The 56923-nt window shown below is 64.2% G+C and carries 55 protein-coding genes (2 of these 55 cut by a window edge); 39 read left to right on the top strand and 16 right to left on the bottom strand.

The annotated features are described in order from the left end of the window. Positions 1–805: the final stretch of a malate synthase G gene (locus CR162_RS12385; RefSeq protein WP_099095847.1), read on the top strand. Its footprint begins 1352 nt before the window's first position; only the last 805 of its 2157 coding nucleotides appear in the window; the start codon falls outside the window, past its left edge; it ends in the stop codon at positions 803–805. Between the two features lie 42 nt (positions 806–847). On the opposite strand, the gene CR162_RS12380 is transcribed toward CR162_RS12385, so the two are convergent. After that, on the bottom strand, positions 848–1393 hold the full coding sequence (locus CR162_RS12380) for a GNAT family N-acetyltransferase (protein WP_099095846.1): 546 nt from the start codon (positions 1391–1393) through the stop codon (positions 848–850). A gap of 299 nt (positions 1394–1692) precedes the next feature. Between CR162_RS12380 and CR162_RS12375 the strand changes: the two genes are divergently transcribed. From CR162_RS12375 to CR162_RS12360, 4 genes are read left to right on the top strand one after another with little or no spacing between them, the layout of a single operon-like run. Further along, the gene (locus CR162_RS12375; protein ID WP_099095845.1) at positions 1693–2127 is read left to right on the top strand and encodes an MgtC/SapB family protein; all 435 of its coding nucleotides are present in this window, start codon (positions 1693–1695) and stop codon (positions 2125–2127) included. A 42-nt stretch (positions 2128–2169) separates the two neighbouring features. Next, positions 2170–2874 carry an ATP12 family chaperone protein gene (locus tag CR162_RS12370; RefSeq protein ID WP_099095844.1) on the top strand — a complete coding sequence of 235 codons (705 nt, stop codon included), beginning with the start codon at positions 2170–2172 and terminating at the stop codon, positions 2872–2874. A 43-nt stretch (positions 2875–2917) separates the two neighbouring features. After that, positions 2918–3193 (top strand): acylphosphatase, encoded by a 276-nt coding sequence (locus CR162_RS12365; RefSeq protein ID WP_099095843.1) that lies wholly within the window; start codon positions 2918–2920, stop codon positions 3191–3193. A gap of 5 nt (positions 3194–3198) precedes the next feature. Beyond that, positions 3199–4125 carry a hypothetical protein gene (locus tag CR162_RS12360; protein WP_141563144.1) on the top strand — a complete coding sequence of 309 codons (927 nt, stop codon included), beginning with the start codon at positions 3199–3201 and terminating at the stop codon, positions 4123–4125. A gap of 57 nt (positions 4126–4182) precedes the next feature. On the opposite strand, the gene CR162_RS12355 is transcribed toward CR162_RS12360, so the two are convergent. Next, positions 4183–5187 carry an amino acid ABC transporter substrate-binding protein gene (locus CR162_RS12355; RefSeq protein WP_099095867.1) on the bottom strand — a complete coding sequence of 335 codons (1005 nt, stop codon included), beginning with the start codon at positions 5185–5187 and terminating at the stop codon, positions 4183–4185. Between the two features lie 415 nt (positions 5188–5602). Between CR162_RS12355 and CR162_RS12350 the strand changes: the two genes are divergently transcribed. Continuing rightward, positions 5603–6787: a multidrug effflux MFS transporter gene (locus tag CR162_RS12350; RefSeq protein ID WP_099095841.1), complete on the top strand. Its 1185-nt coding sequence runs from the start codon at positions 5603–5605 to the stop codon at positions 6785–6787. A gap of 9 nt (positions 6788–6796) precedes the next feature. Here the strand turns inward: CR162_RS12350 and CR162_RS12345 are convergent, their stop codons facing one another. From CR162_RS12345 to CR162_RS12330, 4 genes are all read right to left on the bottom strand, one after another. Continuing rightward, positions 6797–8149 carry a PQQ-dependent sugar dehydrogenase gene (locus CR162_RS12345; RefSeq protein WP_245870312.1) on the bottom strand — a complete coding sequence of 451 codons (1353 nt, stop codon included), beginning with the start codon at positions 8147–8149 and terminating at the stop codon, positions 6797–6799. A gap of 463 nt (positions 8150–8612) precedes the next feature. Next, the gene (locus CR162_RS12340; RefSeq protein ID WP_073135257.1) at positions 8613–10034 is read right to left on the bottom strand and encodes an exonuclease domain-containing protein; all 1422 of its coding nucleotides are present in this window, start codon (positions 10032–10034) and stop codon (positions 8613–8615) included. A 14-nt stretch (positions 10035–10048) separates the two neighbouring features. Further along, positions 10049–10570, bottom strand: coding sequence for an ImmA/IrrE family metallo-endopeptidase (locus tag CR162_RS12335; RefSeq protein ID WP_073135255.1), 522 nt, complete (start codon positions 10568–10570; stop codon positions 10049–10051). After that, the gene (locus tag CR162_RS12330) at positions 10567–10920 is read right to left on the bottom strand and encodes a helix-turn-helix domain-containing protein (protein ID WP_073135253.1); all 354 of its coding nucleotides are present in this window, start codon (positions 10918–10920) and stop codon (positions 10567–10569) included. The genes CR162_RS12335 and CR162_RS12330 overlap by 4 nt, the downstream gene beginning before the upstream one ends. Before the next feature lie 164 nt (positions 10921–11084). On the opposite strand from CR162_RS12330, the gene CR162_RS12325 reads away from it, so the two are divergent. The 6 genes from CR162_RS12325 (at position 11085) to nucC (ending at position 14937) form a co-directional block, all read left to right on the top strand. Continuing rightward, positions 11085–11306, top strand: a complete 222-nt coding sequence (locus tag CR162_RS12325) for a DUF2188 domain-containing protein (protein WP_073135251.1) — start codon at positions 11085–11087, stop codon at positions 11304–11306. Positions 11307–11389: 83 nt separating this feature from the next. Next, on the top strand, positions 11390–12313 hold the full coding sequence (locus CR162_RS12320; protein WP_099095840.1) for an AAA family ATPase: 924 nt from the start codon (positions 11390–11392) through the stop codon (positions 12311–12313). After that, positions 12310–12786 (top strand): hypothetical protein, encoded by a 477-nt coding sequence (locus tag CR162_RS12315; RefSeq protein ID WP_073135247.1) that lies wholly within the window; start codon positions 12310–12312, stop codon positions 12784–12786. Before CR162_RS12320 ends, CR162_RS12315 begins: the two co-directional genes overlap by 4 nt. Beyond that, positions 12783–13283, top strand: coding sequence for an HORMA domain containing protein (locus CR162_RS12310; protein ID WP_073135245.1), 501 nt, complete (start codon positions 12783–12785; stop codon positions 13281–13283). The genes CR162_RS12315 and CR162_RS12310 overlap by 4 nt, the downstream gene beginning before the upstream one ends. Further along, on the top strand, positions 13283–14179 hold the full coding sequence (locus CR162_RS12305) for a CBASS oligonucleotide cyclase (protein WP_073135243.1): 897 nt from the start codon (positions 13283–13285) through the stop codon (positions 14177–14179). The genes CR162_RS12310 and CR162_RS12305 overlap by 1 nt, the downstream gene beginning before the upstream one ends. Positions 14180–14211: 32 nt before the next feature. Then, positions 14212–14937 carry a CBASS effector endonuclease NucC gene (gene nucC, locus CR162_RS12300; RefSeq protein WP_099095839.1) on the top strand — a complete coding sequence of 242 codons (726 nt, stop codon included), beginning with the start codon at positions 14212–14214 and terminating at the stop codon, positions 14935–14937. Positions 14938–15044: 107 nt separating this feature from the next. Here the strand turns inward: nucC and CR162_RS12295 are convergent, their stop codons facing one another. The 7 genes from CR162_RS12295 to CR162_RS12265 are packed head-to-tail and all read right to left on the bottom strand — an operon-like array spanning position 15045 to position 28822. Continuing rightward, positions 15045–17090: an ATP-binding protein gene (locus CR162_RS12295; protein ID WP_099095838.1), complete on the bottom strand. Its 2046-nt coding sequence runs from the start codon at positions 17088–17090 to the stop codon at positions 15045–15047. Beyond that, positions 17087–18409 (bottom strand): SIR2 family protein, encoded by a 1323-nt coding sequence (locus tag CR162_RS12290; protein WP_073135237.1) that lies wholly within the window; start codon positions 18407–18409, stop codon positions 17087–17089. Before CR162_RS12290 ends, CR162_RS12295 begins: the two co-directional genes overlap by 4 nt. 43 nt (positions 18410–18452) lie before the next feature. After that, on the bottom strand, positions 18453–21491 hold the full coding sequence (locus CR162_RS12285) for a type III restriction-modification system endonuclease (protein WP_099095837.1): 3039 nt from the start codon (positions 21489–21491) through the stop codon (positions 18453–18455). 10 nt (positions 21492–21501) lie between these two features. Then, entirely contained in the window at positions 21502–23604 is a 2103-nt protein-coding gene (locus tag CR162_RS12280) for a site-specific DNA-methyltransferase (protein ID WP_099095865.1), read from the bottom strand. 13 nt (positions 23605–23617) lie between these two features. Next, the gene (locus CR162_RS12275) at positions 23618–24322 is read right to left on the bottom strand and encodes a DUF4391 domain-containing protein (RefSeq protein WP_099095836.1); all 705 of its coding nucleotides are present in this window, start codon (positions 24320–24322) and stop codon (positions 23618–23620) included. Continuing rightward, the gene (locus tag CR162_RS12270; RefSeq protein ID WP_099095835.1) at positions 24319–27591 is read right to left on the bottom strand and encodes a helicase-related protein; all 3273 of its coding nucleotides are present in this window, start codon (positions 27589–27591) and stop codon (positions 24319–24321) included. Before CR162_RS12270 ends, CR162_RS12275 begins: the two co-directional genes overlap by 4 nt. Positions 27592–27601: 10 nt before the next feature. After that, positions 27602–28822, bottom strand: a complete 1221-nt coding sequence (locus tag CR162_RS12265; protein ID WP_099095834.1) for an ATP-binding protein — start codon at positions 28820–28822, stop codon at positions 27602–27604. 255 nt (positions 28823–29077) lie between these two features. Here CR162_RS12265 and CR162_RS12260 point away from each other — a divergent pair, with 255 nt between their 5' ends. The 9 genes from CR162_RS12260 (at position 29078) to CR162_RS12220 (ending at position 41576) form a co-directional block, all read left to right on the top strand. Then, positions 29078–30046, top strand: coding sequence for an ArdC family protein (locus tag CR162_RS12260; RefSeq protein ID WP_099095833.1), 969 nt, complete (start codon positions 29078–29080; stop codon positions 30044–30046). Between the two features lie 160 nt (positions 30047–30206). Then, entirely contained in the window at positions 30207–32351 is a 2145-nt protein-coding gene (locus CR162_RS12255) for a ParB/RepB/Spo0J family partition protein (protein WP_099095832.1), read from the top strand. Between the two features lie 105 nt (positions 32352–32456). After that, on the top strand, positions 32457–32873 hold the full coding sequence (locus CR162_RS12250) for a hypothetical protein (protein WP_099095831.1): 417 nt from the start codon (positions 32457–32459) through the stop codon (positions 32871–32873). Next, a complete protein-coding gene (locus CR162_RS12245) occupies positions 32866–33510 on the top strand; it encodes an antitoxin of toxin-antitoxin stability system (RefSeq protein ID WP_099095830.1) in 645 nt (214 codons plus the stop codon). Before CR162_RS12250 ends, CR162_RS12245 begins: the two co-directional genes overlap by 8 nt. A gap of 187 nt (positions 33511–33697) precedes the next feature. Beyond that, entirely contained in the window at positions 33698–36115 is a 2418-nt protein-coding gene (locus CR162_RS12240) for a strawberry notch-like NTP hydrolase domain-containing protein (RefSeq protein WP_456316212.1), read from the top strand. Beyond that, positions 36034–37208, top strand: a protein-coding gene (locus CR162_RS12235; protein ID WP_099095829.1) for an IS3 family transposase whose coding sequence is annotated in 2 segments (ribosomal slippage) — positions 36034–36322 and positions 36322–37208 — 1176 coding nt in all. Because the reading frame shifts where the segments join, the coding sequence is not laid out codon by codon here. Before CR162_RS12240 ends, CR162_RS12235 begins: the two co-directional genes overlap by 82 nt. A gap of 4 nt (positions 37209–37212) precedes the next feature. Further along, positions 37213–39231, top strand: a complete 2019-nt coding sequence (locus CR162_RS12230) for a strawberry notch C-terminal domain-containing protein (protein ID WP_456316211.1) — start codon at positions 37213–37215, stop codon at positions 39229–39231. Continuing rightward, complete coding sequence (locus CR162_RS12225; protein ID WP_099095828.1) at positions 39231–40292, top strand: DUF7146 domain-containing protein; 1062 nt, start codon at positions 39231–39233, stop codon at positions 40290–40292. Before CR162_RS12230 ends, CR162_RS12225 begins: the two co-directional genes overlap by 1 nt. Positions 40293–40646: 354 nt before the next feature. Further along, entirely contained in the window at positions 40647–41576 is a 930-nt protein-coding gene (locus tag CR162_RS12220; RefSeq protein ID WP_099095864.1) for a DUF2493 domain-containing protein, read from the top strand. 15 nt (positions 41577–41591) lie between these two features. Here the strand turns inward: CR162_RS12220 and CR162_RS12215 are convergent, their stop codons facing one another. Beyond that, positions 41592–42260 carry a plasmid pRiA4b ORF-3 family protein gene (locus tag CR162_RS12215; RefSeq protein WP_338662461.1) on the bottom strand — a complete coding sequence of 223 codons (669 nt, stop codon included), beginning with the start codon at positions 42258–42260 and terminating at the stop codon, positions 41592–41594. Positions 42261–42516: 256 nt separating this feature from the next. On the opposite strand from CR162_RS12215, the gene CR162_RS22395 reads away from it, so the two are divergent. From CR162_RS22395 to CR162_RS12130, 18 genes are all read left to right on the top strand, one after another. Continuing rightward, entirely contained in the window at positions 42517–42681 is a 165-nt protein-coding gene (locus CR162_RS22395; protein ID WP_011579877.1) for a hypothetical protein, read from the top strand. A gap of 141 nt (positions 42682–42822) precedes the next feature. Further along, positions 42823–43263 (top strand): hypothetical protein, encoded by a 441-nt coding sequence (locus CR162_RS12210; protein ID WP_099095826.1) that lies wholly within the window; start codon positions 42823–42825, stop codon positions 43261–43263. Between the two features lie 610 nt (positions 43264–43873). After that, positions 43874–44200: a DUF736 domain-containing protein gene (locus tag CR162_RS12200; RefSeq protein ID WP_011579875.1), complete on the top strand. Its 327-nt coding sequence runs from the start codon at positions 43874–43876 to the stop codon at positions 44198–44200. Positions 44201–44389: 189 nt separating this feature from the next. Then, positions 44390–44653 (top strand): helix-turn-helix domain-containing protein, encoded by a 264-nt coding sequence (locus tag CR162_RS12195; RefSeq protein WP_011579874.1) that lies wholly within the window; start codon positions 44390–44392, stop codon positions 44651–44653. A 120-nt stretch (positions 44654–44773) separates the two neighbouring features. Further along, on the top strand, positions 44774–45040 hold the full coding sequence (locus CR162_RS12190; protein ID WP_073135215.1) for a DNA -binding domain-containing protein: 267 nt from the start codon (positions 44774–44776) through the stop codon (positions 45038–45040). Positions 45041–45155: 115 nt separating this feature from the next. Next, positions 45156–45479, top strand: coding sequence for a transcriptional regulator domain-containing protein (locus CR162_RS22390; RefSeq protein WP_011579872.1), 324 nt, complete (start codon positions 45156–45158; stop codon positions 45477–45479). Then, positions 45406–45930 carry a DUF2285 domain-containing protein gene (locus CR162_RS22835; protein ID WP_099095863.1) on the top strand — a complete coding sequence of 175 codons (525 nt, stop codon included), beginning with the start codon at positions 45406–45408 and terminating at the stop codon, positions 45928–45930. Before CR162_RS22390 ends, CR162_RS22835 begins: the two co-directional genes overlap by 74 nt. A gap of 125 nt (positions 45931–46055) precedes the next feature. Continuing rightward, positions 46056–46337 (top strand): helix-turn-helix transcriptional regulator, encoded by a 282-nt coding sequence (locus CR162_RS12180; protein WP_011579870.1) that lies wholly within the window; start codon positions 46056–46058, stop codon positions 46335–46337. A gap of 37 nt (positions 46338–46374) precedes the next feature. Then, positions 46375–47409 carry a replication initiator protein A gene (locus CR162_RS12175; protein WP_338662459.1) on the top strand — a complete coding sequence of 345 codons (1035 nt, stop codon included), beginning with the start codon at positions 46375–46377 and terminating at the stop codon, positions 47407–47409. Then, positions 47406–48044 (top strand): ParA family partition ATPase, encoded by a 639-nt coding sequence (parA, locus tag CR162_RS12170; protein WP_099095824.1) that lies wholly within the window; start codon positions 47406–47408, stop codon positions 48042–48044. The genes CR162_RS12175 and parA overlap by 4 nt, the downstream gene beginning before the upstream one ends. Then, a complete protein-coding gene (locus CR162_RS12165) occupies positions 48041–48280 on the top strand; it encodes a ribbon-helix-helix protein (protein WP_099095823.1) in 240 nt (79 codons plus the stop codon). Before parA ends, CR162_RS12165 begins: the two co-directional genes overlap by 4 nt. Beyond that, the gene (locus CR162_RS12160) at positions 48277–48792 is read left to right on the top strand and encodes a DUF2840 domain-containing protein (protein WP_099095822.1); all 516 of its coding nucleotides are present in this window, start codon (positions 48277–48279) and stop codon (positions 48790–48792) included. Before CR162_RS12165 ends, CR162_RS12160 begins: the two co-directional genes overlap by 4 nt. Further along, the gene (locus tag CR162_RS12155) at positions 48789–49334 is read left to right on the top strand and encodes a S26 family signal peptidase (protein ID WP_099095821.1); all 546 of its coding nucleotides are present in this window, start codon (positions 48789–48791) and stop codon (positions 49332–49334) included. The genes CR162_RS12160 and CR162_RS12155 overlap by 4 nt, the downstream gene beginning before the upstream one ends. 45 nt (positions 49335–49379) lie before the next feature. Further along, positions 49380–49718 (top strand): DUF736 domain-containing protein, encoded by a 339-nt coding sequence (locus tag CR162_RS12150; protein ID WP_099095820.1) that lies wholly within the window; start codon positions 49380–49382, stop codon positions 49716–49718. Positions 49719–49721: 3 nt separating this feature from the next. After that, positions 49722–50486, top strand: a complete 765-nt coding sequence (locus CR162_RS12145) for a lytic transglycosylase domain-containing protein (protein ID WP_099095819.1) — start codon at positions 49722–49724, stop codon at positions 50484–50486. 247 nt (positions 50487–50733) lie between these two features. After that, positions 50734–52497 (top strand): relaxase/mobilization nuclease domain-containing protein, encoded by a 1764-nt coding sequence (locus CR162_RS12140; RefSeq protein ID WP_099095818.1) that lies wholly within the window; start codon positions 50734–50736, stop codon positions 52495–52497. Between the two features lie 27 nt (positions 52498–52524). Then, a complete protein-coding gene (locus CR162_RS12135) occupies positions 52525–54513 on the top strand; it encodes a conjugal transfer protein TraG (RefSeq protein ID WP_099095817.1) in 1989 nt (662 codons plus the stop codon). 7 nt (positions 54514–54520) lie between these two features. Next, positions 54521–54943: a CopG family transcriptional regulator gene (locus CR162_RS12130; protein ID WP_099095816.1), complete on the top strand. Its 423-nt coding sequence runs from the start codon at positions 54521–54523 to the stop codon at positions 54941–54943. Positions 54944–54985: 42 nt separating this feature from the next. Here the strand turns inward: CR162_RS12130 and CR162_RS12125 are convergent, their stop codons facing one another. Together CR162_RS12125 and CR162_RS12120 are read right to left on the bottom strand one after the other, a co-directional pair. Further along, positions 54986–55681, bottom strand: coding sequence for a hypothetical protein (locus CR162_RS12125; protein WP_099095815.1), 696 nt, complete (start codon positions 55679–55681; stop codon positions 54986–54988). Between the two features lie 40 nt (positions 55682–55721). After that, positions 55722–56923, bottom strand: the 3' portion of a protein-coding gene (locus CR162_RS12120) for a type II toxin-antitoxin system HipA family toxin (RefSeq protein ID WP_099095814.1). 67 nt of this gene lie beyond the right edge of the window; 1202 of the gene's 1269 nt are visible here — the last part of the coding sequence; the start codon falls outside the window, past its right edge; the stop codon is at positions 55722–55724.

Raw genomic sequence — 56923 nt, 5'->3', positions numbered from 1 at the left:
CACCGGCTTCCTCGACCGCACGGGCGACGAGATCCACACCGCGATGGAGGCCGGCCCCGTGCTGCGCAAGGGCGACATGAAGGGCGCCGCCTGGATCAAGGCCTATGAGGACTGGAACGTCGATACCGGCCTCGCCTGCGGCCTGCGCGGCAGGTCGCAGATCGGCAAGGGCATGTGGGCGATGCCGGACCGGATGGCCGACATGCTGGCGCAGAAGTCGGGCCACCCCAGGGCCGGCGCCAGCACCGCCTGGGTGCCCTCCCCCACCGCCGCCACGCTGCACGCGCTGCACTACCACGAGGTGGATGTCGCCGCCCGCCAGCAGGAGATCGCCGAGGGCGGCGCGCGGGCGAAGCTGGAGGACATCCTCACCATCCCGCTTTCCTCCAGCAACTGGCAGCCTGCCGACGTGCAGGCGGAGCTGGACAACAACGCCCAGGGCATCCTGGGCTATGTGGTGCGCTGGATCGACCAGGGCGTCGGCTGCTCCAAGGTGCCGGACATCAACGATGTCGGCCTGATGGAGGACCGCGCGACGCTGCGCATCTCCGCCCAGCACATCGCCAACTGGCTGCGCCATGGCGTGGTGACGAAGGCACAGGTGGAGGAGACGCTGAGGCGCATGGCCGGCGTGGTGGACCAGCAGAACGCGTCCGACCCCGCCTACCGCCCGATGGCGCCCGCCTTCGACGGCGTGGCGTTCCGCGCGGCCTGCGACCTGGTGTTCGAGGGCGCGACGCAGCCCAACGGCTACACCGAGTTCATCCTGCACCGCCGCCGCCGCGAGGCGAAGGCCGCCGCCTGACCCGGCGCCCGCCCCGCCCCTTCCGGGGGGTCGGGGCGGGCCTCAGGGCGGCGGCCCCTCCCCCAGCAGCTTCTGCATCAGCACGAGGTCGAGCCAGCGGCCGCCCTTGCACGCCACCCGCGGCATCAGCGCCACGCGCGCGAAGCCCCGCCGCTCATGCATGCGGATGGAGCGCAGGTTGCCGCCGTCGATCGAGGCGATCATGGCGCGCTTGCGCAGCCCGTGCGCCGCCTCCTCCAGCGCCGCCAGCAGCGCCCCGCCCAGGCCGCGGCCCCGCGCATCGGCGCGCAGATGCACCGAATGCTCGATGCTGTGGCGGAAGCCCGGCCAGGCGGGGCGGAAGTCCTGGAAGCTGGCGAAGCCCAGCACCGCCTCGTCCGGCGCCAGCGCCACCAGCACCGGGTAGCCGCGGGCGCGGCGCTGCGCGTGCCATTCCGCGCGCTGCTCCAGCGTGTCCGGCACCTCCGTGTAGACGGCATCGGTGTGGGCGACGATGTCGTTGAAGATCGCCACCATCGCCGGCAGGTGCCGCTCCGCCGCCGGCACGATGCGGGCGAGGCATGGCGGCGGCGTCCCGGTGGAAGACATGCCGACGGCTCAGCGTCTCCCCGCCCTGCCTGTTCCGGCGGCGGCCGCCCCGGCGGGCGGGAGGTGGCGCGGCGCGCGGGCCGCGACGCGGGCGGGCGGGACGTCGGAGATGGGCGAGTCGGTGCGCATCATGCATGTTCCGGTTGCGATAGCGGAAAGTTTGCATCTTGCGAGGTATCGGAAAAGGCCCTGTCTCGCCGGTCGCGGGACAAGGCCCGACAAGGGTTCCGCCCGTGGTGCCTTTGCAACACATCCGCCGGCGCCCGCAACCGGCAGCGCCCCCGCCCCGTTGCCCTGCCATGTCCCTGCCGGATCCTTCGGTGCTCGACCATGCGCGGGACCTCGCCATCGCCTACGCCCTGGCCTTCCCCATCGGCTGGGACCGCGAGCGCGAGGACCGCAGCGCGGGGCTGCGCACCTTTCCCCTGGTGGCGATCGCCGCCTGCGGCTTTCTCCAGGCGGCCTCCACCGCGATCGGGAACGAGCCGGAGGCGGTGGCCCGCATCATGGAGGGGCTGATCACCGGCATCGGCTTCATCGGCGCGGGCGCCATCATCCGCAGCGGGCGGCAGGTGCACGGCACGGCCACGGCGGCGGGGCTGTGGGCCACGGCGGCGATCGGCGCCGCCTGCGCGCTGCGCGCCTACGAGGTCGCGGTGATCCTGGCCATCGCCACCATGGCCACGCTGCGCGGCCTGCAGGTGCTGAAGAAGGATCGGCCCGACTCGCGCTGAGTTGGCCTTGGCGAAGCCGGCGCGACCCCCCATAAGCCACCCATGAAGCGCTTCTGGGATCAGGCCGCCGCCGCTCCGGCCGAGGATGGTTTCGCCGTGCTGCTCGACGGCCGGCCGCTGCGGCTGCCGGGCAGCGGCCCCCTGCGGCTGCCCCTGCGGCCGCTGGCGGAGGCGGTGGCCGAGGAATGGCAGGCCGCCGGCGGCGCCCGGGGCGGCGAGATGAGCATGGAGGAGGTGCCGCTCACCCGCGTGGTGGCGACCGCGCTGGAGCGCATGGCGCCCGACCCGGCGCCGAGCGCCGCCGCCATCGCCCATTACGGGCAGGCCGACCTGCTCTGCTACCGCGGCACCGATGCGCGTCTGGCGGCGCGCCAGGCGCAGGAATGGCAGCCCCTGCTGGACTGGGCGGCGCTCGCCTTCGACGCGCCGCTGCGCGTGACCAGCGGCGTGATGCCCGTGGCGCAGCCCCCCGAGACGGCGCGCGCGCTGCACGCCGCCGTGGCGGTGCTGCCGGTGCTGCCGCTGGCGGCGCTGGGGGTGGCGGTGCCGGCGCTGGGCAGCCTGGTGCTGGGCCTGGCCATGGCGCATGGCCGGCTGGACGCGGCGGAGGCCTGCCGCCTGGCCTTCCTGGACGAGACCTTCCAGCAGGAGCTCTGGGGCCAGGACCAGGAGGCGCTGGAACGCCAGCGTGGCATCGTGAAAGATGTCGCCCTGGCCGAGCGCCTGCTGATCCTGGCGCGCGGCTGAGAAGGCGCGCCAGGCGCCGGGCCAGGAACGGGAGAGGAGCGCCATGGACGCCAAGCGTGTCCGCATCAGCGGCCGGGTGCAGGGTGTCGGCTACCGGGAATGGATGGTCCGGGAGGCCACGCGGCTCGGCGTGCTGGGCTGGGTGCGCAACCGGAGCGATGGCAGCGTCGAGGCGCTGGTGGCCGGCGACGCGGCGGCCGTGGCCAGCCTGCTGGCCGCCTGCCGCGCCGGCCCGCCCCTCGCCCGCGTCGAGCAGATCACCGAGGAATTCGCCGATCCCCCCGCGGAACCAGGCTTCCGCCGGGCCGCAACGCAATGAGCAGCATGTACCAGATCGACACGCCCATCGTCCTCTACTCCTTCGACCGCCCCGGCTACCTGGAAGCCGTCTGCGCCTCGCTGACGCGGCAGAAGGGCGTGCGCTACGACCCCGCGAAGGTGTTCCTGCTGCAGGATGGCGCCGTCTCGGCGCGGAGCGGCCGCCGCATGGCGCGCGACGCGGACATCGAGGCCAGCATCGCGCTGTTCCGCCGCCACTTCCCCGAGGGGCAGGTGCGGCACAGCACGGAGAACCTCGGCGTGGCGCGCAACATCCTGCGCGGCGAGAGGCTGGTCTTCGAGGAGCTGGATGCCGGGCTCGGCTACTTCTTCGAGGACGACCTGGAGCTTGGCCCCTGGTACCTCTTTGCCCTGGAGCGGCTGCGCGAGATCACCGAGCCCTTTCCGCGCATCGCCTATTTCGGCGCCTATGGCGACCACCGGCGCGACTATCCGGGGCCGGTGGTGAAGTACATCCCGCTCGAGCATCACTGGGGCTTCGGCCTGCGCCGCCACGCCTGGCGGCGGATGATGGCGTGGCTGCAGCCCTATTACGCGATCCTCGAGGGCGTGGACTACAACGCCCGCGACCACCGGCGCATCTTCGAGCTGTTCCGCCCGCTCAACATCGCCAGCGAGGCCTCCTCGCAGGATGCCGCCAAGAGCATCGCCTGCCTGGAGCTGGGCCTCTACCGCATCCTGACCACCGTCTCCTTCGGCCGCTACATCGGCGAGCGCGGCAACTCCTTCTCGCCCGAGCACTTCCGCGCCATGGGCTTCGACAGGATGCGCGTGGCGCAGAGCGAGACCTACGACTTCGTGCCCCTGACGCAGCAGAAGCTGGAGGAGATCGACGCGCATCACCGCCGCCATTACGAGCGGCTGCGGCGCGAGCGCTTCGACGCCATCCTGGCCGCGCATTCCAGGCCCTGATCCGGACCGGGAGCGGGACGGAAGGGGGCAGCCCCCTCCCCGCCCGCGCCCCGTGCCTCAGCGCATCGGCGGCGCGTATTGCAGGCCGCCCTTGGTCCAGAGGTTGTTGATGCCGCGCTGCACGCCGAGCGGCGTGATGTTGCGCTCCCACATCTCGCCGAAATTGCCGACCTGCTGGACGATCTTCACCGCCCAGTCGGGCTGGAGGCCCAGCATCTTGCCGAGGTCGCCGCTCCTGCCCATGAAGCGCTGCACGTCGGGGTTGTTGCTGTCGGTGAAGCTTTGCAGGTTCTGGCTGGTCATGCCGAGCTCCTCCGCGGTGACCTGCGCGAAATGCGCCCAGCGGACGATGTCGAAGAACTTCCAGTCGCCCTTGCGCACCACGGCGCCGAGCGGCTCCTTGGAGATGATCTCGGGCAGCAGCAGGTAGTCGGCCGGGCTGGTCTGCGTCGCGCGGAAGGCGGCGAGCGAGGAGGCGTCGTTGGTGTAGGCGTCGCAGCGGCCGGAATTGAAGGCGGTGCGGATCTCCTCGATGCTCTCGATCACCACGGGCGTGAACTTCATGGCGTTGGCGCGGAAATAGTCGGCCAGGTTCAGCTCGGTGGTGGTGCCCGGCTGCACGCAGACGGTGGCGCCGTCGAGCTTCAGGGCCGAATCCACGCCGAGCGACTTCTTCACCATGAAGCCCTGGCCGTCATAGAAGTTGACGCTGGCGAACTCGAAGCCCAGCGACGCCTCGCGCGAGAGCGTCCAGGTGGTGTTGCGGATCAGCACGTCGAGCTCGCCCGATTGCAGGGCGGTGAAGCGGTTCTGCGAGGTGGTGTTGACGAAGCGGATCTTGTTCGCGTCGCCGAAGATGGCGGCCGCCACCGCGCGGCACGAATCCGCGTCCAGCCCGCGCATCACCCCCTGGCTGTCGGGCAGGCTGAAGCCCGCCGTGGTGCCGGTGACGCCGCAGATCAGCGCGCCCCGGGCGCGGATGGCGGCGAGGGTGTCGGCGCTCGCCTGGGCCTGGGCGGGCGCGGCGCCGAAGAGGGCGGAGATGGCGAGGCCGGAGGCCATGGCGAAACCGCCAAGGACCGTGAGGGCGGAACGGATCACAGTGCTCTCCCTGTTTCTCGGCCGGCCGCAACAGCCGGCGGCCCTGGCAGTCTCGGGGCCGAAACAATGCAAGGCAAGGCAATAACGCCGCCCTCGAAGGCACTCCAGAGCCTGAATGGCTGAATAAAATGCAAACCGCTCCACGAACTGCACAACGTTTCGACGCCGGCGGCCGGCGCGGCGCGGCTTCCGGCAGAATTGATATGGCCAACCGGACGGGGCGGCGCTACGCCTTGCTGCGGCGCGGCATGAGCCCGCACCTCCGGCCCCCCGAGCGGCGGCCCGCCCCTTCCCGCCCGCCCTGCCCTGCCGCCCCGGCCCTTCCTGCCCGGAGCGCCCGGCCGTTCCTGTCCCGCCTTTGCCGGAAATTGCCTCCATGCCGTCCTGGCTCCCCCTGCTCCTGGGCTTCCTGACCGCGATCGGCCCGCTCTCGATCGACATGTACCTGCCGGCCTTCCCCACCATCGAGGCCGAGTTCGGCGTCGCGCACGGCTCGGCCGAGCTGACGCTGGCGGCGTGGTTCCTGGGCCTCGCGGTCGGACAGATCTTCCAGGGCAGCCTGGCCGACCGGCTGGGGCGGCGGCGCCCCCTGCTGGCGGGGCTGGTGGTCTACATCATCGGCTCCATCGGCTGCGCCCTGGCGCTGAACATCGAGGCGCTGGCCTTCTGGCGCTGCGTGGCGGCCTTTGGCGGCTCGGCCAGCATGGTGCTGCCGCGCGCCGTGGTGCGCGACCTGGCGGACGGCCACGCGGCGGCGCGGCTGATGTCGCGCCTGATGCTGGTGATGGGCGCGGCGCCGATCCTGGCGCCCAGCATCGGCGGGCTGATGCTGGCCTTCGGCTCCTGGCGGCCCATCTTCTGGTTCAGCGCGGCCTATGCGGTGATCTCCGCCCTGCTGGTGTGGCGCCTGCTGCCCGAGACGCTGCCGCCCGAGCGGCGCCTGCGCCTCGGCCCCGCCGACATGCTGCTGCGCTACCTGTCCGTGCTGCGCGAGCGCGGCTTCTATTCCCATGTCGCCATGGGCTGCGCCGCCATGTTCCTGATGTTCGCCTATGTCGGCGGCTCGGCCGGGGTGTTCGTGGGGCAGTACGGGCTCGCCCCCTCCACCTTCGCCATCCTGTTCGGCGTCAACGCCGCGGGCTTCATCGTGGGCTCGCAATGCAACCCGCCGCTGCTGCTGCGCTTCGGCCCGCGGCGGCTGGTGCGCGGCGCCTGCTGGGTGGTGCTGGCCGCCGCCCTGGCCATGGCGGCGCAGGCCTTCCTGTGGCCGGGCGGGCCATGGCTCGGGCTGCTGGCGCCGGTCTGCGTCATGATGTTCGCCTCCGCCCTGGTGCTGCCCAACGCCGCGGTGGGCGCGCTCAGCCGCCATGCCAGCCAGGCCGGCGCCGCCTCGGCGCTGATGGGCACGCTGCAATTCACCGTGGCGGGGTTCAGCGGCGTGCTGCTCAGCCAGCTGGCCGACGGCACGGCGCGGCCCATGGCCGGGCTGATCCTGCTCGGCGCCCTGGCGCTGGTGGCGGCCGAGCGGCTGCGGCCCCGCCAGTCCGGCAAGGCCCGCTGAGCGGAGGCCTCATTCCCGCGACAGGCGCCAGACGACGTTGCCCACGTCGTCCGCGACCAGCAGGGCGCCGTCGCGGGTGGGCAGCACGCCCACGGGGCGGCCGCGCGCCTCGCCCTCCGGCGTGCGGAAGCCGGTCAGCAGCTCCACCGGCGCGCCCTGCGGCCGCCCCTCGCGGAACGGCACCAGGATGACGCGGTAGCCGGCCGGCGGGTCGCGGTTCCAGGAGCCGTGCTGGCCCACCACCGCCGCCCCCGCCATGCCCGGCACCAGCCGCTCGTCCGGCAGGAAGGCGAGGCCGAGCGAGGCGGTGTGCGCGCCCAGCGCGTAGTCGGGCACGATGGCGCGCGCCACCAGCTCCGGCCGCTGCGGCGAAACCCGCGCATCCACATGCCGGCCGAAATAGCTGTAGGGCCAGCCATAGAAGCCGCCCGGCCGCAGGGCGGTCATGTAGTCCGGCACCAGGTCGTGGCCGATCTCGTCGCGCTCGTTCACCGCCGCCCAGAGCGCGCCGCTTTGCGGGTTCCAGGCCAGGCCCACCGGGTTGCGCAGGCCGGAGGCGAAGACGCGCCGCGCGCCCGTCGCCCGGTCGATCTCCAGCACGGCGGCGCGGTCCCGCTCCTCCTCCATGCCGTGCTCGGCCACGTTGGAGTTGGAGCCCACGCCGACATAGAGCCTCGCGCCATCCGGGCTGGCCACCAGGCTCTTGGTCCAGTGGTGGTTGCGCCCCGCCGGCAGCCCGGCCAGCGTCTCGCCCGGCGCGTCGATGCGGGTGGCGCCCGGCGCATAGGGAAAGCGCAGCACCGCGTCGGCGTTGGCGACGTAGAGGTCGCCGCCCACCAGGGCCATGCCGAAGGGGGAGTTCAGCCCTTCCAGGAAGGCGGCGCGGGTCTCGGCGCGGCCATCGCCATCGGCGTCGCGCAGCAGGGTGATGCGGTTGGCGCTGGGCGTGCGGGCGCCGGCGCGCTTCATCACCAGCCCCTGCACCCAGGCACGCAGGCCGCCCTCCATTCCTTCCGGCTTGGGCGGCGCGTTGCTCTCGGCCACCAGGATATCGCCATTGGGCAGTTCGTAGAGCCAGCGCGGATGGTCGAGCCCGCGGGCGAAGGCCCGCACGCGCAGCCCCGCCGCCGGGCTCGGCGCCGCGCCTTCCGGCCAGCCCGTGGCCCTGGCGACCTTCAGGGTGGGCAGCAGTTCCTCGCGCGGCTCGGGCAGCAGCGGCTCCGGGCCATAGCCGGCCGCTTCCGGCAGCGCGGGGCTGCCGCCGCAGGCGGCGAGCGGCAGCAGCAGCAGGGCCAGCGGCAGCAGGCGGCGCCGTCTCCGCACGGGCATGGCCCGGCTCCGCCCGGGCTTGTGCTGGGTCATGGCCGGCATCTCCTCCTGCTGGGCCTTCGGCCCTCGCGGGTGGAAACGCCGCCAGGGCGCCTGCGGCTTCACGGCCGCGCGGCGCCCCCCCTGTCAGGGAGCGGCGCGGCGGGCGGAAGCGCCCCGGCCCTCCCGGCGCCTCACTCCCACTCGATTGTTCAGATAGCCTATAAGGCTTTGAAAACTATAGGATAACACCCCATTTCGACGGCCATTTTCCGATTGCATGGCCGTCAAAATTGTACGCTTTTGATTTCATTGGGAAAACTGCCAGAAAAATATTTTCGCGGGTCCGGCATCTATCGAGGTCAATCGCCGCTCAGAGCCCGTTCTTTTGCCTGCCGAGCGTTACTCAGAGGACTGCCCGAAAGGAACATCAACGTCATTTAGCAGCATACGTACCTTGAATCGAGTGAGTGCTGAAGCCTGATTGCTCCACCCCCATCGACGGCGCTTGGGCGCGCTAACGCGGCTCGACGACAAACCGCCGGGCGCGGAACTCCGTTACACGTTTGATACGATGAGTGAGGTATTCGCGATAGCTGGACAAGATCCCGTTGGCGTCAGCACCATTTTCAGCCAACAGCCGCTCCGTCTCGTCAAGCGCCTGACGCAGCGTAAAGCCCCCAGCGGCATGGTCTATCAGACGGTCGGTCAAGTCACACTCCACACCAAGCTTCACGTCATCCGACAAGGCCGACCGGCCGCCGTAGTAGATCAATCGCCGACCAAAAACCCGGAGCCGTTCATCGTCAAATTCTTGAACGATGGCCGCCGCCTCCCCCCAACCCACGGTATGGAATTTTGCCATGCGATCCTCGTCATCTCGACCAGGAAAGCCCTCGTAGATCCGCCCTTCCACATGGCTAGACGGCGAACGACGTGCTCGCGTCGCCACGAAGGCCTCAATGATCCGAGAGCGCAGCGCCGTATCTTCCTTGATGCTCCGGGCACGTCTCTCCAGATCATCAATGTCGGCGCCGTCGAGCATGGCGTCGGGCGCATCGTAGAAAGCTGTCAATGTAGGGGCAGCATTGATTCGGAGCCTTCGGACAGGACTTGGTTTTGCTGACAAGTAGCTCTGGAACGCCTCTTCCGTCATCACAGCAAGCTCTTCGCGGGCGACGTCCAAACGTAAGCAGAACCTACCATTGGGCTGATCCGGATCTGCGCCGATACACACAACCGGCGTGTGATAGGGCGCATTGCCAAAAAACTCGGTGAGGAAAAACCCGTCTTCGGTGTCGACGAAATCTCCAACAGTCGCTTTCTTCGAAAAGCGCACGAAGCGATGCCAGAGTTCGGGCGATCGTTCATGGACGCGGCGGCAAAGACCGAGCGTGGCAACCACATCACCCATAGCGTCGTGCGCGTCTGTGTGAGCAACGTCATTTGCCGATGCAAGCTGTTCCAGACGAAAAATCGGGCGCCCTTCTGGCCCGTAGGGAACAGACAGGCTGGCCGGTGATAGACCCGCCGCCGCCATTACAAGGCCCAGAACATCGGCGCGGGAATTACCGTGGCTGCTGGTGAGATAAGCTGGCTGCAGCGTCTGAAAAAATGCGTGCCTGAGCATTTCCTCGTCGAACCGGATGGAGTTGTAGCCCACAAAAATCGACGGAGACCAGCACAGGAGCTTTTCTCGGATAAGGAGGACCATCTGATAGTGCGACGGCAACCCCTCATCGGTGAGGCGTTCAATTGGCAGCCCGTTTGTCAGAAGTGCGCTCGGGTGGGGAACGACATGCGGCAAAAGACGTGAGCGCGCCTCGAACCGATCGACCTCGTTGAGATCGTTGTCAGTCCGTATTGCCGCGAAATGCACGATCTGATCGAAACCATGCCTGAGCCCCGTTGTCTCCGTGTCGAAGAATACGAAGCCCATACACACCCCCTCGCCTAGAAATGACTCGCTAGGCGGAACCGCATCGCGGATGCACTCACCCGGAACTTTTTTGCAAGCACCTCAATCCCGACGTCATCCTCCATGTCCAGTCCACTAGCGTCCAGGGCATTCGCAAGGAATTCTCGAGGCATAAGTAGCTCAGACGCAAATGCGTTGGCCTCGATTTCCAGAGGGTCGATTCCCTGTGACGAGACGTCATCGCGCAACAGAACCCGAAACCCTTTGTCGACATGCACGGCCTTCTGGATATTCGCGGCATGCAACACATGATGCCCAAGCTCATGTGCGGCCGTAAACCGTTGCCGGTTCGGGTGATGCAAGGCGTTCACGCCGATGATACCGATGCCGTCCTTTATGAAGGCCATGCCGGAGAGATCGTCCTCCAGAGGCGCATACTGAAGTACAACGTTCCTAGCCTTGATAATGCGCTCAATGGGAACTGGGGCTCCCTTCACTCCGAACTCCCGCAACATCCTGCGCGCAGCTTCCCGCGCCATTTCGGGGTTGGCGGTCACGACCCGGCTCTTCCGGAACTATGGCGCGCAAGCGCATCCGCGATCAGATCATTGATCTGCGCCTTGCCGCGAGCGGTCACTGTTTCGTCTGACAAGATCATCTGCATATCCTCACGGGGCTGTGGTTTTGGCACGGCGGGTAGCAAATCGGCGGGCTTTGAAAATTCCAGCGCCGACGCGAGACTGTAGACGTGATGCAACAACACGTTCTGCCGGCCGCTCTCGATATTTGCCACTGACGCACGCGACATACCCACTTTGGCTGCCAGCTCGGCTTGGGTGAGTTCAAGTGTCTTTCGCCTCGAAGCGACAAGCTTCCCGAACGCTACATAGATCGACTCATCTGGCATTCCCAATGTTTGCGTTCCACACCGCACGATGTCAATGTCACAAACACAATGTGCTTAATATTGTCATTTAAAATGTGTGTATTGACAACAATCCAGCGTCCTGAAATTGGTTAGGCGTCGGTGAATGTCCGATTCGGGCAGCGGCGAGCAGGAAGGAAGTCAGAATGTCAAAACGCATCCATGTCGTTCCCCACGATTCCGGTTGGGCGACGCGCCGTGAGGGAGCTTCCCGCGTGGGAACGACACACAGCACCCAGGCGCAGGCAACCGAAGCAGCGCGCAACACCGCGATCCGCGAGCGCGGCGAGGTGGTGATACACCGTCCCGACGGTCGCATCCGGGACGCCAACTCCTACGGCAACGATCCCTTCCCTCCGAAGGGGTAAGCCCAGCGGCCGCAGCCGCTTGGGCTCAGTTTTTCCAACTTTCGCATTCAACCCGCCAGGCAGGCGACGCGAGGACGATCACGATGCAGAAGCTGACGGCGGTGCAGAACGAGGACTTCAATCAACCCAAGGGCATCCAGCGCGCACGCCGGCTTCCCGATCCCGCGCTCGGAGCACTCTGGAATTCGATCATCCTGGACGAGCGCCTGAAGGCCCAGCTCCTCTCGCAGGCGATGCTGAACTTCACGATGCGCGGTAAGGTCGACCGTAGTGTTATTCCGCTCCACGGCGTCATTATGCTTGTCGGACCACCAGGGACCGGCAAGACATCTCTCGCTCGCGGATTGGCACATCGTACCGCCGAGACATTTCCTGGCGGCGGGTTCCGCCTGCTCGAAGTCGAGCCCCACGCGCTAACCAGTTCGGCGATGGGCAAGACCCAGCGTGCGGTCTCGGAGCTGTTCTCACAGTCGATCGCCGAAGCGGCCGCCGCAGGACCGACGATTGTGCTCCTCGATGAAGTCGAGACGCTTGCCGCGGACCGGTCGAAAATGAGCCTGGAGGCCAATCCGATCGATATCCACCGCGCAACCGATGCCGTGCTCGTTCAACTTGACGCTCTGGCCGAACGGCATCCGAACCTGCTGTTCCTTGCCACCAGCAACTTTCCCGAGGCGGTCGACGCGGCCTTCACCTCGCGCTGTGACCTGGTCGTCCATGTGCCGCTGCCCGATCGTGAAGCGTGCGGGCTTATCCTGAAGGATTGCCTGACTGGTCTCGGCAAGACCTATCCAGCCATCGCGAAGCTGCCGACGACCTCGGGTTTCGACCGCTGCGCGGCCGAATGCGTCGGGCTCGACGGACGCGCCATCCGCAAGATGGTGGCCAACGCCTTGGCCAGCAGCCCGCAAACGGCCATGAATCCCGAACGCGTCACGCTCGAGGATCTGTTAGGCGCGGCGCGCGCTGCCAAGGCGGGCCGTATGTCGGGAGGCAAGGCGTCATGAGCACCGTTGCCAGCCGCACATTCAAGAGTACGCCCGAGCGCGACGCCTCACGGACCTGGACGGCGATCGTTGATCTCTTGACTCAGGGCAAGGCAGGAGATGCACGGACGGAGCTTCTTGCCGTCACCGGTGTCGCCGCCAGTGTGATCGCTGATCAGGCGCCCAAGGACGCCGCGATCACAGTCACCTGCGATGGTCCGCGCACGCGCATCTATTGCCTCTATGACGATGACGCCATCGACGGTTCCGGTGCGAATGAAGACTCCCTTGGCTTTGACCCGCTGAAAGGGGATTGGCGGGTATCGCTGCCTTGCCTGGCGGACGATCTCGCATGGGTCCAGGCTGCGCTCAAAAAGCACAGCACACGCATCACGGCGCGCGATCTTGATGCGGCTGTCTCCAGCGCAGACGAGTCGGCGACCACGAAATCACAGACCCTTATATTCGATCCGAAAGGGTTTCTGGGCTCATGACCAGCGTCGCTGTCAACACCTATACCCACTCTGTCACCTATGTGGCTGACAACATCCTCAAAAGCTTGAAGGACATCATCCGCCTTGTGGGCCTCGATCCAACCGAGTTTGTCGGCGACTGGGAACTGCACATGCGCGGTGTGCAGACCTGGTTGAACACTGGCGATCTCGAAACCGTAAAGCTGGAAATCTACAACCCGAGAACGGACGCGCTGATTGTCCGGTGGGACATCGACATCGCCTATGGCTGGTCCGGAGGCGATGGCGGTTTTTGGACGGATACCGAGCAGCTCAAATACGCCATCAGAAAGGCGGGGCTGGTTCCGAGCGAGGCGCGGTATCGACTCCTTCTTCAAAGCAAGCCGGGACGTCCCGACGTGGCTGGGTGGAGCAAGGCGAGCGGCCGTTCGACGGAGGGCATGGTTCGTCAAAGCCTCGGGACGACTGTCGAACACAGCGGCCTTGGCGCCAGCACCTCTTATCTTAGGAGAGCTTGATGCTCACGATCGACGAAGCGTTCCGGAAATTCAAAAGTCGATTGGAATTGAACGATCGTGAGCAGGCAAACGCCTCCGCGCGCCAGAAGGAAGTCCGGGATTATCTGGACACCAAGTTCAAGATCGACCGGAGCTTCCTGACCGGATCCTATGCGCGCTGGACCAAGACAAAGCCATTGAAAGACGTCGACATCTTCTTCGTCTTGAAACCGTCGGAAGATCACTATCGTTCCAAAGCGCCATCGGTTGTGCTGACTGATTTTCACAACGCCTTGGTCGAGAAGTACGGCGACAAGGCCAAGAAGCAGAACCGCTCGATCAACGTCGATTTTGGCGTGAGGGCGGATGCCGAGGATAACACCGATTACCGAGTCATCAGTGTCGATGTCGTTCCTGCTTTCGACAAAGATGAAAATTTCGAGATTCCTGATAACGAAATCGGCAAGTGGATCGGGACCAACCCTCAGACCCATGCCGCAGAGGCAACGACCGCACATCAGGCCTATTCAAACGAATGGAAGGGTCTCGTGCGGATGTTGAAATACTGGAACAACAACCCCAAGCACGGCGAGAAGCCGGTGAAGCCCTCGTTCCTCATCGAAGTCATGGCAATGCAATGTCTTTATGGCGGCTGGGGTGGCAGCTTTGACCGCGAGATTCAGGGGTTCTTTGCAACGCTCGCGGCCCGGGTTTTCGACGAGTGGCCTGATCCCGCCGGCCTCGGTCCGCCGATCAGCAACAGCATGGACACGGCCCGCAAGACGCGGGCGCGCGACCTTCTGCGTGCAGCGGAGCGTGAAGCAACCGTTGCAATCGACCATGTCCGCCACGGCCGTAACGGAGAGGCGTTGCGCGCCTGGCGGGAATTGTTCGGCCCGAAATTTCCGCTGTCTTAACGACAGCCATCAAAATCCCACGGAGTTTTTCGATGTCGGAATGGTCCTTGTCCCAGCTTCTTTCCTCGTTGCATGAAGACATTCAGCAGCGTCTCGCAACCGTCCGAAAGTCGTTCAGCCACCCGGGGACGAAGGGCGATGCCAGCGAGAATGTTTGGATCAGCATGCTGGAGACATATTTGCCGAAGCGCTATCAGGCTTCCAAGGCGCATGTTGTCGATAGCCTGGGCAACTTCAGCCAACAGATCGATGTTGTGATTTTCGATCGCCAGTATTCACCCTTCATTTTCACATATGAGAACGAGACGATCATCCCGGCCGAGAGCGTCTACGCCGTCTTCGAGGCAAAGCAGACGGCGAATGCCGGCCTAGTGGCATACGCGCAGCAGAAAGTTGCAAGTGTCAGGTGCCTTCACCGCACGAGCCTACCGATTCCATATGCCAAGGGCGTCTATCCCGCGAAACCGTTGATCCCGATCTTGGGCGGCCTCCTGACTTTTGAAAGCGAATGGAGTCCTGCTCTCGGAGCCTCATTTGAGAAGGCCCTGGCCGCCGACGTTGGTGACGGGCGGCTCGATATCGGCTGTGTCGCCTCACATGGCCACTTTTTCTTCGATCAGCCGACCGCGAGCATCAGCTTCGTCAACGAAAATAAGCCTGCGACAGCATTCCTGTTCAAGCTGATTTCTCAACTGCAATTCAGCGGAACCGTTCCGATGATCGATGTGGAAGCCTACGGACAGTGGCTAACCAAATAGGTGATCGGCTGTCCGTCCAGCACATCGAAAAAGTGAAATATCTATTCGCGCAGCTGAGGAAGCTGGATGACCCGGGAGTCCCTGCGGCCTCCAGCGTCTCCAGCTGGTCACAAAATGTCATCGTCCGACGCTGCGTTTACTATCAGCGCCTCGCCCTCAGCCGCCACAGCGGCATCGGCCGGACGGAGCGCTAGGCGGATGTCAGCGGCTCGACCTTCCTCGTGAAACCACAGATCGACCACGGCGGTATCATCACTGCGCGGCCGCGGCGATGCCTCCCTGACCTTGAAGGTCGTTGGCAAATTAACCGACGTTCCAAATACCAGCGCGTGCTGCCGAGGCAATGACGGCAACCGCTTCAGGACCGATTCTGAGATGAACGGCGTCATCTGGCGGATCTGGGAGAGATCGTCGGGATTCTGGATTCGGTGAACCAGGAAGTTGGAGCACTGGCTGAGAACCGTCTTGGACAGCTCGCTCGGGCGCTGAGACGCCAGCAGCACGAACATGCCGTATTTGCGTCCTTCCTTGGCGATGCGCTCGAAAATCTTGGTGGCGTCGATGGAAAAGCGGGACGGCGCAGATGCGATATATCTATGAGCCTCTTCGAGCAATAGGTGTATCGGGAAGCGGTTTCTCGGTTCCGCATGGCGAAGAAACCGAAAAAGCATGCGTGCGATGACCGCACTGACCAGCTCAACGATTTCATCTTCGACAGAATTGAGATCAATAATAATGACTTGATTGCGTTTGGTGAAAGATTCTCCGGCCGCCCTTTGCAGGCCGACGATGTTGGTCAAAAATTCCAGATCGCTCACGGCTGCGGCAACGTCGGTTCCTTCGTGACGCAGAAAGGCATATTCTGTTCTCTCCTGGAGGGATCTGAGGCGCGTAACCATGGACGAGCAGTAGTCTCGGATTTGGCGATTGCCGTGAGCCTCCTCATAGAGGATCGCGAAGTCGAGACACTCGTGCAGCTCATCAAAAGAGAATGGTGTCCGATTATAGGCTGGTAAGGGCGCGTCCTCCCGGAGCTTTTTTCTCACTTCGTCCAGGAACGCCGATTGGTTGTTTCCCGAAAAATTTCCATACTGAAAATTGGGATTAAAGCGGTTCAGAAGCGCCATATTTAGGTCGGTTGTCGGATACTTCTGGAGAAGGGAGACAACGCGCTGAAATTTTGATACAGGGGAGTCGCCATCTGCCCCTCGAAAACACTCTATGATGCAGGTGGCGACAAAGTGCTCGCGCAGCGCCAGAGCTTCTGGCGTATTGGCATGAAAAAGACTTGTCAGACCTAACGCTGTCCGAAGGACCGGCAGCTGTGTTCGCTCGCTGGCCTGCAAGAGCAGTTCCCATTCTGCCATCTCCAGGAACCAATGCGGCATACGGAAGCCAGCCGCCGTGCCGTCGAGGATGACGCGCTCGACCCCGATGGCTCCCTCCTTCGCGGAAGCGGCCAGCGCGGCGTGATACTCGCCATTGACGTCGAAGACGACGAAGGTCGCGCCGCGGGCGTGATGCTCCTCCGGCTTGCTGAAAAGGGACTGCAAGACCGAGGCAACCGTGCAGGACTTACCGCTGCCGGTATTGCCCAGGATGGCAACATGACCGCCGAAGAACTCGTTCAATCGAACCTTGATGTCGTAGTTCTCGAACACTACCGACTTGCCTATGGGCAGAACCCGATAGCGCGTGGCCCCTTCGGGTTCGCCGGCGCCGCCATCCGGGCCGACTGACGGCTCGACGGCCGCCTCGGTCTCGAAGATGCGATCGAGTTCGCCGTCCAGCGCATAGAGTGCGTCCGCATATAAAGACGGGAAAACGGACACACCGAAACGGAACGCGCCGCCATGCATCGGCAACATGCCGACCGGCACCACGTCCAGATACTTCGAGGAGCCGGCCCTGTCGAAATCGCCGCGCTCGGACGGCGTGCTCGCGTCGCGCTCACGCAGGCCGACAACCTCGACCACGACATATTCCGACTGCGACGGGATCATCAGGAACGATCCCAGCCGCGCCACATAATGCACGCCGTCGAAGCCAACGACCGTGAAATTGTCGGTGCCGGCGTGCATCTCGACAACGAAACGGTCGGCCGCGACCGACACCACCTTGCCGATCGCGCGCTTGCGATCATCGTGGCTCATGCCCCGCCAACCTTAGTCTCGTCATCCCTCTTCGGCGCCAGTTCGGACAACACCTTGCGAACGGCGTCATCGATCCTGTCGCTGGGGCGCTGTGGCATGAAATGCTCGACGATCATGTCGAAGTAGTGAGCCCTGGTTCCCTCGGCAGGACCGTCGCCCCCGATGATCCAGATGCGCGGGTCTCGCAGCGCTCGCAGCTTGGCGATCTCGCCGCCCGTATCCGGCGCCGCGAAGATCACCAGACGGAACGTCGGGATCGTTAGCGCCTGGTAGATAATGTTGTTCAGGTGCTCATCGCCGAAGGCGTAGCCGGCCGTGATGAGAACGCTCTGCTCGCGCACGATCCGGGACTGAAATTCCCGAAACATGTCTGCATAGGGCGAGCCGAGCGAAGAGTTCTGTTTCGCCGGCGTCGGATAGATCAGCATCTGGTTCGTGGATTCCGGCGGCCAGACTTCCTTGATCGGGAACAGGCCATGATCGTCTTCGGTCCAAGTGACCGAGCCATGCAATTTGCAGAGATAGACGAAGGCGTCGACGGCGGTCCACTTGCGGCTGGCGACGTCGAGCTGTTCGGCCAGGGCATAGCGGAAGATCGCCGGATTGAAGCGACGTTCCACGACGCCGGAAAAGCCGTTGGCATAGGGAATGCCAAGCCGATCCATCGCCAATTCGCTGAAATGATCATAGTTGGTCGTGAACACCCACGGTCGGGGCAAGGACCGATCGCGCAGGACCAGCTTTTTGTAGAACCGCTCGTAGAGGTCGCGCACGGTGGTGTCGCCGTCCGTGGCGAAGGCCCCTTGGGTGACACGTGTCCAGAGGAAATCCTGGACCTTCTTGATAATGCCGTCGAGAACAGCGCGGTAGGGGTGAAGAGCGGCATTCTCGCTCTGGCGCAGCACGAACCGCTGCGCGAACAGCACCTCCATCAGGCGTTCCAGGTTGCGGCTGTAATCCTTCGCCAGATCGATCCCGAGTGCATCGAGATATTCGAGTTCGTCCTTGGTCAGTCGCCATGGCGCCGGGGCAGCGCCGACCACCGGCGGATCGGCGTAGAAGCCCGCCGCGCGCGCATCGAGGGTTTCTCCGCAAAACTCCTTGGCCAGGGGCGCCATGGTTGCAATGCCGAGTTCCTTTTTGCCCTTCATCAGGGAGGAACATCCGGCGCCGAGCAAGAACGCGATGTTCTTGGCATTCATAGCCTCGGAAATCGCCTGGCGGGCACTCTCGATCCCCTTGTTCCAGTCGAGGCTATTCGGTTCAGAATTGCCATCCCGCAGAAAATGAAATCTGGCTTCTCTGGCGTCTTCGTCCATTGAATCTCCCCTGCGCTCACTGCATCAGGTAACCGCCTCAACTCTATGCAGCAGCTCGCCCCACGATATCCATGAGCTTCTCGTAACTCGTCACCACGTCATACTTGACCCGATCCTCGGACACGCGCTGACCGATCTCGTCGAAGAATTTCCGCGCGCAAGCGATCTTGGTGTTCTCGATCTCGCGGAGCTTCATCGAGGACATGGTGCCCTTGGTCTCGGCAACGAAGTAGATGTGCTTGACGCTTCCCTCCTTGAAGGAGATCGCCCAATCGGGGTTGTAGTCGCCCACCGGCGTCGGGATCAGGAAGCCGCGTGGCAGCTTGGCGTAGACCACCACCTCGCTCGCAGTATCCAGCTCGTCGGCAAACTTTCGTTCGATCTCGGAGTCGGTGACCACGTAATCGTACACGTGCCGCTTGAGCTTGGCCGATGCCTTGGAGAAGTCCTGGCCAGTCTGGTTCGCAGTGAAGATGTCGACGTCGTAGCGCTCAGCGAGCCCGTCATAAGCAAGCCGCTCGATCACCATCGTGGCCTTCTGCTCGGCAATGATCCGCGACGCCTCGGCGATGAAGTGCTCTGGATTCTCCTTGAACTGCCCGAACACGCTGGCCTGGATGCTGGTCAGGATTTCGGCTGCACTCTTGCGAGTGAGCTCAGTATTTTCGGCGACCTTCCCGAGGAGGTCGTACTTCACAAGCGAATGGACAGATCCGCCGCGTTCGGTCGTTGAGCGTGTCAGGGCAAAACCATCACCTGCCTTCAGCTGTTCGTCCGTTAACCCGTCACCCTGTATGCCGGTCTGAACCGTGTACTGGAGCGGCGTCACGCGAAGCTGGCTATCAAGGGCGCTTACGCACTTTCGGACCAATTCATCGGAGTCGAACTCGACCCGATAAACAGCCTTCTGATTGATACGCCGCCAGAGCTCCTGGAACTCCTTTTTCTCGAAATTCTCATTGAGCGGATTTGTCTTTGGCTTGCGGCCGTCCTCGACCTTCGGGAGCTGCGCATCGCTGAACACACTGTCGATGATCTGGAAAATCTGATCGGCATGCACCTTCAGCTCATCCGGCAAGGCCGCCAGGGTTCCGGCCTCCTTCGCCTGGTGGTAGGCGCTGGTGATCTGGTCTGCGTCGTCGGAATAATCGTTCTTCACGAGGTAGCGGTAAATCTGCTTCGCCATGGCCGGCGTGATCTCGATCGGGCCAGCATCGGTCGTGATGGTCTTCCCGGTGAAATAGGCCTCCGTCGCCTTCCGCGGGCGCGACGTCAGCGTGTCGGCGATCTCCTTCTGGAGGCCGGCCACGAAGTTATTGTAACTCTCGCTGGCGACGACCGTGAGGACGTTGATGTCATGGACGACTGCGGGGTTGTCCATCCGGTCGCCATTCTGATCGACCGACAGCCGGAGTCCCCGGCCCACTTCCTGGCGCCGTGAGACGGTGTTGTCGCTGTGCTTGAGCATGCACATGACGAAGACGTTGGGATTGTCCCACCCTTCGCGGAGTGCGGAATGCGAGAAGATGAACCGCGTGGGTTCTGCGAAGGACAGCAGCCGTTCCTTGTCCTTCAGGATCAGGTCGTAGGCGTCGACATCGTCTGAATCGACCGATCGCGCCCCGACGGCGGGGTCCTTCAGCCGGTTGGTCTTCTTGTCGATCGCGAAATAGCCGTTGTGCGTCTTGGCTGCATCGATGCCCGCCAGGTGCTTCCGGTAGGCGTCGTTATCAATCGCCAGCTCAGCCAGATATTCTGCCTTGAGAAGCTCGTACTCCTCCTCGAAGACGCGGGCGTACTCGCCCTTCTCATCCGGCTGTGCGTAATCGCGGTACTTCACGACCTCGTCGATGAAGAACAGCGACAGCACCTTGATGCCCTGGGCGAAGAGCTGCTTCTCCTTGTCGAGATGCGCCTTGATCGTCTCGCGGATTTGGATGCGCCGGATGTCGCGCTCGGACACATCGCCGGTCGCCTCCCCGGCGCGGAGCACTACGCCGTTGGTGAACTCGACCGTGTCGTTGCGCGCGTCGATCTGGGAGATCGTGAAGCCGTCGCGGTACTGGTCCAGCTCGCCGGACTCGGCGAATAGGTCGTCTCGGAACTCCAGTCGCTTGAGCTGACGCTTGATCTCGCCGCTCGCGAGCTTCACCTCGATTTCAAGCCGGGCTACCGGCGCCTTTTTCGATATCTCGATCCCCTCGAGGTAGAGGTAGGCGTTGGTGCCGGCGAGCCCCCGCGTCTGGATGCCCCGGACGGCGATCTTTTTCACCAGCTTCTGGTTATAGGCGTCGAGCGCATCCAGCCGGTGAACACGGTTGTGCTGCGTCTTATGGGTCGCCGAGTAGCGCAGGATCATGAGCGGCTTGAACTTCGGCAGCGCCTCCATCGTGGCTGCGCCTTCCATCTTCTGCGGCTCGTCGAGGATCAGGATCGGCCGATTGCTGGCGATGACGTCGATGGGCTTGCGTGATTGGAAGTCGTCCAGCTCCTCATAGATGCGGCGGTTGTCAGCGCCGCGCGCCGCGAACGCCTGGATGTTGATGATCATCACGTTGATGCCGGCGTCCGACGAGAAGCTCTCCAGCTCGTGCAGCCGCTTGGAATTGTAGATGAAGAAGCGCGCCTTCTTTCCGTAGCTCTCGGTGAAGTGGTCGGCGGTGATCTGCAGCGACTTGTGGACGCCCTCCCGGATGGCAATCGACGGCACCATGATGATGAACTTCGACCAGCCGTAGCGCTTGTTCATCTCGAAGATCGTCTTGATGTAGCAATAGGTCTTGCCGGTCCCCGTCTCCATCTCGATGTCGAGGTTGATCCGGCATCCGGCGCTGGCGACCAGCTTGTCGGAAAGAGGCAGGTTCTGGCGGCGCTGGACGTCCTTGATGTTGGCCAGCACCTGAAGCTCGGTCAGCGCGAGATCGGGGTTCTTGAACCCCTCCTCGAAGGCGCTCGTCTGAGCCTTCCGGCCGGGATCGATCCGGTAGGTAATCCCGTTCGACATCGGCTGTCCGGCGAAGCAGTCCACGACCGCAGTCACGGCCTGCGTCTGATAGGGTTGGACCTTGAATTTAAGCTTCATGGCCACTCCCTTATATCGACTTGACGTCGGTGCCAGGCGAGACTTGGCGGAAGACCTGTTCGACGTTGATCTTCACCGCATCGGACACGAAGCCGTTGTCGCGGAAAACCACGCGCAGCGGCTCGCGGCCGGCAAGTTCCTTCACCAGCTCCTCCGTCACGCCGGTCTCGAAGCAGGCGACCAGCGCATTTCCGTCCACGAAGAACACGGTCTTGCCCTGTATGGTCTCGCGCTGGATCGGCAGCGTCAGGTCCACGCCCCAGTCGACGAGCACCTGGAACAGCAGGTCCTCAGGGGTGCGGTCGGACTTGATGTTGTCGACGGCAGCGAGGAGGTCCTTCTGATCGATCTCGTCAGGGCGGTAGTACACGTCCTGCATGTTGGACGTATCGACCTTCAGGACCCGGAAGCCGACATCGCGGTTCCAACCCGGATCGCAAGTCTCCGACACCACCGCTGCCCCGGCCTGTCTCACGCGTTCTTTAGACACTTCAGACAAGACCAGCGGTCGACCATTCTTCTTCATGAGCTTGATTGCGGCCTGCACCGTCTTCTTCGCAGTCCCTGTGGTCGAGGCTTCTGCCTCCTGCAAATTCTCGGGGAGCTGAACCATGATGAAACGATGGTTGGTTCCAAAGGTGGCATTAGCCCGGAAGACAGCTTCGGCGGTACTGGCCGATCCAGCAAAGAAGTCCATCACGAGGGCGGCACGGTCATTCGGCGTCATATATTCGATCAGTTTTGCCAACTCATCGTGATCCTTGGGGTTCGTGAAGACCTTCGCCCCCATGAGCTTGCGCAGGTATCTTACCGAGACTTGTGATTGCTTATAGAAATACGACCCACGAACCTGCGTGGCGAAATCCGCTTCCTCTTCGCTATCGTCATCAACATCATTCGAGTCGACTTGGCTTCCATCCGCCTCTTCGGGGATCGGTCGAATATGGGCCTTCCTGAAAGGTGGTTGTGTATGGTCGTCGCGAAACTCAACCAGTCCGAGCTTGATCTGTCTCTGCATTTCATTTGAGTTTGCGTAGATCCAGCCGCGCTCCGGCACTTCACAGGGTTGCCCAGTCTTGGGGTGGATCACATCATATCGCGGCCCATCTCCACCGGGCCAAGAGATATCGCGGTCTCGCCAGGGACCGTTTTCATCGACCCGCTTGTACCGCGCCCACTTCTTTGCAGGATGGCCCTTCGGCAGGTCGGAGTACCATTGAGAAAGATCAGCCTCGATCGCCTTGAAGTTATCACCATGAACTTCGCGTAGCCTGACGAATTCGGCCCATATATCGCGCGCACCGGGCTTCTCTTCCCGCCAAATTTCTTGCTTCTCGCGTAGCCGCGTCACGTTCTTAGCGAAGACCATCATGTATTCGTGACCAACGGAAAAGAACTTTGCATCGTTCTTTCGGCCTTTCTCCCAGACCAGTTGAGCCACGAAGTTTGTCTCGCCGAAGACCTGGTCCATCAACTTTCGGAGCGCAGCCTGTTCGTAGTCGTCGATGCTGACGAGGATAATCCCATCATCCTTCAAGAGCCTCTTCGCGACCGTCAGACGCGCATAGATCATCGACATCCAGTCCGAGTGATATCGACCGCGCGTATCCGGGTTCGCCACCAGACGCCCGCCTTCGGCAGTTTTCTCCCCCGCGTCTATCTCGAACTGCTCTTTGGCTGCGGTGAAGTTGTCCCGATAGATGAAGTCCTTACCAGTATTATAGGGAGGGTCGATGTAGATCAGCTTCACCTGACCGAGATAGGTTTCCTGTAGCAGTTTCAGGGTCTCAAGGTTGTCGCCTTCGATGAATAGGTTCTTCGTCGTGTCGAAGTTGACGCTTTCGTCCTGTGCAGGTCGTAAGGTTTTTGAGAGGGGGGAGTTCGCAGTGATCAACGCCTCGCGTTTTCCGGGCCAATCCAACCGGTACCGCTCCTGTGGCCCTTCGACGATGTTGTCGCTCAGCTCCTGGCGCAGCTGATCGAAGTCTACCGCTAGACGCACTACCCCCGTCACCTCGTCGCGTGCCTCGGTCACACAGCTGGGGAACAGGTCGCGGATCTTCGCGATGTTCTCCTGGCTCAGGTCAGGGCTGTGCATCTTCAGCTTTTCCATCGTCATTCCCTTACTAGTTCGTCGCAGCAGTGACGGGAGCGCCGCTAGAAAGGCGCTCCAGTTCCTGCCGTGCGGCGCGCAACTCGGCATTGATCGCCACGCGCTTGTTGAACTGCTTCTCGCGGGCCAGGCGGGCCCTGATCCGGTCCACCTCCCGCGCCTTGGCCCGGATCGCCTCCATCCGCGCCACACGCGCCTGGATGTCCTCACCGGCTTGCTCCGCTTCGGCGGCGGACTTCGGCATCAGCGCCGTGATGAGGGAGTCGTAGAGACCGCCGAGATTGAGGGCGACCGGCAACGGCCGACGCGCCGTGTCGTCAGGTGCCCAATCGGTCGCGAAATAGCCGCTGACAACCCACTTCGTGGAATCGGCATCACTCGGCCGCTTGAAAGCGGCCACCGCCTTGCGCTTTCCGGACCATGTGAGCTCGAAGATCAGCGGGAACGGGATCGCGCGGTCGATCGCGCGCAACACATCTTCGTCGAGCTTGCTGGAGCGCATGCTGATGCCGAACACCTGAATCTCGCTGACGGCCTTCGTCGCCGCGAGGTTGGTCGTTTCCGGCGCCAGCTTGTACTTCCAGACGATCTGATCGACCTGGGTGACGAACAGATCCCGGAGCGCCGTGCTGGCACCAGCGTGCTCGTATATGCGGCTTTTGGGGACAACCCGGCCGAATGCTGCAGCCTTGGGATAATCGAAGAACGCTGCCGTCATGTGGCCCCCTCCTCGATCACGAGGAAGGCGATCAGCTCGAAATCGTCGAGCCCGGCGATGGTGTGGACCAGCGCCGTGGTCCGCCCACCGCTGAACAGGCTGTCAATGTCCTTCTCTTCCTTGACCTCTATCATCGAGCGGATCGCCGCACTCAGAAGGGCGGAGCAATGCTCCATCTTCCGGCCGTCCTGCGTCCGCTCGTTGAACAGCTGGCAGACCGCCCGGATCGGCTCTGCCTGGCCCTTGCAGCTCGTGCGGATCAGATCGAGCAAGCACTTCACCTCGGTATGGTCGATGATGACCCCACCGCCGTGACCGACATAGACGAGGTAATAAGGGTGCAGCCGGTTCTGCTGGTTGATGTTCACGCTGTCATGGATGTTCTTCAGCGCGAAGATCACACCGGGCTTCAGCCCGAGCGCCGGCTGTGCCGGCACAACCGCGTGCATGCCGTTGGGCAGATGCTCGAGATCGCCGTGCTCCTTGATGTGGTTCAGAAGGTCCATACGGAAATCGTTGAGGCCGAGATCCGTGATGGAAATCCCGGTCCGCACGTCCTCCAGCTCGATCACCTCTTCCTGGAGCCGCTTGAGCTGCTCCTTCCGGTAGGCAATGTCGCTGCTCTTGGCCGTCAGCACGTTGTCGTCGCCGGTCGCCGTGACGTCGGCGATCATCATGCGGTTTTCGACGCGCTCCTTGAGATTGATGTACTCGTCCAGCGAGATTTCCGGCCAATAGTTGACGAGCTGGATTTGCGCATTGGGAGACCCGATACGGTCGATGCGGCCAAACCGCTGGATGATCCGCACCGGGTTCCAATGAATGTCGTAGTTGATCAGATAGTCGCAATCCTGGAGGTTCTGGCCCTCGGAGATGCAATCCGTTCCGATAAGGATGTCGATCTCGCCGGTTTCGTGCGGCAGGACCAGATGCTTCTCCTTTGCGCGCGGCGAGAACAGGGTCAGCAGGGACTGGAAGTCATAGCTTTTCTTCAGCGTGCTCTTCGGCGCGTCGGAGCCGGTGACCATGCCGCAGTGCAGGCCGTGCGACTGAAGAAAGGCCGGCGCCAAATTGGCGTAGAGGTACTTCGCCGTGTCTGCGAAGGCGGTGAAGATCAGAACCTTGCGGTTGCCGGGGTTGAGCGGGTCAGCGACCTTGCGGGTGATGACGTCCTTCAGATGCTGCAGCTTGGCATCATCCTCCGGAACCACCTTGTCCATCGAGGCGATCAGGTCACCGATCAGCGTGAGATCCGCGGTGAGGTCGTGCTTCCACGATGGAAGGTCCATGTCCGACAGACTGATCTGAATCTTCTTGCCGACCGTGAACTCATCCAGACCATTCAGATCATCATCGTCGGGATCGAAACCGGGATCGCCGAGATGGTCGGTCACACTCGCGGCGGCGCCCGTGCGCTCAAAGGTCTCGATCGCCTTAAGGGTCTGCGCGATGTTGCCGCTGAGCGCCCGCAGGGTGAGGCGGAAGGCTTCGACCGAACTCTCCAACCGCTTGAGCAGGTTGGTGGTCATAAGCGCCTGAAGGCTACGCTCGCGGTCAGCCTGGCGCAGCTTGCCGCGACCACCCTCCACCTGGGTGTCGTAGATTTCTTCGTACTTCCGCAGCCGGCTCGGCAGAATGTAGCTGATCGGGGCATAAACAGCGAGCTTGAGCACCGACAGGCTGCCGAAGATGTCGTTGAGGCCGAGCACGTCGGAGCGATGAGTGATCGGGCATTGGTACGACAGCGGCTTTCGGCGCTGGGGGAATTTTCCGATATCCTTGGTGTCGTAGAAAGTCTCGATATGCTTGCGCGACCGGGCGATCGTCACGGCATCGAGCATCTCGAAGAAATCGAAGTCCAGGGCCTTCAGGATTGCGGCTGCGGTTCGCTCGTGCGGCGGCAGATCCGACCAGGCATTGAACGCCTTTTGGGCGCGCCGGAAAATCTCTTCGATCCCGGTCTTGGTTTTCAGCTTGCGGCTGAGGTTTTCTGAATCCCCTTCATAGGCCAGCGCGAGCTGATTGCGCAGGTCGTTGAACCGGTTGTTCACCGGCGTCGCCGACAGCATCAGAACCTTGGTCTTCACGCCGGCGCGGATGACCTTGTTCATCAGTTTCTGGTAGCGGGTCTCCCGATCCTTAAAGACATCGTTGTTCCGGAAATTGTGCGACTCATCGATGACGACGAGATCGTAGTTACCCCAGTTCACGCGGTTCAGCGGAATCCCGAACGCCTCTCCTGAGGTGCGGGAGAGATCGGTATGGCTCAGTACGTCGTAGTTGAAGCGGTCCTTGGCGAAGATGTTCGTGGTCAGATTGGTGTTGTAGTTGCGCCAATTGTCCGCAAGCTTCTTCGGGCACAGGACGAGCACCGACCGATTGCGCAGTTCGTAATATTTGATGACCGCGAGCGCGGTGAAGGTTTTCCCGAGGCCGACGCTGTCCGCCAGAATGCACCCGTTGTGCATCTCCAGCTTGTTGATGATACCAGTGGCAGCATCCCTCTGGTAGTTGAACAGCTTGTTCCAGACGAGGCTGTCCTTGTAGCCGGTCAGATCGTTTGGCAGCGCATCCTGATCAATCTCTTCGAGGAAATCCTGGAAGAGGTTGTAGAGGATGTGGAAGTAGATCCGTTCAGGTGAATTTTCCTGGTAGACGGACTCGATGTGGTCGCAGATGGCGGCGGTGACGTCGCTGACCTTGTCCTCATCGTTCCAGATCTGATTGAACAGTTGCAGATAGACCTGTGTGTGCGCCGCATCGTCGATGCGCGTAACGAGATTCGAGACGGCGTCGCCCTTCTGATAGCCCAGGTCAACGGCCGTGAACCCGCTAATCGGCATGTAGGCGACGTCGCCGGCTTCCGATCCTGCGTGAATGAACTGCTGCATCGGTGCCTTAGTCTTGTTCGACTTGAAGCGAGCCTTCTTTCGTATCCATTCGGCGCACTCGCGCGCGACTGCGCGCTGCGTGAGCTTGTTGCGAAGCTGAATCTCGAACTCGGTGCCGTAGAGCCCCCGCTCTCGCGTCGTCTTTGGGATGAAGAACTCTCGCCGCTCCTTGCGGAGGCGGTCAGTCACATCCGTCGCGACGAAGGTCGGGGCTGTGAAAATGAACTGTAGGCTTTCGACCTTCGAAAACTCCGCCTTCAGGGCCTCGAACGCATAGATCGAGAAGCAGGACGCTGCGATTTTGATCCGAGCGCCACGCCCCAACGTCGCCTTTAGGTCATCGCCGAGAAGCAGTGAGGTGTTGTCGATTATCTTCATCGGCTTTTCCTCACGCCCACAGACACGATAGTGGCGCGGCCGCCAGGCGGTCTCCGAACGGCACGACATCCGTGCTGTCGTAGAGGACGACGCCAAACGCGAAGCGGTCCCCACAAGCCTCGGCCAATGCGCGCAGGCCCGAAAAGTCGCTGGCCTTGACCGTTGCGCTCGCCTTCACCTCGATGGCGGCAATCATGCCGTCATCGCGCTCGAGCACGATGTCGACCTCGCGCATGTCCCGATCGCGGAAATGATGTGGCGTCAGACGCAGGTCTGAGGCCGTCATCAGCTTCAGCACTTCGGAGAACACAAAGCTCTCGAGCAGCGCGCCAAATGCCCCCCGATCCGCCTTGATCCGATCGAAAGTCAGCCCGCGCGCGGCAGCCAGCAGGCCGGAATCAAGGAAATGCAGCTTGGGCGTCTTAACGATGCGCTTGAGCGCATTGGTGAACCATGGCTGCAGGGTCGCGATCAGGAACACCTGTTCGAGCAGACCGACATAGCGCTGACCGGTCCTGTGGTTGACGTTGATGCCGCTCGCAAGCTGGGAATAGTTGACGAGCTGCCCGGAATGTTCGGCGAGAAGACGCACGAACTTGGGGAGTTCGGTGAGCTTCTCAACTTCAGCGATATCGCGCAGATCACGGGTCAGGATCGAGGTGAGATACGCACGCGCCCAGTCTTGTCGCCGGCGTTCGCTGTCACGACTAATCGCCTCAGGAAAGCCGCCGCGCAACGCAAGCTGGACCAACTCGTCGCCGACAATGGCGGCGCTTTGACTCTCCAAAGTCCCCTCGAACAGGCGTTCCAGAAAGGTCGGTGCTCGGCTTTCGATTTCCGCCCGAGCCAAGGGCAGCATCCGAATGGTTTCCATCCGGCCAGCGAGGCTGTCAGCGACGCGCGGCAAGGTCAGCACATTGGCCGAGCCGGTCAGCAGGAAACGGCCCGGGCGATAATCTTCGTCGACCGTCTTCTTGATCGCCAGCAACAGATTGGGCGCGCGCTGGATCTCGTCGATGATGGCGCGATCCAGACCTCGGATGAACCCGGCCGGGTCGGACTGGGCGGCCTCGAGGACGGTCTGGTCGTCGAGTGTGCTATAGGTCCAGCCGGTTTCTCCCATCTTTCGCACCAGCGTCGTCTTGCCGGCCCGGCGCGGTCCGACGATGAGGACGACCGGCGTGTCTGCAAGCGCCTCCTCCGCCCTCCGCTCAACGAATCGCTGGAACATGACATCTCCGACTACCGGCTGATTGGCATCATCAGCCTCGGCAGATTTGTAGTCAATGGTCCGCTGATTGGTATCGTGAGCATTCCCAGGATCTGAGGGGAAAGCCTTCCCCTGCGGCTGAACTTTGTCTCTGCCGACCCGTGTCTAGCGGGGAGCCCCCGCAACGCCCCCCGAGAGTGAGAGTGCAGGCCGGCTGTGCCGTGACGGGTTGAAGGCTGGGAGAGAGGCTTCCGGCACCCGTCGCGGAGACCCGCGATGTCGAAACTTGATCCACGCGGCCGGCCGAGCGCCGACCGGAAGAGCCTGTATGACGAAATCACCGGCAAGATTCTGGCCGAACTGGAGGCCGGACGGTTGCCCTGGGTCCAGCCCTGGGGGACGGCCGCGGCCAAGGCGCCGCTCGCCATGCCGACCAACGCCGCAACCGGGCGCGGCTACTCGGGGGTCAATGTGCTGATCCTCTGGGGCGCGGTGATCTCGCACGGCTTCCCGAGCCAAGGCTGGCTGACCTTCCGCCAGGCCCTGTCGCTTGGCGGCAATGTCCGCAAGGGCGAGCGCGGCACCACCGTCGTCTATGCCGACCGCTTCGTGCCGGACGATGAACGCCGTCGTGCGCGAGAGACCGGCGACGAGGCACAGGCGATCCCGTTCCTGAAGCGCTTCACGGTCTTCAACGTCGCTCAGTGTGACGGCCTGCCCGAGGACCTCGTGGCCGCTGTGCCGGCGCCCGAACCCGGGCTGATCGAGCCCACGGTCGACGCGCTGATCCGGGCGAGCGGAATCGACTTTCGCATCGGCGGCGACCGGGCTTACTACGCGCCGGCACCTGACTATGTGATGGTGCCGCCGCCCCAGGCCTTCTTCGAGCCCATCAACTGGCATCGCACGGCGCTGCATGAATGCGCCCATGCCAGCGGCGCAGCCCATCGGCTCGGACGCGATCTCACAGGATCGTTCGGCTCCAAGAAATACGCGTTCGAGGAACTGGTGGCCGAAATCGCCTCGGCCTTCTGCTGCGCCGCCCTCGGCATCGCCCCGACCGTCCGCCACGCCGACTACATCGGATCCTGGGCCGAGGTCCTGCGCGAGGACAATCGCGCCATCGTCCGTGCAGCCAGTCAGGCGAGCAAGGCAGCGGACTGGTTGCTGGCCTTCGCCCCACATGCGGGCGAACCGGGTCAGGCAATTGCCACCACTCCCGAGGCCGAACGCCAGGCAGCCTGACCCACTCGCTTCCACTCCAAGCATCGGCGCAGTCCCGTCTTTCCGGCTCTACGGCGTTCCGGCTTTCCGGAAGCAATGAGAGGAAGAGGGCTGCGCCGATTTTCGTGACGGGTTGGAGGTCGGGAGAGAGGCTCCCGGCCGCCCGTCGCGGAGACCTGTCATGGCCACTGCCATTCAGAAGATCATCCTCTCGCCATCGCGCGACATCCCCTTCAACAAGCTCACGCTCTCGCAGGCGAACGTCCGGCGCATCAAAGCCGGCATTTCGATCGAGGAACTCGCCGAGGACATCGCCCGCCGCGGTCTCCTGCAGAGCCTCAACGTCCGTCCTATCATCGATGCCGATGGCGCAGAGACCGGCCTGTACGAGATCCCGGCCGGTGGGCGTCGCTACCGGGCGCTCGAGCGTCTGGTGAAGCAGAAGCGCCTCGCCAAGACAGCCGCAGTGCCGTGCGTGGTGCGCGATCCCGCCACGCCGATTCTGGCCGAAGACGACTCCCTGGCAGAGAACCTTCAGCGTGCCCCGCTCCACCCGCTCGATCAGTTCCGGGCGTTCCAGGCGCTGCGCGACAAGGGCCAGTCCGAGGAAGAAATTGCCGCGGCCTTCTTCACCTCCGCTCATGTGGTGAAGCAGCGTCTGCGTCTTGCCGGCGTCTCGCCGAAGCTTCTCGACATCTATGCCGAGGACGGCATGACGCTGGAGCAGCTGATGGCCTTCACGGTCAGCGCCGACCATCCGAGGCAGGAACAGGTCTGGGAGACGATCGCAAGCTCCTGGTCCAAGGAGCCCTATCAGATCCGCCGCATGCTGACCGAGAAGACGGTGCGCGCGTCGGACCGCCGCGCCATGTTCGTCGGGCTCGATGCCTATGAAGCCGCTGGCGGCACGGTCCTGCGCGATCTCTTCCAACAGGACGATGGCGGCTGGCTCGCCGATGTCGCCCTGCTCGATACCCTGGTTGCCGCCAAGCTGAAGACAGAGGCTGAGGCCATCGCGGCCGAAGGTTGGAAGTGGATCGAGGTCGCTGCCGACTTCCCCTACGGTCACACCCACGGTCTGCGCCAGATCGACGGTGTCGCCGCCGAACGATCGGCTGACGAACAGGCGACGATCGACGCGCTCAACGCTGAGTATCAGCGGCTCGAAGCAGAGTGTGAAGGTGCGGACGAATTGCCAGACGAGGTCGATGCGCGGCTCGGCGAAATCGAGGCCCAGCTGGATGAGCTCGACACCCGGTCGGTGATCTTTGATCCCTGTGATATCACGCGTGCTGGCGTCTTCGTGAGCATCGGCGCGGACGGCAGGCTCGTGGCCGACCGCGGCTATGTTCGCCCGGACGACGAGGCGCCCCTCGTTCTGCCCGACGACGAGACCGGTGGCGCTACGGCGGCGACCGGCGCTCAAGCCGGCGAACCCGGACCGAGCGGCACGTCCCGCACCGTCATCACGGTCGGCGGGCAGCCGATCGAAAGCGAGGACGACGAGGACGACGTTATCAAGCCGTTGCCCGAGCGCCTGGTGATCGAACTGACCGCCCATCGCACGCTCGCGCTGCGCGACGCCGTGGCGAGTAACCCACAGATCGCGCTGACGGCGCTGCTGCACAAGCTCGTCATCGACACATTCCAGCGCACCAGCACCGGCGGCGGATGCCTCGAAGCGTCCGTGCGACACGTCTTCTTCCCCGCGCAGGCCGCCGACCTCAAGGACAGCCCCTCCGCATGCGCGATCGCGGAGCGTCAGGACGCCTGGAAGGCCGATCTTCCGCAGGACGATGAGGCGCTCTGGGACTGGCTGTCGGCACTCGACGATGCGAGCCGACTCGCGCTGCTCGCTCATTGCGTGAGCTTCGGCGTCAACGCGCTTTACGAGAAGCCGAACCCCTACGGCGGGAACGGCGTGTCCCAGGACGGGCTCGAACGCCGTCTCACCCAGGCCGACCGGCTCGCGCGGGCGACTGGTCTCGACATGGTGGAGGCCGGATGGCGTCCTTCGGTCGACAATTATCTCGGCCGGGTGCCGAAGCGACGCATCGTCGAGGCCGTGCGTGAGGGCGCGGGAGATCGGGCGGCGCAGCTCATAGAGCATCTGAAGAAAGCTGAAATGGCCAAGGAAGCCGAACGACTTCTCGCCGACGCCCGGTGGCTGCCCGAGCCGCTGCGGCTCGCCGACACGGACACATCCTCCGAAACGGCCGAACCCGAAGCTGAGGCAAGCTCCGTGGATCTGCCGGCGTTCCTATCAGCCGACGAGGAAGCTTCGGACGAAGATACCGAGCCGCTCCCGGCCATCGCAGCCGAGTAGCCGATCCAGGCGGGACCGCTCCGGTGGTCCCGCATCTTTCCTCACACGCCCCTTCCATCAGCCCGGTCGCCACGCCGGGCCTTTTTATTTTCGTGGGAGACTGTCATGGCAGACTTTTTCACGCACTTCTCGTGCCTGCTCGACGTCGGCACACCTCAGAACGCCGCGCGCGCACTCGATCTCTACAATGCCCTGTCCGAAGCCGGCGCGTCGGAAGAACCGCCGTCGGAGGGCTTCCTTGTCTCCATCCAGCCGGAGCACGGCGGCTCGCAGCTCTGGCTACGGGATGACGTCTCCGGCGATCCAGAACGGCTGATCCAGTTCGTGAAACTCTGCGCGACGGAGTTTAGCCTCAAGGGCCGTTGGGGCTTCCAATACGCCAATACCTGCTCGCGGCCCCGGCTCAATGCGTTCGGTGGCGGTGCGCACGTCCTCGACCTCGGCACGGGTGAGACCCTCGGATGGATCGACACCGATGGCTGGCTCGCCGCCGCGGTGGATGGAGGTAATCCCGATGCCTGAGATCATCGAAACCATCGTCTATCGCCTCGACGAACTCTCCACTGCGGCGAAGGACGCCGCGCGCGGATGGTACCGCGAGGGTGGCTTCGATTATGACTGGTTCGAGTTCGTCTATGACGACTTCGAACGCATTTGCATGATCCTGGGCATCAGTCTCAGGAGGCGCCCTGTCCGACTGTTCGGCGGTAGCACCCGCTTGAAACCCTGCATCTGGTTTTCGGGCTTCTGGAGCCAGGGCGACGGAGCCTGCTTCGAGGGCGACTACCGACACGCGAGATCCGCCGCCGGCCGCATCCGGGCCTATGCACCGACGGATACCGCGCTTCACCGGATCGCCGATACCCTCCAGGCCGTTCAGCGGCGCAACTTCTACCAGCTCCGAGCCACGATGACTCAGCGGGGGCGCTACTATCACGAGCAGTGCATGGCCATCATGGTTGATCGCGACAGTCCCGTAGGTCAGGACATGACCGCCGATGCAGAAGATGCCGTATCGGAAGCGCTCCGTGATCTGGCCCGCTGGCTCTACCGCCAGCTCGAAAGGGAATACGAGCATCTGACCTCGGACGAGGAGGTCGACGAGGCGATTGCGGCGAACGGCTACACCTTCACCGAAGCGGGCCGGCGCTTCGGCTGATTCAGCCTGCCACTCGCACGTCGAGAGGCAGAGGGGGCCGTGACGGGTTTGAGCCCGGACGGTCGAGAGAGAGCGGCCGAGGGCTCGCCCTGTTCCCGCTCTCCTCGAGGTCTTCCCCATGCACGATCGTTCCGCGCCATGCGCGCAAGAACATAGGCCGGCGTCTCATCTGCCACGCGTCGACAGAATGGCGGCCCTGCTCGATGCCGCCCGATCCATCCTCGTCCATCTCGAAGCCGGCCGACGTGTCGACGCCACCCTGCTTCGTGACGCGATGGAAGCGAGCTTCAACGCGAGCGACGCTGCCGGAGCCTGGGACTGGAAGCTGGCCTACGACGCCTGCGAGGCAGCGACCGTTCTCTTCCTCCGCAAATACGGCAAAGCGCTTTTGCACAAAGCCGGCTCTCCGGCCGCTGCCCTGCCGCTGGTCGCCAGAGTCGCCGGTCTGCTTCCCACGCACACCCGCCGCTCCCTCGAAAGCGAGACGTTCCAGCAATTCTCGACGCCCATCCCGCTCGGCTTCATAGCGTCGCGCGCGGCCGCTATTACACCTGCCGACCGTGTGCTCGAACCGTCCGCCGGGACCGGTTTGCTCGCCATTCTGTCCGAGATTGCGGGCGCTACTTTGATCCTCAACGAACTGGCGGAAACCCGCGCCAGCCTCCTCTCCTCCCTCTTCCCGGCGGTCGCAGTCACGCGCTTCGACGCAGCGCAGATCGACGATCATCTGCACCCGGCTATGGTCCCGTCGGTCGTGCTGATGAACCCGCCATTCTCGGCGATGGCGAACGTCTCCGGTCGCATGGCCGACGCCGCTCTGAGACACATCGCATCCGCGCTCGCCCGCCTCGCCGAGGGCGGGCGCTTGGTGGCCATCACCGGCGCCAATGTCAGCCCGGAGCATCCAGCCTGGCGCGAGGCGTTCATCCGACTGCAGGAGCGCGGCCGCGTCGTATTCACCGCGAGCATCGAGGGCGCCGTCTACGCCAGGCACGGCACCACTATCGAGACGCGGCTCACCGTCTTCGACAAGCTGCCGGCAGACGATCCGGCCCGGTTTCCCGCATCACAGGGTCAAGCAGTCGACACGCAGACGCTTATGGGCTGGGTCACGGAACACGTTCCCCCACGGCTCACAGTGGCGGGTTCGGTCGCCCTGCCGGCGCCGTCGGCGATGGCGCTGAAGCAAGTTGCCTGTCCGATTGCGCGCGGCACCGCGAACGCGCCGCAGAGGTCATCACTCGAGGAGCCGTTTTACCTGGACCTCGCCTATGAGACCCTCGACTGGAAGCTGGCCGAACATGGTCGGCTGACCGACGCCATCTACGAGGAATACGGACTTCAGACGATCCGCATTCCTGGCTCTCAAGCCCATCCGACCAAGCTCGTGCAATCGGCGGCCATGGCGTCGGTCGCACCGCCCAAGCCGAGCTATCGTCCACGCCTGCCCGAACGGCTCATCACCGAGGGCGTACTGTCGGACGCGCAGCTCGAAACCGTGATCTATGCCGGCGAGGCCCATACGGGCTTCCTCAGCGGCGCCTGGACCATCGACGCGACGTTCGATGTCGTCTCTGCTGCACCTGACGACGCGGCATCCGCCGTCCGATTCCGGCGCGGTTTCATGCTCGGCGACGGCACGGGCGCGGGCAAGGGCCGCCAGTCCGCCGCCATCATCCTCGACAACTGGCTGCACGGTCGGCGCAAGGCCGTCTGGATCTCGAAGTCGGACAAGCTGATCGAGGATGCGCAGCGCGACTGGTCGGCCCTGGACATGGAACGCCTGCTGGTGACGCCGCTCTCCCGCTTCCCGCAGGGGCGGCCGATCACACTGCCGGAAGGCGTCCTATTCACCACCTATGCCACGCTGCGGTCCGATGAGAAGGCCGACAAGGTTTCGCGCGTCCGCCAGATCGTCGATTGGTTGGGCTCCGATTTCGACGGGGTGATCATCTTCGACGAGAGCCATGCAATGCAGAACGCCGGCGGCGGAAAGGGAGAACGAGGCGATGTCGCTCAGTCGCAGCAGGGCCGTGCCGGCTTGCGGCTCCAGCACGCCCTCCCCGGTGCCCGAATCGTCTACGTCTCGGCGACAGGCGCCACCACTGTCCACAATCTCGCCTATGCCCAGCGTCTCGGCCTGTGGGGCGGCGAGGATTTCCCGTTCGCCACTAGGGCCGAATTCGTCGCTGCCATCGAGGCCGGCGGTATCGCAGCGATGGAGGTGCTGGCCCGCGATCTTCGCGCCCTCGGCCTCTATACCGCCAGATCCCTGTCCTATGACGGGGTCGAGTACGAGCTGGTTGAGCACGCGCTCACCGACGAGCAACGCCGCATCTATGACGCCTATGCTGGCGCGTTCTCGATCATCCACAACAACCTCGATGCCGCGATGCGCGCCGCGAACATCACCAGCGAGACCGGCACGCTCAACCCGCGCGCCAAATCTGCCGCCCGTTCGGCTGATGGTCCCTCGCTTCAGTGGACACCTTTGCTAAGCCCTATCGGGCATGGAGGTGTGCAATGGCGAAGACGAGGAGGGAGTTTTCTCCCGAGTTCAAACGAGAGACGGTTGCCCTGCTGGAGAGCAGCGGCCGGCCGGTGATGCAGGTGGCGGCCGAGGTGGGGATTTCGCCATCGATGTTGCGGAACTGGCGAGCGGTGGTTCGCGGCGGGAGCGCACGATCGCGAGCGGCGCCATCACCGGGTATGCCGCCGCTGCCGTCACCAGCGGACCAGGCGTCGGATATCGCGCGATTGAAGCGTGAACTGGATCGTGTGCGCATGGAGCGCGACGTGTTAAAAAAAGCGATCGGCATCTTCGCGGAGGTGCCGAGATGAGCTTCAAATTCATCCGCGACCATGCCGAGCGTTGGCCGATCCGGCTGATGTGCCGGGTTCTCGAGGTTTCAGCCAGCGGCTATTACGCTTGGCGTAACCGCCCGGAAAGCGCCCGTGCGCGCGCCAACCGCACCTTGCTTGACGATGTCCGTCGTCTCCATGCCGAGCATCACGGCCGCTATGGCAGCCCCAGGATGCATGCCGCGCTGCGCGCGGAAGGCAGAACGGCAAGTCGTGGCCGTATCGAACGTTTGATGCGGCGACATGGTATCCGCGCTCTTGCGGGCCGCAGGTTCAAGCCGTGTACGACCGACAGCCGCCACTATCTGCCGATTGCGCCCAACCTGCTGAAACAGGAGTTTGTCGCGGAGGCACCCAACCGCGTCTGGCTGGCCGACATTACCTATATCGCGACCGGCGAGGGATGGTTGTATCTCGCGGCCGTGCTCGATCTGGCGACCCGCAAGATCGTCGGATGGTCGATGCGCGACCATATGCGAACAGAGCTGCCGCTGGCCGCCTTGATGATGGCTGCGCAGCGGCAAAGACCGGCCCAAGGCCTCATCTGTCATTCCGATCGCGGCAGCCAATACGCCTCGGAAGCGTACGGCAAGCAACTCATTGCAATGAAAGCCAAACCCTCGATGAGCCGGACGGCGTGCTGCTACGATAATGCGCCCATGGAAAGCGTCTTCCACACCCTCAAGGTCGAGCTCGTCCACCAGCGGCGATGGGCAACTCGACAGGAAGCACGACGAGACCTGTTCGCCTATATCGAAGGCTATTATAACCGGCGACGGATCCACTCCGCTCTCGGATACAGGACCCCCGAACAGGCCGAACGACAAATGGCCTAAACCCGTGTCCACCAAAACGGGGGACCATCAGGCCTTCGAAAGCACAAAGCAGCGCTTCTTCGGGCACCTGCTGACCTCGATGAAGACCCCAACGCTGATCCGCTCGATCCAGCGCGATCTCGATGACGGGCACGCGGCTGTCGTCCAGATCGTCTCCACCGGCGAGGCACTGATGGAGCGGCGACTGGCCGAGGTGCCGACCGAGGAATGGAACGACGTGCGCGTCGACATTACGCCGCGCGAGTATGTGCTGTCTTACCTTCAAAACTCCTTCCCGGTGCAGCTCTACGAGCCGTTCACCGACGCGGATGGCAATCTCTCTTCGCGACCTGTCACCCGCGACGGCCAGCCCGTCAAAAGCCGTGAAGCGCTCGCCCGGCGTGACCGGCTGATCGAGAAACTCGCAAGCCTGCCGCCGGTGCCTGGCGCGCTCGATCAGATCGTCCAGCGCTTCGGAACCGACCTGGTAGCCGAGGTGACCGGGCGATCGCGGCGCATCATCCGCAAAGGTGATCGGCTCATGGTCGAGAACCGTCCGGGCTCCGCCAACCTCGCCGAGACCGCCGCCTTCATGGATGATGCCAAGCGCATCCTCGTGTTCAGTGATGCTGGCGGCACCGGGCGCAGCTATCACGCTGACCTCGCGGCGCGGAACCAGCGCCTTCGTGTCCACTATCTCCTCGAACCGGGCTGGAAAGCCGACGCCGCCATTCAGGGCCTTGGTCGCACCAATCGCACCAACCAGGCGCAGCCGCCGCTTTTTCGTCCGATCGCAACCGACGTGAAAGCCGAGAAGCGCTTCCTGTCGACCATTGCCCGCCGGCTCGACACGCTCGGGGCAATCACCCGCGGCCAGCGCCAGACCGGCGGACAGGGCCTCTTCAGACCCGAGGACAATCTCGAAAGCCCCCACGCGCGCGACGCGCTCCGCCAACTTTACCTGCTGATCGTCCGCGGCAAGGTCGATGGCTGCCCGCTCCAAATCTTCGAGAGCGCCACCGGCCTCAGCCTGATGGACGACACAGGCATCCGCGACGAGCTACCGCCGATCACGACCTTTCTCAATCGCTTGCTGGCGCTGACGATCGACCTGCAGGGCATATTGTTCAGCGCCTTCGAGCAGCTTCTCAATGCCCGTATTGCCGGAGCACTGGCCAGCGGCACCTATGACATCGGGCTGGAAACGCTGAAAGCCGAAAGCTTCGTCGTCACCGACCGGCACACCATCTACACGCATCCCGCCACTGGCGCGGAAACCCGCTTGCTGACGATCACCCAGCGCGAGCGCAACAGGCCCCTGTCGCTCGAACAAGCCTTCGAGCTTCTCGCCGATCCACGTGCAGCTCTGCTGATCAACGACCGATCCGCCAGGGCGGCGGTTCAGGTGCCTGCCCCGAGCATCATGCTGGATGACGGCGAAATCGAACGCCGGGTGCGCTTGCTCCGCCCGATGGAACATCACCATGCATCGCTGGCGTGGATGGCGGAAAGCCATTGGCGGGTGGCCGATCGCGAGGTCTTCGCTGCGGCGTGGCAGCGCGAACTGGGGCAGATCCCCGAGTTCACCGACAGCACGATCCATGTCGTCGCCGGGCTCCTGCTCCCGATCTGGAAGCGTCTCCCGGATGAGTGCACACGTGTCTATCGCCTCCAGACGGACGACGGGGAACGCATCATCGGGCGACGCGTGTCTCCAGCCTGGGCGGCCAACGCGCTCGCGATCGGAGCGCCCACGCTGACGGCTGCCGATGCCTTTGCAGCCTTGGTGGCAGGCAGCACCGTCCTCGATCTCACTGAGGGCCTCCAGCTTCATCGCGCGCGGGTTATGGGCGTCCACCGCATCGAGCTATCGGGCTTCTCCGACACGATGCGCGATCTCCTCCGGTCCTACGGCCTGTTCCACGAGATCATCTCCTGGAAGCTCCGGATGTTCGTTCCCACCGACGCGACCGGCGTGGGCGTCCTTGCCAAGGTGATGGAGCGCTATCCAGTCACGCGGATCTCTGAACGGGAGGCAGCGTGATGGCCAGCCTTGACGCATCCGATCTCGCGGCCCGCCTCGCCGGCCAAGCCGAAGCCGTGTGCCGGCACTATCTGTCCAACGGCACAAGGCAGGGAGGCTACTGGCTGGTCGGCGACGTTCGCAACACGCCGGGCCGCTCAATGTTCGTGCGGCTCAAGGGGCCGCAGACCGGCAAGGGCGCCGCCGGCAAGTGGACCGACGCCGCGACTGGCGAGCATGGCGATCTGCTCGATGTCATTCGCGAAACCTGCGACCTTCCCGACTTCAAGCAGGTCGCCGAGGAAGCGCGGCGCTTCTTGAGCCTCCCGCATCCAGAACCCGCACGAGAGTCGAGGCGGGCTAGGACGTTCGCGGCGCCAATGGGCTCGCCAGACGCCGCGAGGCGTCTCTTCGCGATGGCACAGCCTATCAGCCGTACACTCGCCGAGACGTATCTGCGCGCACGCGGCATTACGTCTTTGCACGAAACCGGATCGCTGCGCTTCCATCCCCGCTGCTTCTTCCGCCCCGATGAGCATTCCCCGACCGAGATCTGGCCGGCGATCATCGCCGCCGTCACGGACCTCAATGGCGAGCTCACCGGCGCACACCGCACCTGGCTGGACCCCGACGGCTTCAACGAAGCGACCTTAGGCAAGGCGCCCGTCGAGACACCGAGACGGGCGATGGGCAATCTCCTCGGGTCTGCCGTGCGCTTCGGACTGCCGGGCTCGGTGATGGCGGCCGGCGAAGGCGTCGAGACCATGCTGTCGCTGCGCTGCGTCCTGCCAACCATGCCGATGGCGGCTGCGCTGTCGGCGGCACATCTGGCTGCCATCCAGTTCCCCGACACCCTGCACCGGCTGTATGTCGCGCGTGATGACGATCCCGCCGGCGATGCAGCGGTGAGGACCTTGATGACCCGCGCGGAGGAAGCGGGCATCGAGGCAGTCACCCTGTCTCCGACGCTTGGCGACTTCAATGAAGACCTCCGGCTGGTAGGGCTCGCGGCGCTCCGGGCGGCCATCCGGGTCCAGATCGCGCCCCAGGACGTCGCACGCTTCATGGAGCACGCAGCCTAACCGGGATGGAGGCAGGCGGCTGCCGGTCGAGCACTTCGATCAACGCTCGCATCCGGGATGACCGTTTCGCCAGAGGACCGCGCCCCGGCCTTCCAGAGGGCGATCGGCCATCAGACGGTCTATCCAGGCAACCTTGTGGCCGACTATTTTCCGGCGGCCCGCTCCACCCCACGCGGTCAAGCCGCGCGGGGACCCCGGCTCGGGCCTTTCCATCGCGAGACAAAATAGCCGGCCCCTGCGGTCCTTCGCTCACGCTGCGGCCCCTCGCTTCGCTCCGGGTGCCAGTCCAGCCCGTCCGACGGCTTCGTCGCCATGAAGGCCGCGGCGGTCGCGGTCCAGCGAACGGAGCTTCCCATGAGCGAGCACGACGAATTTGAGCCCGACCACATCTCTTCTCCCACCGACCACGTTCTGACCGAGCTTCAGCTCTACGGCTTCCATCCCCGCGACGATGAACCCGATCCTCGACCAATTCCGGAAGATCGCGTGATCGCCGGCGCCGTCGCCGACATCTTCGACGCGCTGATTGCGACCATGGCCGATACCGGCCTCGACGCAGATCTCGACGACCTGCTGTGGTCAACGGTCAACACCTTCCACCGCGCCGTCGAACGGGTCGAACGCACACTCGACGACAACGAGCTGGCGCAGAAGCAGGGGCAGCGCGAACAGGATGGCTCCGAGGTGAAGGCCGTGCAGCTCGAGGCGCTGATCGCCACCGGACAGCGGCTCATCGAACGCCGAGACGCCCTCGAACTCTTTCGTGACACCGGCGCCGACCTTTACCGGAAAACGACCGGCTCGAACTGGTCTCCCCGCCACGGCTCACGCGTCAACCATCGCCAGCTCACCTCTGCGATGATCGACAGCCGCGACTTCATCGCCGCGCGCAAACGCGCCGATCGCGAGGTGCTGCTGCCCGCCGGACCGAAGATCGCGCTGACCGGCGGGCTCGACTTCAACGACCATCAACTGATCTGGGCCAAGCTCGACCAGGTCCGCGCGAAGCATCCCGACATGGTGCTGATGCACGGCAAATCTCCAAAAGGCGCCGAGAAGATCGCGGCCCGCTGGGCCGACCACCGCGGCGTTACGCAGATCGGCTTTGCCCCCGATTGGACCAAACACGGCCGCTCCGCCCCGTTCAAACGCAACGATCAGATGCTGGACGTGCTGCCGATCGGGGTCATCGTGTTCCCCGGCACCGGCATCCAGGACAATCTCGCCGACAAGGCGAAGAAGCTCGGCATCCCGGTCTGGAAATTCGGCTCAGGTGGCGCCTAGGCGCCACCGATGCACTCAAGCCTTTCGCGGTTTCGGCTGGTGAAGACGCCGCTTCACATTGGGCTTCAGCGCATTGCTCACGTCCTTGTTGACAGTCGCGAGGTCGAACCAGTCAGGATCGAAATATCCTCCGCACCATTGCTTGGTTTCATCGTGTTCCAGGTCGCTCGGGTCCGCCAAGATTTCAAGAAACCGCTGATAGCCGGGTATCCCGCCGATATCTTCGGGAGGGCGAGCCCGTGCACCATCGATGCATTGAGCCTTCTTTGGTGCGACGTCGAGGGAAAGCCATTGTTCCAATTCAACGGTATGCGACCAGCCGTCGCCGAAATCGTACAGGTAGTTGAACCTCGCACCAGATCTCGTGAAGTCACGCAAGCGAACGTCCGTCTGCTCAAAGACCTTGGGATCATCCCTGCTGGAGCTTTCGTAAGCAGCAGCCGCATCGCTAAAGCGCAGTCCGCCAATCTGAAACTCATGCAGGTGGTAATTCCACCAGTTAAACGCCGCTTGGATCGTCAGGTGCAATTGCTCCAGATTCCAGTCGATCGGTACGATCAGACGCCTCCAAGCAGGAGGGTCAATATCGTCGATTGACACACGAATCTGAACTGCGTTGAAGGGTGCAAACATATCGGCAGCAAGCCTTCGCATGATGACTGCGTCAAGTTCTGTCGTCAGCATGAAGAGCTACGTCAGCACCAGCATCTTGGTCCGGCCATCGGTGTAGCTCCTATTCTGAAACTTCGCGACCCCCGCTTCAAATGCGCTGATCCTTGTTCCAACCGGGGGCCTGATGCCATCAACCCGTGAAGGGTCGGCTACGCCTTGGCGTGCCGCCGCTTCGTCTTCGCCTACGCGGTGATTGCGGCCCTCGGCCGGACACATCGGGCGCCTGTCAGCGGGGGATGGTCCTCCGCTCGGAACAGGAGCCGGACCGATGTCCCTCGACGCCGCTTATGCCTTCGCAAACAGCCTCGCTGGCACCCTGATGGTCGCCATCATCATCTTCCGGGCGGGCGACGGCACGCTGTCTGTCACTCCCTGCAACGAGTTCGACGGCGATGCCGAGGTCGTGGCCGAGATCGATCCGTTCGACGTCTGACGTCTGGCGGAACAGCTTCGCGGGCGGAGATCGGTTCGATTTCCGCTCCCGAAGCACGTCGAATTTCGCTATACTCTGCAATGCGCCTTGGTGGTGGTGGTTGGCGCACCCGTCAGACCTATTCTCACGGAGGCCACCACCATGATCGTCTTCGCCATTCTCGGTTCGCTCGTCGCCATCGGCGCACTTTGCTGGTTGTTGTTCACGCTCGCCGTCTTTGCGCTTCCAGCTTTCATCGGCGTCAGCGCGGGCATCTGGGCGCATGAGACCGGCGCCGGCCTGCTCTGTGCCATCGTCATCGGCGCCGTTGGTGCCGGTATCGCACTCGGCGTCGGCCAGCTTCTGCTCGCCCTCCTGCGGCCGGCCTGGCTGAAACTCCTCGTCGCCTTGGCATTCGTCGCGCCCGCAGGCATCGCGGGCTTTCACGCGACGCATGGCATCGTGAAGCACACCATGCCGTCGGAAGCCTGGCAGCTCGTGTTCTCGGTCATCGGGGCGATTGCCGTTGCGGTCACGACCTTCATCCGCGTGACGTCACTCACCCCGCCAGGATCGACCAGCCGGGGCGTTGCCAATGCCTGAGTGTCGAACTGACCGCAGAGCCGGACCAGAAAGCGGACGCGCACCACGCACCAACCATCGACCGACCTGATGTGGGATCGGGCGAAAGGGCGCGCACGTAAGCGCGCAACCTGTCATGGCGCAGGGCTCGCTGATCGTCTGATCCCAGGCTGCTCACTAGCCGACCGACCAAACGCAGGCTGACGGGCGTCACCGGTCAGGCGCCCCTCATCAGCAGGACGAGACGTGCCAGCTCCGCGCTCAGAAACGCCGATCGCGTAAGCCGCGCGTGCCAATTCGGCCGATGCCCTGCGCCGCCACGTCATCCCCTCGGGATCTAGCCAGATCGAGCGCACCCGAGCGGCCTCTTCAATGGCCTGATCTGGCCGAAGACCGGCTCACGCCTCGCTCGCCTATGGCGCAACAGCGGCGTCACAACTTTCTTCCCCTGCCGGCTGCGCCGTCATTCCTCGCGGGACAAGAAAGTTTCTCCTTTGCTGTCAGGCCCCAAGCCTACCCCAGCGAACTGGGGCCCCGAGGCTGGGGTGCGCCGTCGAGCGTCTCCGGCCCGTCGATCGCCATCGGGGCCGCAATGGTGCGGGCTCGAGACTTCAGATCGAGGAGAAATGACATGGCCACCATCGGCACCTTCAAGAAGACCGGCACGAACGAGTTCACCGGCGAGATCGTCACCCTGAGCGTTCAGGCCAAGAACGTCCGCATCGTCCCCGAGACCCGGGCCACCGGCGAGAACGCCCCCAGCCACCGCGTCCTGGTCGGTCGCGCCGAGATCGGCGCCGCCTGGTCCAAGCGCTCCAACGAGGGCCGCGACTATCTTGGTCTCAAGCTGGACGACCCGAGCTTCAACGCCCCGATCTACGCCAACCTGTTCGACGACGAGGACGGCGAAGCTTTCAGCCTCATCTGGTCCCGCCCCAGCCGCCGCAACGGCGACTGAGGCTCCGGCGACGCCCCGTCCGGTCGATCCGGACGGGGCCTTCGTCAGCCAAAGCATCCGAATCAGGTTGCGGCCTGAACTACTCGAGCGACCGCAATAGACGCTCTTCAGTCTGGTCCGAGAGGCCAAGAGCGACTATTATAGTCGTAGTTCTGGCGTGCGCTGAGGTCCGAGTGGAGGTGATCATGCATGATCACCGCCCGACTGTCGCGGGCCGCACGCGCGCTACTGGGTTGGACACAGGAGACGCTCGCTGACGAAGCCCGTGTATCACTGACCGCGCTCAAGCGCCTCGAGTCGGAGAGCGACTTGAAGGTCTACGAGAGTACGCGCGATCAGGTGCGCCGGGCATTCGAAGCGCATGGCATCGTCCTCTTGCAGTCCGACCAAGGTGAAGGGGTGATGCTCGTCCATGGCCGAAAAGCCGCCAGTGACATGCGGAAGAGAAACTAGCGCCGTTCCACGACGGCCAACCCGCGTTGCGAGCCAGCAGCCATACCAGTTGCCGTCGAAGTCGGGCTTGGTTAACGCCATGCCGACACGCAGGGGCTCTGTGATTCCAGGTGGGGCGTCGTGACCAAGGCAGACTTCCTCGAACGGCCGCCGGAGAGCGCGTCGATCACCGACTATGATCGGGCGCACATGACGCTCTACCTCCGTCTCCTTGATGCCGCGTCGGACGGCGCTGCTTGGGAAGAGGCCGTGTCAATCCTGTTCGGCATTGACCCGGCCGCCGAACCGGAGCGGGCCCGCCGCATCCATGACAGCCATCTCGATCGTGCCAAATGGATGACCCAGCACGGCTACCGCGAGCTCGCACACGAGCACCCGCGTCGTTGATGCGGGGGTGATGCCGCGGCGGCATCGCCCGTTTCCATTTCTCCGGCTTCCGCTGGCGCTTTCGTGGCGGAATCCTGCGCAGCGAAGCTGCTGCAGGTTTGCTGGCGGAGGATGCATGACCCCCGACATCTCGCACTGGCGATCATCCGAGCGCTACGAATACGTCGAAGGCCTCGTCTCGCCCGAACTCGCCTGGGAATGGCTGCGCCGGAACGGAGACTATCAGCGCGACTTCGAGGCCGCTCAGCTGGAACCGAACGCCGACACCGCAGCAACCGAGGCGACGAGGTCTCGATGGGGGCTGCGATTTCCTGTTGTCGCCGGCCCTCGACGCCAAAGAGGCCGCGCCCATCTGGGCACCCACCGTGAACACTGGCGTCGTACTACTGACCGCACCGCCCGCCATCCTGCCGAAGGACGACACGTCACAATCCATTGACGCGCAGGCGCCCGGCCAGTCAGACGCGCAAGGCTCCCACTTCGTCCACACCCTCACGAATGGCGAACGGCTTCAGATCCTGCGTCTCGGCGGATTAGGCGCAGACGAAGGCACGGCGGCCGTCATCCCGCTCGGCCCCGAAGGCTTCGATCGGCTCGAGGCCGTAGCCCGTCTCCTGAGTTCGCTCCATGGCCGCTCGATTCCTGCCGACACGCGGCTGACCAAGCAGCAGCGTCAACGTGCGCGACGGATGTTGCAGGCCGTCGACGGTCGTCTCAGCGGCGCCAGCTACCGCGAGATCGCGGCGGTACTGTTCGGCGCACGCGACCTCGCCGATGAACCCTGGAAAACATCCTCGCGCCGGTTCGCCACCATGGACCTCGTGCGCGGCGGCCTCGCCATGATCGCCGGCGGCTATCGACGCCTGCTGAGCCATCGCCGTCGACGCTAGCACGCCTGGTGTGGGGATTTGCTCCCGCCAGCTTCCCACTCCCTCCGCAACTTCGCGGTCCGCCAGGGTAGCCGCCAACCGCCGCTGTCCCCCTGCGGCTCTCGCGAACCCTCGGAGGCCCGATCATGTCACCCAATGGCGCCGGCGTGCCGCAACGCTTTCTCCGCACGCCTGAAGCGGCCCGCTTCCTCGGTCTCTCGGATCGCACGCTCGAGAAGCACCGGACCTACGGCACCGGTCCCGCCTATCGCAAGCTTGGCGGGCGCGTCGTCTACGCGCTCGAGGACCTGAAAGCGTGGGCTGACCGCGGCTTCGTCACCTCGACGTCCGATCCGCGCGGGAGTGTCCTTCCCGCCAAGCGCCATGCCGCCGTCACGCCTGCCTTCGGCGGCGGCCAAGCCCGCTGAGCCGTCCGACATGTCCCCGCGGCAGCGCCCCCTCTCCTTGAGCGAACGATCGCGGCTCGACCCGTTCGTCGTCGCCACCGGCGACGCCAGTCCGCGCGACCAGCGCGATCTGATGGAGCGGCCCTTCTTCTCGCTCGCCAAGGCCAAGCGTACCTCACCGATCCACTACCAAGCCGGCGACATCCGCGTCGAAGTCTTCGCGGTCCCCGAGCATGGCATGGCGACCATCTGGGATGCCGACATCCTGATCTGGGCCGCGAGCCAGATCGTCGAGGCCGCAAACCTCGGCTTCCAAACGTCACGCTTCCTGCGCTTCACGCCGTATCAACTCCTGACCGCCATCGGGCGCCAGACGGGATCGCGCGACTATCGGCTCCTCAAGGGCGCTCTGGCGCGCCTTCAGTCGACGGTCATCCGCACCACGATCCGCAACGGCGAGCATTGGCGGCGTCAGCAATTCTCCTGGATCAACGAGTGGGGGGAATGCACGACGCGCGACGGCCGCGTAGAGGGCATGGAGTTCGTCCTGCCCGACTGGCTCTATCGCGGTGTCATTGACCGCTCGCTCGTCCTCGCCATCGATCCCGCCTATTTCCGACTGACCGGCGGCATCGAGCGCTGGCTCTATCGGGTCGCCCGGAAGCATGCCGGCCGTCAGCCAGCGGGCTGGACCTTCGAAATCGCGCACCTGCACGCCAAATCGGGGAGCCAGGCGCGTGTTTCCGACTTCGCCATCGACATCCGCCGCATCGTCGCCCGCCAGCCGCTGCCCGGCTATCGCTTGGCTCTGGAGCGCACCGGTCGTCAGGAACGCCTGCACATCCGCCCCATCAACTTGTCCACAGGCCCTGTGGATGGTGTTGTGGATGCGATCGGGACTTCGGGCGCAAATGGTATCGGGATTTCGGGCGCAGCCGCCTCGGGACTTCGGGCGCGGAAATCGCAACTAACCCTCTGGCCTGAAACGGCGATTCCGAGCCTTAACTTAGAATCTAACAACGAATCTAACTTCTTGTTGGAGCGGGGCGACGGTGGAAAACCACCCCACGGCCGACGGAGCGCGCGGTCATGATCGTCGCGTTGCTCAATCAGAAAGGCGGCGTTGGCAAAACGACGCTCGCCCTTCATCTCGCCGGCGAATGGGCCAGCCGCGATCAACGCGTCATGCTCATCGACGCCGATCCGCAGGGTTCTTCACTCGACTGGTCCGAAGCCCGCGCCCGTGAAGGCCTGCCCCGCCGGTTCGCCGTCATCGGACTGGCGCGCGACACCTTGCACCGCGAAGCGCCCGAACTGGCGCGCAGCGCCGATCATGTGGTGATCGATGGGCCGCCGCGCGTCGCCGGCCTCATGCGCTCGGCCCTGCTTGCCGCCGATCTCATCCTGATCCCGGTTCAGCCGTCGCCCTTCGACGGATGGGCGTCGGCCGAGATGCTGGCGCTGCTCCGCGAAGCACGCCTGTTCCGCCCGTCGCTTGTCGCGCGTTTCGTGCTCAACCGCTGCGGCGCGCGCACCGTCATCGCACGCGAAACCGCCAAGTCGCTCGCTGAACACGATCCGCCGGTGCTGGCGAGCGCCATCGGCCAACGCGTCGGCTTCGCGGATGCAGCGCAATCGGGCCGCCTGATCTCCGAACTCGATGGCCAGCGCGCCGGTGCGCGCGAGATCGCAGCGCTCTGCGCCGAAGTTGGAAGGCTCGCACCATGACCAGGCGCAGCTTCGCCGCGCGGCCCGGCGACCCGGACGCCTGGATCAAGGCCGCCGACGATCCGCGCGGCCGCAGGGCTGACGCCATCGCCTACACAGCGCGCCTCACGATCGACGTCACACCGGACCTGCGCGGCCGGATCAAGGTCACCGCGTTCCAGCGCGGCCAAACCGTCGCGGACATGCTGCGCGAGCTCCTCGCGGGCGCGTTTCCTGCCGAAGGGGACGCGCCATGAGCGTACCGGCATTTCATAGCGCAGCGGGCGTTCGGCCGTCATCACCCCCCGGTCGGCTCACCGAGGTCGAATTGGTTTGGCGCGAGAAGGAGATCGAGCACTGGATCCGCTTCGGCCATGCGGTTCACGAACAGATCCTCGACCGACGGCGCCGCGTCCTCGGCTTCCCCGCCGGCGCTGTCTTCGCCTTCGTCCGCTGGGCGTCGAATGGCTTTGGCACCGTCGTCTCGCGCATCGACATCCTGCGCGCCGTCAGCGCGGGCGAAGGTTATCAGACGCTGCCCTCGGTGCGGCCCGGTGGTGAAATCCTGCTGCAAACGAGCGGCTGGCCGAGCGTCGAGCAGGTGCTGCTTCTGATCGACGCGATCGAAGCGCTCGACATCGATCCCGCCGAAGCTGCGCCTGACTATTGGCGCCATGTCCATAACCGGCTCGCCGCCGGGGACGCCCCGCGATCCTACTCCCGTCAGCAGCACCGCGCCTGGCGCTTGCGACAGAGGGCCGAGCCATGACGCGCGCCGGCTACCTGCTGACGGCCACGGGCGCCGCGCTCCTGCTGATCACGCTGGCGATGGTGCACGTTGCACCGCGGCTCGTCTGGAACGCATCGGCCAGCGTCCCGGTCGGCCTCTATGAGATCGGTTCGGCTACGCCGCTCGAGGTCACCGACCTTGTTGCGGTCAATGCGCCAGAGCCGCTTGCCGCCTTCCTCGAGGACCGGGGTTATCTCCCGCGCGGCGTGCCGCTCTTGAAGCGCGTTGCCGCAGTTCCCGGGCAGACGGTCTGCCGTTCGGGTGGCGACATTACCGTCGACGGAATCACCGTCGGCAATGCGCTCGACCGCGACCGTCTTGGACGCACGCTGCCTATCTGGAGCGGCTGCCACCGGATCGGCGCGAGCGAACTCTTCCTCATGAACATCGGCGTCCGGGACAGCCTGGACGGCCGCTACTTCGGGCCTCTCGCCGTCAACACCGTGATCGGCCGGGCCACGCCTCTCTACACCGACGAAGACGGCGACGGTCGCTTCGTCTGGCGCGCGCCGACGCGGTGACGGCGCAGCCATGACCCGTTCCACCGCATCGCCAAGGAGGTTGCCATGAGTCTGATCGGAGAATTCACCCGCACCAAAAGCGGCTATGGCGGCCGCATCCGCACGCTCGCCCTCGACGCCGCTCTGGTGCTGGTGCCGGCGGAGCACTCCGACGCCGAGAACGCGCCCGACTATCGCGTTCACCTCGGCGATGATGCCGATGGGCCGGAAGTGGGGGCGGGATGGAAGCGCACCGGCGAGAAGGCCGGCGAATATGTATCGTTGCAGTTCGACGATCCGACCTTCGCGCAGCCAATCCGAGCCAACCTGTTCCAGTCGGCCGACAACAAATCAGCATGGGGTCTCTACTGGAACCGGCCGACCAAGCGCAACGAGCGGGACTGATCGATGCGCGTCTCCCGTCGCCAGCCCGCTGCCGGAGCGAAAGGGGCCGCCCGCCGACTGCCCTTCCTTCTCCTTTCCGGCCTGGCCTTTGCCGGCGCGATGCCCGCGCCGTCTCTGGCGCAGGCCTCGGTCATCGAGCTACCCGCGGCAGGCTCGGCTTACACACGAGCGGTCGCCGAGGCAGCGCAGCGGTTCGGCATTCCCGAACGCTGGATCTGGGCAGTCATGCGCGTCGAGAGCGGCGGTCGTGTCCGCGCGGTCTCACCCAAAGGCGCGATGGGACTCATGCAGATCATGCCCGCGACCTGGGCGGATCTGCGGGCGCGCCACGGTCTGGGGGCCAATCCCTTTGACCCGCGCGATAACATCCTGGCTGGTGCAGCCTATCTGCGCGAAATGCACGACCGCTACGGCGCGCCGGGCTTCCTTGCGGCCTACAATGCCGGGCCCGGGCGCTACGATGACTATCTCTCGGCTGGCCGCGCGCTGCCCGCCGAGACCATCGCCTACGTGGCCGCGATCGCGCCGTTGATCGGCAGTGAGCCGCTCGCTGCCGGCGTCGCTGTCGCGACCGCCGACCCGCTCGCGTGGACTCGGTCTCCGTTGTTCGTCGCGCGCCCCAACGGCAGCGTTGCAGCAGAACGATCGCAGCCTGATCGTCAAAGGAATGGCAGCCGAACCGCGGATCCGCAGCAACCCCCAATCGCCGCTTCGACGCAAACGGCAGGCATCTTCGTGACCCGCGCAGATGATGGGGGGCGCCCATGACCAGAATCGCACTCCGGCGCGGTGTAGCGATCTCCCGAAAAGAGGCGGCGTCGGGCGGTTGGGGCGAGGCAGACACGACCAACAGACGGCGAGATAAAAGCGGCTCGCCACTCGCGTGCAAGCCATTGCTTTCGCATGGCTTTTCACGTGCCGGTCGGTCGGGGGCAGTGCCGGTTTCGGCTATTATACACGCTATTTCAAGGACATTGCCGGCACTGCCCCGCGTTTGGCCCGCCGGAGGCCGGCGATGAGCGACGGCGACAGCGACTTCCGGGTCCGGCCGGGCCGCATCGGTTCGACGCGGGCGCCGAAAGCCAAGAGCTTCATCAACCAAGTCCTGCGCGCCGCCAAGCGCTCGGGGCATGTCGGCACCGGCGGCGGTCCGGGGCGCAGGGCGTCCGGCTATGGCCGTTCGACCTTCGGGCGAGGACGGATTGCCTTCAGCCGCGCGCGGCTTTTCAGCTCGTCGCGCCGCGTCGTCGTCAAGGCGCGGATCGCCCGCCACCAGGGCCGGGCCTTCCGGTCCGCGCCGCTCCATGCCCACCTATCCTATCTCAAGCGCGACGGCGTCACGCGCGACGGCGAAAAGGCCGTGATGTTCGATGCCGACAGCGACCGCGCCGATGACGCTGGTTTCGCCGCGCGCTCGAAGGACGACCGGCACCATTTCCGCTTCATCATCTCGCCCGAGGACGCCGGCGAGATGACGGACCTGCGCGCCTTCACGCGCGACCTCGCGCGCCAAATGGAAGCCGACCTCGGGACCCGGCTCGACTGGGTCGCGGTCGATCACTGGAACACCGACAATCCCCACGTCCACCTGCTGGTGCGAGGCGTTGACGCCCAGGGCGCCGACCTCGTCATCTCACGCGACTACATCAGCCGCGGCTTGCGATCCCGGGCCGAGGATCTCGTGTCGATCGAACTCGGCCCGAAGCCGGAGCACGAGATCAAGACGGCGCTCGAGCGCGAAATCACGGCCGAGCGCTGGACGCGCCTCGATGTCGAGATTCGCATAGCCGCCGACGAGACCGGATTCATCGATCTTCGTCCCGAGCAATCCGGTGCCGGTGATCCCCAGACCCGCCGGCTCATGATCGGCCGGCTCCAGCACCTGGAGAAGATGGGCCTCGCGTCATCCGCCGCCCCCGGCGAGTGGATGGTCGGGCTCGACGCTGAACGCCACCTGCGCGACCTCGGGCTTCGCGGGGACATCATCAAGACCATGCACCGCGTCTTCGCCGAGCGCGGTGAGGATCGCGCCGTCGCTGACTATGTCATCGAAGGCGGCAGCGGACAGGCGCCGATCATCGGGCGGCTGGTCGATCGCGGCCTGCACGACGAGCTGACGGGCGAAGCCTATGCGGTGATCGACGGCACCGACGGTCGCGCCCACCATGTCCGGTTCCGCGGTGTCGAGGCCTTCGAGCATGCGCCTGCGATCGGCGGCATCGTGGAGGTTCGGCGCTTTGGCCGAGCCGATGAGCCGCGCCCGACGCTTGTTCTCGCGAGCCGGTCAGACCTCGAACTCGGCCAGCAGATCAAGGCGCCGGGGGCCACCTGGCTGGACCATCGGCTTGTGGAGGCGGACCCCATGCCGCTGTCGATGGGAGGCTTCGGGCGAGAGGTGCGCGAAGCCCTGCAGGCACGGGCCGAGCATCTCGCCGACCAAGGCCTCGGTCGACGCCAAGGCCAGCGGATCATCCTGCAACGCGACCTCCTCGCCACGCTGCGGCGGCGCGAACTGGATGCGGTCGGGGCGCGCCTCTCCGCCGAGACCGGTCTGGCGCACATGAAGCCGACCGCCGGTGATCAGGTCGCGGGCGTCTATCGCCAGCGTCTCGACCTCTCCTCCGGCCGGTTCGCGATGATCGACAACGGCCTCGGCTTCCAGCTTGTACCCTGGTCCGGCGAGATCGAACGCAAGCTCGGCCAGCATGTCGCTGGCGCCGTGAAGGATGGCGGCGGCATCGAATGGGGCCTCGGCCGCAAGCGCGGGCTCGCCCTCTAGCCAGCAAGGAAGAAAGCACCGCCACCGATGTCCGCGACGAAAATCCTCTGGGGCCAAATCACCACCGTGTTCCTCATCGTGCTGCTCACGACCTGGGGCGCGACCCAATGGACCGCCTGGCGGCTCGGCTTTCAGGCGCAGCTCGGCACGCCGTGGTTCGAGCTGGCGGGTTGGCCGGTCTACTATCCACCCGCCTTCTTCTGGTGGTGGTACTTCTACGACGCCTATGCCCCGCCGATCTTTGTTGAAGGCGCAATGATCGCCGCCTCAGGCGGCTTCATCTCCATCGCCGTCGCCATAGCGATGTCGGTATGGCGTGCCCGTGAGGCGAAGAATGTGGAGACCTATGGCTCGGCCCGCTGGGCTGAACTCCGGGAGGTGAAGGCAGCGGGCCTGCTCGGACCCGATGGAGTCGTCCTCGGCAAGCTCGGCGACGCCTATCTCCGGCACGATGGACCGGAGCATGTCCTGTGCTTCGCACCGACCCGATCGGGCAAGGGTGTCGGCCTCGTCGTTCCCACGCTCCTCACCTGGCCGGGCTCCGCCATCGTCCACGACATCAAGGGCGAGAACTGGCAGCTGACCGCCGGCTTCCGCGCGAGGCACGGCCGCGTCCTGCTGTTCGATCCCACCAACGCCAAGTCGGCCGCCTACAACCCGCTCCTGGAAGTGCGACGCGGCGAGTGGGAAGTCCGCGACGTGCAGAATGTCGCCGACGTTCTCGTCGACCCCGAGGGCTCGCTCGACAAGCGCAATCACTGGGAGAAGACGAGCCATTCTTTGCTCGTCGGCGCCATCCTGCATGTGCTGTACGCGGAAGAGGAGAAGACGCTCGCCGGTGTCGCCGCCTTCCTGTCGGATCCGCGCCGTCCGATCGAGGCGACGCTGAAGGCGATGATGACGACGCCGCATCTCGGCCCTGGCGGCCCTCATCCCGTGGTGGCGTCGACGGCGCGCGAACTCCTCAACAAGAGCGACAACGAGCGCTCAGGCGTCCTGTCCACCGCCATGTCCTTCTTGGGCCTCTATCGCGACCCGGTGGTGGCGGAAGTGACGCGCCGCTGCGACTGGCGGATCGCCGACCTCATCGCCGATGAGAAGCCAGCAACGCTCTACCTCGTGGTTCCGCCATCCGACATCTCCCGGACGAAGCCGTTGATCCGGCTCGTGCTCAACCAGATCGGCCGACGCCTGACTGAGGATCTGCATGCGCGAGACCGGCGGCATCGCGTGCTGATGATGCTCGACGAGTTCCCGGCGCTCGGCCGCCTCGACTTCTTCGAGAGCGCGCTCGCCTTCATGGCGGGTTACGGCCTGAAGTCGTTCCTCATCGCCCAGTCATTGAACCAGATCGAAAAGGCCTACGGCCCAAACAACGCGATCCTCGACAACTGCCATGTGCGCGTGAGCTTCGCCACCAATGACGAACGCACCGCCAAGCGCGTGAGCGACGCCCTCGGTACGGCGACCGAGATGAAGGCGATGCGGAACTATGCCGGGCATCGGCTCAGCCCCTGGCTCGGTCATCTGATGGTCTCGCGCTCGGAGACGGCGCGGCCGCTCCTCACACCCGGCGAGGTGATGCAGCTGCCGGCCACAGACGAGATCGTCATGGCCGCCGGTGTCCATCCCATCCGAGCCAAGAAGGCCCGTTACTTCGAGGATCGCCGCTTCAAGGAGCGCATCCTGCCGTCACCCGACCCGGCGAAATGCGGGCGTTCGGCCCGAAGGGACGCCTGGTCCGAGTTGAAGCCGCAGCGACCCGACGCATTGCTGGCGGCTGAGCTCGACAAGGCGGAGGACACAGCCAATGGCGGGCTGAGGCGCGAGCCGGAGCTGCCCGACCATGTCGCGATCGCCAAGGAAACAACCGGACCTGCCGCGGCCGACGAGTTTTCCATCATGCTGGACGATGAGCCGGAAGACGCGGCGCGGCAGCGTCAGGCGCTGCGCCAGCAGATGCGCGGCGTAGCGAGACAGGTCGCGCTCGATCCCAATGACGGCATCGATCTGTGAGGCAACCATGCGCGACCGGATGAACGTTTATTTCCCGCCCGAGATGCTCCGCCAGATCGCCGATCTCGCCGACCGCAAGAAGCTCTCCCGCTCCGCGATCGTCGAAGCGGCGGTTGCGTCATTCCTGTCACCTGATGGCGCGGACAAGCGCGAGGCCGCGTTCGCGCGCCGCCTCGATCGCCTGTCGCGCCAGGTCCAGCGCTTGGAGCGCGACCTCGGCGTCACCGCAGAGACACTGGCCCTCTTCGTCCGGTTCTGGCTGACGATCACGCCGCCCTTGCCGAACGATGCTCAAGCGTCAGCACAGGCCAAAGGGCGGGAGCGCTACGAAGGCTTTATCGAGACGCTGGGGCGGCGCCTGCAGAAGGGCCAGAGTTTCTTGAGAGAGATTCCCGAAGACGTCAGCGGCAAAGGCATTCCAGACGGCTAGGGCCAACTTTCGGAGCTGCACATTCGCCCCATTCCATAGGACCTAGAAGGTCGCAGCTACTGAATCCAGAATACGCATGACCAGATCAAACCGCGTGTTCGGCGATCCAACCGGCCTCGCCTTCAGCCAAGCACCCACCATGTGGAAGCGGTTCGGGCCGCGCTGGATACCGGTAGGGTATAAAGCGCCAGCCGCCAACGTGTTGTTCATCGCATCAAGCGATCGCTGACTGCGGTGAGCGATATGGTTACGAAGCGCAATTACGGAGTCGATCACTGCTTTTTGCTGTGCGGTCAGGCCACTAAACTTTGCGGCGTGGGCAGGAATAAGCCAAATGCCCGCCCGCCGCTCGAGCTCCGCGTAATTCGGAAACGTGATATTGTTGCCGACGTTGTCCGCTAAGGCCTGAACATCAGCCTTCTTGAGATGCTTTGGGAAGTCCAGCTTCCCAAATGAATCGAAAACACGACGCGGCTTAGCTGCCGTGTCAAGGTGATCATTAAACGATTGTGTCAGATGCTGCTTGAAGCGAGTTGCATCGCGGTTGATATATGCGATGAACATGTCGCTCACGAACCCCTCCCAACTGACCGCAGCAGCCAAGAGACTACGTTCGGTTTGGGTAGACTGGTCGGCCTCCGTGGTGAACGCGGCGAAACCGGTCTGATGAAATGCCGCGAGGTCCTGCAACTGCTGCCGAAAGTCATCCCTGACTGCTTCTGGGGAGATCTTTCTCATACTACCTCGCGATTATATTAACGCTGCTGAAAGGTACGCGTCACCGAGCAGTTCCCGCAAATGTCAAAGCGCAGCGCTCGGCGCGGTCGCGGACCATATCGGCAAACTGCTCAATAGCTGTTCTGTCTAACTCGGCACGCGAAAGCTCCGCCGCGACGCCTGTTGCCTTGTCGCGAACGCCTTTGCTGATCTCCGCGACCCGCCTGCGTATCAGCGGCAAGCCGAGGCCGGCGTCCGCCGCAAACGCTGCCCAGCCCTTGGCGTCCAGTTCCGCTAGCGTTCCTCGCTTTCCGATCTTCATGGCGAATTTCGGTGAGAGATCGGGATAGGCAACGGTCGCAAGCAAATCATACAGCGGGGCGATGCGTGGGCCTTCTGTGTCATATAGGATCGAGAAATTCTTGCCGTGTGCGTCGGCGTTCCCGGCGATCGCATTGAAGATCACCGCATCGAGAAGCTTCAGCACATCGACAGCGGGCCTGGCGGCGACGCGGCGAAGCAGCGCGAAGCAATCCTTGAAGGTCGGGCCGCCTTCGCTCGCGTATTTGGTCTCCGGTGGCACCCCGAGCGCCTGGCAGAAATCCTCCTGATGGATCCGGCGCACAAAGCCATCGTTGCCAATGACGCGGTCATAGCGCTGGACCAGCAGAAATGTTCGATCCTGAACGATGCGCGCTTCTACCGGCGCGACATCGAGACCGATTGCGGCAGCAAGGCGCATCACGAACGCCTCGTTCTCGGTCGTCGCCGCGAACCGCGATATCGGCGGTTTCAGAATATGCGTCGTGGGCTGGCCCGGCGCAGGCAACGCCACCGCGCCATCCACCAGAACCACCGGCACCTTGGATTGGGCGCCAGCGAGAGAGAGCCGCAAGCCTTCCTCGCCCGCGAGCAATGGGCGGACGGGCAGCGCGTCCAGCACCCGGATCAAGCCTGCATCTGCAAGCGGGGTTGGCCGTTGATCGGGGGCAGGAGCGGTCGGACCTTCGCCGGGCGGCAGAAGCTGGAGCGCACCTGCCACATCGCCGCCGAGGCGATCAAGAAGGGCGAAATCATTGGCGCGCGACACGCCGAGTGCCTGAGCCGCCGCGTCGCGCTGGCTTTCCTCTGGCAGGAGACCGCCGAAAAACGGTCTGCACTCGCGACGACTGAACGGCTCCGCCCGCTTTGGCAGCGAAGCGGACAACGGCTGCGCCGCCTCGTCGTCGAGCCAAGCCGGCGCATAGGCGAAGCCGAGTTCAC

This window comes from Teichococcus rhizosphaerae, assembly GCF_002631185.1.
Classification (GTDB): Bacteria; Pseudomonadota; Alphaproteobacteria; order Acetobacterales; family Acetobacteraceae; genus Pseudoroseomonas; species Pseudoroseomonas rhizosphaerae.
The sequence above is the reverse complement of the archived record's forward strand: the minus strand, read 5'-3'. Positions and strand labels throughout refer to the sequence as shown.

Coding starts and splice junctions, on each gene's coding strand:
- CR162_RS12165 (WP_099095823.1), top strand. CDS start 48,041: ATGACCAGGCGCAGCTTCGCCGCGCGGCCCGGCGACCCGGACGCCTGG.
- CR162_RS12135 (WP_099095817.1), top strand. CDS start 52,525: ATGTCCGCGACGAAAATCCTCTGGGGCCAAATCACCACCGTGTTCCTC.
- CR162_RS22395 (WP_011579877.1), top strand. CDS start 42,517: ATGTCCCTCGACGCCGCTTATGCCTTCGCAAACAGCCTCGCTGGCACC.
- CR162_RS12320 (WP_099095840.1), top strand. CDS start 11,390: ATGCAGAAGCTGACGGCGGTGCAGAACGAGGACTTCAATCAACCCAAG.
- CR162_RS12340 (WP_073135257.1), bottom strand. CDS start 10,034: ATGGGCTTCGTATTCTTCGACACGGAGACAACGGGGCTCAGGCATGGT.
- CR162_RS12345 (WP_245870312.1), bottom strand. CDS start 8,149: ATGACCCAGCACAAGCCCGGGCGGAGCCGGGCCATGCCCGTGCGGAGA.
- CR162_RS12260 (WP_099095833.1), top strand. CDS start 29,078: ATGTCGAAACTTGATCCACGCGGCCGGCCGAGCGCCGACCGGAAGAGC.
- CR162_RS12310 (WP_073135245.1), top strand. CDS start 12,783: ATGACCAGCGTCGCTGTCAACACCTATACCCACTCTGTCACCTATGTG.
- CR162_RS12130 (WP_099095816.1), top strand. CDS start 54,521: ATGCGCGACCGGATGAACGTTTATTTCCCGCCCGAGATGCTCCGCCAG.
- CR162_RS12280 (WP_099095865.1), bottom strand. CDS start 23,604: ATGGAAAAGCTGAAGATGCACAGCCCTGACCTGAGCCAGGAGAACATC.
- CR162_RS12245 (WP_099095830.1), top strand. CDS start 32,866: ATGCCTGAGATCATCGAAACCATCGTCTATCGCCTCGACGAACTCTCC.
- CR162_RS12325 (WP_073135251.1), top strand. CDS start 11,085: ATGTCAAAACGCATCCATGTCGTTCCCCACGATTCCGGTTGGGCGACG.
- CR162_RS12305 (WP_073135243.1), top strand. CDS start 13,283: ATGCTCACGATCGACGAAGCGTTCCGGAAATTCAAAAGTCGATTGGAA.
- CR162_RS12225 (WP_099095828.1), top strand. CDS start 39,231: ATGGCCAGCCTTGACGCATCCGATCTCGCGGCCCGCCTCGCCGGCCAA.
- CR162_RS12150 (WP_099095820.1), top strand. CDS start 49,380: ATGAGTCTGATCGGAGAATTCACCCGCACCAAAAGCGGCTATGGCGGC.
- CR162_RS12275 (WP_099095836.1), bottom strand. CDS start 24,322: ATGACGGCAGCGTTCTTCGATTATCCCAAGGCTGCAGCATTCGGCCGG.
- CR162_RS12140 (WP_099095818.1), top strand. CDS start 50,734: ATGAGCGACGGCGACAGCGACTTCCGGGTCCGGCCGGGCCGCATCGGT.
- CR162_RS12295 (WP_099095838.1), bottom strand. CDS start 17,090: ATGAGCCACGATGATCGCAAGCGCGCGATCGGCAAGGTGGTGTCGGTC.
- CR162_RS12380 (WP_099095846.1), bottom strand. CDS start 1,393: ATGTCTTCCACCGGGACGCCGCCGCCATGCCTCGCCCGCATCGTGCCG.
- CR162_RS12355 (WP_099095867.1), bottom strand. CDS start 5,187: ATGGCCTCCGGCCTCGCCATCTCCGCCCTCTTCGGCGCCGCGCCCGCC.
- CR162_RS12285 (WP_099095837.1), bottom strand. CDS start 21,491: ATGAAGCTTAAATTCAAGGTCCAACCCTATCAGACGCAGGCCGTGACT.
- CR162_RS12250 (WP_099095831.1), top strand. CDS start 32,457: ATGGCAGACTTTTTCACGCACTTCTCGTGCCTGCTCGACGTCGGCACA.
- CR162_RS12180 (WP_011579870.1), top strand. CDS start 46,056: ATGTCACCCAATGGCGCCGGCGTGCCGCAACGCTTTCTCCGCACGCCT.
- CR162_RS22390 (WP_011579872.1), top strand. CDS start 45,156: ATGACCCCCGACATCTCGCACTGGCGATCATCCGAGCGCTACGAATAC.
- CR162_RS12290 (WP_073135237.1), bottom strand. CDS start 18,409: ATGGACGAAGACGCCAGAGAAGCCAGATTTCATTTTCTGCGGGATGGC.
- CR162_RS12265 (WP_099095834.1), bottom strand. CDS start 28,822: ATGTTCCAGCGATTCGTTGAGCGGAGGGCGGAGGAGGCGCTTGCAGAC.
- CR162_RS12210 (WP_099095826.1), top strand. CDS start 42,823: ATGATCGTCTTCGCCATTCTCGGTTCGCTCGTCGCCATCGGCGCACTT.
- CR162_RS12365 (WP_099095843.1), top strand. CDS start 2,918: ATGGACGCCAAGCGTGTCCGCATCAGCGGCCGGGTGCAGGGTGTCGGC.
- CR162_RS12360 (WP_141563144.1), top strand. CDS start 3,199: ATGTACCAGATCGACACGCCCATCGTCCTCTACTCCTTCGACCGCCCC.
- CR162_RS12330 (WP_073135253.1), bottom strand. CDS start 10,920: ATGCCAGATGAGTCGATCTATGTAGCGTTCGGGAAGCTTGTCGCTTCG.
- CR162_RS12350 (WP_099095841.1), top strand. CDS start 5,603: ATGCCGTCCTGGCTCCCCCTGCTCCTGGGCTTCCTGACCGCGATCGGC.
- CR162_RS12255 (WP_099095832.1), top strand. CDS start 30,207: ATGGCCACTGCCATTCAGAAGATCATCCTCTCGCCATCGCGCGACATC.
- CR162_RS12200 (WP_011579875.1), top strand. CDS start 43,874: ATGGCCACCATCGGCACCTTCAAGAAGACCGGCACGAACGAGTTCACC.
- CR162_RS12155 (WP_099095821.1), top strand. CDS start 48,789: ATGACGCGCGCCGGCTACCTGCTGACGGCCACGGGCGCCGCGCTCCTG.
- CR162_RS12240 (WP_456316212.1), top strand. CDS start 33,698: ATGGCGGCCCTGCTCGATGCCGCCCGATCCATCCTCGTCCATCTCGAA.
- CR162_RS12375 (WP_099095845.1), top strand. CDS start 1,693: ATGTCCCTGCCGGATCCTTCGGTGCTCGACCATGCGCGGGACCTCGCC.
- CR162_RS12370 (WP_099095844.1), top strand. CDS start 2,170: ATGAAGCGCTTCTGGGATCAGGCCGCCGCCGCTCCGGCCGAGGATGGT.
- parA (WP_099095824.1), top strand. CDS start 47,406: ATGATCGTCGCGTTGCTCAATCAGAAAGGCGGCGTTGGCAAAACGACG.
- CR162_RS12215 (WP_338662461.1), bottom strand. CDS start 42,260: ATGCTGACGACAGAACTTGACGCAGTCATCATGCGAAGGCTTGCTGCC.
- CR162_RS12160 (WP_099095822.1), top strand. CDS start 48,277: ATGAGCGTACCGGCATTTCATAGCGCAGCGGGCGTTCGGCCGTCATCA.
- CR162_RS12315 (WP_073135247.1), top strand. CDS start 12,310: ATGAGCACCGTTGCCAGCCGCACATTCAAGAGTACGCCCGAGCGCGAC.
- CR162_RS12125 (WP_099095815.1), bottom strand. CDS start 55,681: ATGAGAAAGATCTCCCCAGAAGCAGTCAGGGATGACTTTCGGCAGCAG.
- nucC (WP_099095839.1), top strand. CDS start 14,212: ATGTCGGAATGGTCCTTGTCCCAGCTTCTTTCCTCGTTGCATGAAGAC.
- CR162_RS12195 (WP_011579874.1), top strand. CDS start 44,390: ATGATCACCGCCCGACTGTCGCGGGCCGCACGCGCGCTACTGGGTTGG.
- CR162_RS12145 (WP_099095819.1), top strand. CDS start 49,722: ATGCGCGTCTCCCGTCGCCAGCCCGCTGCCGGAGCGAAAGGGGCCGCC.
- CR162_RS12270 (WP_099095835.1), bottom strand. CDS start 27,591: ATGAAGATAATCGACAACACCTCACTGCTTCTCGGCGATGACCTAAAG.
- CR162_RS12220 (WP_099095864.1), top strand. CDS start 40,647: ATGAGCGAGCACGACGAATTTGAGCCCGACCACATCTCTTCTCCCACC.